Below are 55818 nucleotides of genomic sequence, written 5' to 3'. Positions count from 1 at the left end.
TTGCGTTTGCACTGTTGAACCAGGCGCGAGTGCGTGGGTCGTAGGTTTCCTGCGGGTTGTCCCGGCGCTCGACCAGGGTCAGTGACGGGTCGTAGAACAGGGACTGGGAGCGGGTACGTCCAGTGAGACTGTCACGGTCGATGCTCCAGACTTGAAAGGCGGCTGCTTCAGGTGCCTTGAGGGTCTGTTTCAGTGCTTCGCTGCGCAGTGGGCGGACCATGAAAAAGTCACCGTCAGCGTAGCCTGCATAGAGTGATGCCAGTTCTGTATTGTCATTCAGTGACTGGCTGAAGGGCCTGAGCAGCGCGAGTCGCTGTTCCAGATCCGTTGCCTGAATCGCTGGGTTTTGCACCAACAGGCTCAGCAAGCGCCGAATGGGACGGTAAGTCGTGTGCAAGTCATGCCGAACGTCCTGCTCTATCCGATCGAACAGTTTTTCGCTGCTGGACAGGATGATCTGCGTGGTTTGTCCATAGTTGAAAACGCCCAGCACAATGCCCGTGAACAGTAGAAGCAAAGTGAACATCGCGCTGATATGCACGTGCAGCGGGAATCGGCGTTTCTCCGGGTGCAGTGGGCTGGGCATCGCGGTGTCTCTCCATCGTCATTACACACGGCTGAGCACGCAAGCATAGTAAATGCAGGGCCAACCTGCCTTGAGTCCCAGAGCCACCGAGCAAGCCTGGGGAGGGCGAACAACCTGGCAAGCATGGGCCGGTTGTTCGCAGGCCCGGCAGCGCTCTAGCTCATCGGGTCTATGTCGGGTCGGGAGCCTTGGCTCGAGAAGTGGCTTGCAGGCTGAGCTGTCGTTGCAGGGCCTGCTCCAGCTCAAGGATGGCGCATCGCATCCGGTCTTTGTGGGTTTGGAGCCTGTCCTGGGAGAAGTCCTCGTGGCACATGTGTTCGAGTGCCTCGCAGCTGGCTATCAGGGGGGACGCCTGGATGATGCGCGCCGCCCCTTTGATTTTGTGCGCGACATCAATGAAGGCTTGCCGCCCGCTCCCAGGTGGCAGTTCAAGTAGCTCCTCCAGGTCGAGGCGGTTGCTGTTGAGCAGCTCGGCGAGTAGTAGACGCGCACGCTGGGGATCACCTCCTGTGAGTAATTGCAGACCGTCCAGGCTGAAGACCTGATCCTTGCTGATGGGCTCAAGTGCTTCCAGGCGTTGGCTCAGTGTCGTCAGGCTGATGGGTTTGAACAGGCAATCATTCATGCCCGCCTGCAGGCATCGCTGTTTTTCCTCTGGCTGGGCATTGGCGGTGAAACCCAGCACCGCGCAACGTGGGCGCTGTTCTTTCTGCTCGTGGGCACGGAGGGCACGGGTGAGCTCGTAGCCATTCATCAGGGGCATGTTGCAGTCTGCAATCACCAGGTCGAAATGGCCCTCTTTCCAGCTTCGCAAGGCTTCTTCACCGTTGTTGGCCGTGGCCCATTGATGCCCCAGGAAGTCGAGTTGCTGGCACATCAGCAATCGATTGGCGGGATGGTCGTCGACCACCAGCACGTTCAAGCGGGTTGTGGTCCTGGAGATCACCGGTTGCGGGGTATCCCGGGCGACTGCGCCAGGCAGTGCGATCATCGGCAAGCACACCCGGACCTGTGTGCCAGCGCCCGGTTCACTGGTCAACTGCAAGGTCCCGCCCATCATTTCACACAGGCTGCGGCAGATCACCAGGCCCAGGCCTGCGCCACTTCTGGCCCGGTGCCCGGTGTTGTCCACCTGGGCAAAGGGCTCGAACAGCCGACGCTGATCGTCCTCGCTGATGCCGATTCCGCTGTCGCAGACCCATAGCTCCATGAGCCATCGATCGGACTGCAGCGCGGGTTGCAGGTGGACCTTGATGGTGACTTCGCCTTGCTCGGTAAACTTGATGGCATTACTGATGAGGTTGGACAGTATCTGTTTGAGACGCAGCGGATCCGTCATGACATCGGGCAGTTCGTCTGCACCGGGAAACGCCAGGACCAGGCTGAGGTTCTTTTGTCGTGCGAGGCCGTCAAAGACTCGCACGACCGCGTCTAAGGTCTCGCAAAGGTTCACCCGTTCGGGAGAGAGGCTCAGGCGACCGGACTCGATTCGGGCGATGTCGAGGATGTCGCCAATGAGTTCGAGCATGTCCTTGGCCGAGTTGTAGGCCACTTCGATGGCCGGACGATCAAGGTGGTTCTGATCGGCGCGCTTGAGGGTCAGCTCGAGCATGCCGATCACCGCGTTCATCGGTGTGCGGATTTCATGGCTCATGGTGGCGAGGAATGTGCTCTTGGCGCGGTTGGCCTCATCAGCCTGTTCCTTGGCAGACCTGAGCTCATCAAAAAGCTGCCGTCGCTCGCTGATATCGATCCATCCACCGATGATTCCCTGGACGTCACCCGTCGAATCCCGGTAGGGAAGAATCCAGTGGTAGATCGTCAGCTTTTTCTGACCGATGTGCAGGGGGCGATCAAGAATCAGCGGGATGCCTTCGGTCACCACGCGTTGATAATCAGCGTGATATTGCCTGGCTTCAAATACATTGCTCATGGCGCCTTGCATCACGTCTTTGCCGATCACGTCCTCGCGCCTGGCGCTGAAGGCTTGCAGATAGCTGTCGTTGCAACTTTTCAGCAGCCCCTGGCGGTCACGCACATAGATGGGGTGAGGTGTCCCGTTGACCAGCGTCTGCATGAATTCGAACTGGTCGCTGAGTGCACGCTCCGCCTTTTGGCGCTGCTTGATCTGCCTGCGCATATGAGCATTCCAGGCCAGCAACGTCAGTAGCAGCAGGCTGCCGCCGATGACCAGTTGATACAGCAAGCGCTGGTAGGTACGCCAGGTGTTGCCGGAGGTTCCCGTGTAACCACGCCAGCGGCTGTTGATTATCCCCAGTTCATCTGGCGCGATGCTTAACAGGGCTTTGTCGAGGATGGCACTCAGTTCGGGGGCGTCGCGCGCGGTCGCCAGGGAAAACGCAGCCTGTCGAGTGCCAATTGTCGCGCTAATCTGCAGCCGGTCCTCGAACACCTGCGAGTCGACGAAGTAGTTGGCAATCACCAGCGAATTGACTGCGCCCTCTACCTGGCCCTTGGCAAGTAGCTCTACTGTGCTGAAGGTGTCAGGTGTTTCAATCAGATGGATGGTCGGGTGCTCGCGAAGCAGGTAGTCGTGCAATGGATTGCCTTGGGTGATGGCGAGGCTTTTGCCTGCCAGTTGCTCCAGGCTGGTCGGGCTGGAGCCGCTTTTTCGGGTCAGCAAGACAAATGAATTCTCAAGATAGGGCCGGGTGAAGCTCAGGAGGGCTTCACGCTCGGTATTGGGAAGCAGGGCGGCAATCAGGTCGACCCGGTTCTCTTGAACCTGCTTGATCATCTCGCTGTCGCTTCGGCTGCGCTGAATCTCGAAGCGCAAGCCGGTGCGCAGCCTGATCAGTTCGAGCAGGTCGGCGGTAATCCCTCTGAATGTTTCATCGGCGTCAAAGAATGTCAGCGGGGCGAAGGCATCGTTGACGGCTACGCGGACCACCGGATGTTGCGCCAGCCAGCGTTCTTCGCGGCGGGTCAGTTGCAGTTTGTGGTCAGTCAGAAGAATGTCGCTGCCGGCGCTCCAGCGCTTGGCAATGCTTTCCCGTTCGCCCGTGGGCACCGCCTTGAGCACGGCGTTGATGATGTGCAGCAGGTTCTGATTGTCCTTGCGAACGGCAAAGCTGAAACCATAGGCCTCGTGTTTTCCGAAGTTGGCCATTCGCACATTCTTCAGGTAGCCCTTGTTGATCATGTAGTGGGTTGAAATGGTGTCACCCAGAAAGACATCGGCCTGGTCGAAGGCAACCGCATTGATTGCGTTCAGATAGGACGGATAGGGGGTGATGATCGCCTTGGGGTAGAGCGCCTTTACCTCTTCCGGTGGCAGGTAGTGATAGACCATGCTCAAGCGCAGGCCGGCCAAGCCCTCGGTCAACGAACGACTCTCGCTTTCCCGGGTCACCAGGACGGGTTGGTCGATGGCATAGGGGGTGGAGAGTGCGATATTCGAGTACCGGGCCTCGAAACCATTGGCCGTTCCGAGCAGGTCGACCTCGCCATTTTCAAGTGCCTGGATGGCAGCTTCGCGGGATGGGTAGCGACGGACCTTGATGGGCAACCCCAGGGAGGCGGCCAGGATACCGGCGTAGTCGGCGGTAAAACCCTCGTATTCGTGGCCGCTGATCGTCAAGTCAAAAGGGGGGTAGTCGGGGGCCGAACTGCCCAGGACCAGTTCGCGTTGGTTGAGTATCCACTGCCGTTGCGGTTCATCCAGTTGGATGGCCATGTGGCTTGCGGTTGAACGACTGAGCAATGTGTACTGTTCGACTCCGGGTTCGGCGATGGACACTGAGGCATTCAGGTATAAACCTGCGCTCAAATACAATAAATAGTCCTTTAGACACCTTGGCATCCTGTCTCTCACACTAAAGCGTTACGTTTTGCCATCTCGATAAGTTCTACCAGGGACTTGGCCTTGAGCTTCTGCATGAGTCTTTTCTTGTAGGTGCTGACAGTCTTGTTGCTGAGAAACATGCCCTTGGCGATTTCCTTGTTGGTGCGACCCTGGGCGAACAATTGCATCACCATCAGTTCGCGATCATTGACGGACTTGAACAAGTCCAGTTCCGCGCAGAGTGCTTCGTCGTCGCGAGGCGGGTTCAATGCCTGGCTGGGAAAATAGTTGTAACCGGACAACACGGCTTTGATGGCGCTGAGCAGTTCGCTGAGACCTTCCTGTTTGCAGACATAGCCTGACGCACCGGACCCCATGCAGCGGATGGCAAAAAGCGTTGGCGTTTGAGCCGTCAATACCAGTGTTTTCGGGCGGGTGCTCATGGCGTTGAAGCGGGAGAGAATTTCCAGCCCGTCAAGTTTGGGAATGCTGATGTCCAGGATGATCAGGTCAGGCATGCATTCGCGGACCATCTGCATCGCATCGACCCCGTTGTCGGCTTCACCTACTACTTTGTAGTCTTCATGCTCTAGCAACATACGCAATGCAAGGCGAATGACGGGGTGATCGTCGACAATAAAAACTGAGTTCATAATCAAATCCCATGTATGCACAAATAAAGCGAGCACCTTAGCTCAGATATGGGAATCGACGTATGAACGGACGGGGCTGGGGGCGCAATATAAGACTAGTCCTACAATAGAAAGGGCAAGGGATTACATGTCAATTAGGTGGTTGTGGATGAATGAGAGTGTTTAGATAATGTATTAATGAATGTAATCATGGCTGGAAGAGTGCTTGCCTGATTCGCTAATGGCTGATCTTGGCGAGTGAGCAGTGGTGTTGTCTATGTGTCTTGATGTTCTGCGAAATGATTATCATGGTTGATTGATATTGGCGTAATGCAGGGTCAATAAATAAATGAGTTCGGATTGTGTCAATGGTTTTGGCAGTAACCCCAATAAAGGCAGGTGTTGCTCGCAGGCTTGTTTTTTTAGCCTGTCCAGTTCAATTGTATCAAGGCTGCTCAGGATAATGGCCTGTTGGATCAGCCCCTGATGGTTGGCAATAGCAATCAGGTCGAGACCTGGAAGGTCTGGCAGGCATTGGTCGCACAGCAATATCTCGAAGGGTTTATGCCCCTGGTTCATCGCCTGCAATGCGGTGTCAGCACTTTCTGCAGTCGTGATATGGGTGAAGCCATAACTTTCAAGCAAGTATTGGGTTGCCTTGAGTTGAAAGGGGTGGTCCTCCACCAGCATGATGCGAAAATTGTATGAGAACATTTAGCTTACCATGCAAAGTCGCCGACTTCAGGTGAAGGACAGTGGGGGATTGCTTAATCAGGCGCTAATGTTTTTTTGTTGCCGGATATCTGTTTTTCGCAGGGCATCACTCTGTTGTTTCAATATGGAGTCATTGATGTGTGTTTAGAGAGAAAACAGTAAGTTTACTCGACGTAAGATGTAGGGCAGCTCGCTCATTTTGTTGAGCGCTGGACCTGTGTTCAGTCGCACGCCAGATGTCTGGGCGCGACTGAACCGTGGGGCTCAGGGGTGGCGGGAACGTCCGGTCATTTCCAGGGCCATTTCGCTGGCGTAGCTGTCGGTCATGCCGGCAATGAAATCGATCATGCGTAAAAACGACGCGTGCAAAGGACCGTGCGGGTCGGGAGCATTGTTGCCGAGCAGGTCGAGTATGCGACGATTCTTGAATGAGGCCGTACGACCGCCATGCTGCTCCAGCGCGGCCCCGCAAAAGCCGTTCAACAGAATCTCGAGGGTCGTATACGCACCGATTTCATGCAGGGTCTTGCGTTTGTCCTGGAAGATTTTTTTACGCGCCATGTCCTTGGCATTCAGTACGCAACGCTTGGCCGGGCCGTGCATGTGCTCCACCAGATCACCTTGCAAGGTGCCCGCCAGCAGGGCGTCCTGTTGCTCGACGAATGCGCGCGCCGCTGCGTTGGTCAGGTGTTCGATGGCCTTGCCGCGCAGGATCGCCAGTTTGCGTCGGCGCGAGTCGTTGGCACCCAGCAGGCGATAGGTTTCCGGCAAGTCATCACCCACCAGGCCGAGCAACAGCGCCTCTACTTCGGCATATTCCAGCAGCTCCATTTCCAGGCCGTCTTCCAGATCGATCAAGGCATAGCAAATGTCATCCGCAGCCTCCATCAGGTAGACCAGCGGGTGCCTGGCCCAGCGTTGTTCATCCAGTTGTGGCAGGCCCAGTTTCTGGGCAATTTGCTCCAGCAGTGGCAGCTCGCTCTGGTAGCAGCCGAACTTGTGCTTCTTGTAACCCAGCGAATCCGCGTGGCGTGCTGTCCAGGGGTACTTCAGATAGGTGCCCAGCGTCGCGTAGGTCAGCCGGGTGCCGCCATCGAACTGGTGGTATTCCAGTTGTGTCAGGACCCGAAAGCCCTGGGCATTACCCTCGAAATTGAGGAAGTCATCCCGTTCGACTTCGCTCATGGCATCCAGCCAGCCCCTGCCTGCGGCTTGTTGGAACCAGTACCGGATGGCGTCTTCACCGGAGTGACCAAAGGGGGGGTTGCCGATGTCGTGAGCCAGGCAGGCAGATTGCACCACCATCCCCAGATCGCTGGGTTCGCACCAGTCGGGCAGGGCGCCGCGGATGGTTTCACCGACGCGCATGCCCAAGGAACGTCCAACGCAACTGACTTCCAGCGAATGGGTCAGGCGTGTATGGATATGGTCGTTGCTGGTGACCGGGTGAACCTGGGTCTTGCGCCCCAGTCGCCGGAAAGCACCGGAGAAAATGACCCGGTCGTGGTCTTTGTGGAACGGGCTGCGGCCGAGTTCTTCCGGGCTGTGCACCGGCTTCCCGAGGCGTTCACGATTAAGCAGGGTATGCCAATCCAAGGCTGGGCTCTCCGTAGGGTGACTGATGCGTTAGGGTCTGTTGACGTTTGGTGGCGAGCCGCGTTGCTGGGCCAGCGTGGGCGAGGCAAGGCGCGGGATGCCGCCAATGGTTGTTCCCTTGGCAAATCCCGCAACGCAGCCTCGCCCACGTTGGCACGCAACCCGAAGGGACGGGGCCCGCTTGGTGCAGGGCTGCGTTGCTCGGAACTTATTTGGAACAACCAAACCGCGTTCCTCGCGCCTTGCCCTGCACCAAGCGGGCATCCGTCGCGGCCGCCACCAAACGTCAACAGACCCTAGGCTTACTTGAGACGAGCCAGGCGCTCGGTCAGCAGATCAAAGAAGCCCTGGGCGTCACCGCTTTCGACCCAGAACGCATTCTTCGGTGCCTTCAGGCCGTCATACCAGTCAACGATGGTCTGGCCGAAGGTTGGCCCTTCACGGCTGTCGACCACCACGTTGACTGCCCGCCCGCTGAACAGCTCAGGCTTGAGCAGGTAGGCAATGACCGTCGCGTCATGCACCGGGCCACCGGACATGCCGTAGTGCTCCATGTCGCCTTTGACGTATTCGTTGAGGATGTCGCCCACCAGCTTGCTGGCATGATTGTTCAGTGCCGCGATCTGCTTGAGCCGGGCATCGCTGGTGAGGATCTTGTGGGTCACGTCCAGCGGCAGATAGGTCAGCTTCACACCGCTCTTGAGCACCACTTCAGCCGCCTGCGGGTCGGCAAACAGATTGAACTCGGCCACCGGCGTGATATTGCCGCCGTTGAAGTGCGCACCGCCCATGATCACCACCTCCTTGATGCCTTGGGTGATGTCCGGCGCCTGAATAAGCGCCAATGCCAGGTTGGTCTGCGGTCCCAGCATGGCGATGGTGATGCTGTGAGGCCTGGCCGCTCGCAAGGTGTCGATCAGGTAGTTGACGGCATTGCCTTCGGCAAGTCCGGCCTTGGGCTCATGCACCGCGACACCGGACAAGCCTTCCTTGCCATGAATATCCTCGGCATAGATCGGCGTGCGCATCAGCGGCTTCGGCGCACCGGCATAGACCGGCACTTCTTCGCGCCCTGCCCACTCACGGGCCAGCCGCGCATTGCGCGAGGTCTTGCCCAGACGCACGTTACCAGCCACGGTAGTCAGCGCGCGAATGTTCAAGGTCTCCGGCGAAGCCAGTGCAAACAGCAACGCCACCACGTCATCGGCACCAGGGTCGGTATCGATGATCAGGTCAATTTTCTGCGCCGCGTGGGCGCCTGTAGCAGTGAGCAGGGACAAAAGCAGCAGGCTCCGGATCAGGTGAGGCAGTCGTTGAGCATAGCGGTGCATAGTGCACTCCTTGTACGTGGATAGATCCTTTTTTAGGGGGCTAGAACGTCACCCCGGCAACCAGCACGATATTGCAATACGGCTGGCATTCGCCCGTGCGCACTATCGCACGCGCCTGTCGAGTCAGGCACTTGAACTGGTCATGGCTGAGCAACTGTCGAGTACCCAGCACGGCCGTGGCGGTCAACTCGTCGAGGGCTTGCAGCGCAGGCGGCCGCTTGAGCAGGATCTCATCGGCCAGCACGTGGCTTTCCACCTGCATTTCACTCAACACGACACGCAAGGTGCTGACAAAATCCGGAATGCCTTGGGTCAGGGCCAGGTCGATGAATTCGACACCGGGGGGCACCGGTAAGCCTGCATCGCCGATCACGAGCATGTCGCCATGCCCCAGCGACGCGATCAGTCGCGACAGCGCTACATTGAGCAGAGGTGTCTTCTTCATGATGCTTTAAAGGCCTGTACGTCGGACAAAACAGGGATCGAAGGCTGTGCACCCGCCCGCGTCACCGACAGGGCGGCGGCGGTCTGACCGAAGCGAATGGCATCTGCTTCACTTTTGCCGCACGCCAGCGCCGCGGCAAAACCACCGACAAAGGTGTCGCCGGCCGCCGTGGTATCGATGGCCTTGACCCTGGGCGCCGCAAAGTGCTCAAAGCCTTGTCCGTTGGCGAACAGTGAACCCTGGGCACCCAAGGTGATGATGACCTTGCCGGCACCCGCGGCGATCAGTTGTCCGGCGGCCCTTTCGGCGCTTTCCAGGGAGTCCACCGGCAAACCGCTCAGTGCCGAGGCTTCGCTTTCGTTGGGAATCAGGTAGTCAATGCAGGAAAACCAGTCAGCCGGCAACGGGCCGCTGGCCGGTGCCGGGTTGAGGATGACCGTCTTGCCCAGCTCACGCCCGCGCTTGAGGACATATCCGACCGTGTGCATCGGTATTTCCAGCTGACAGACGATCACGTCCGCGGCCGCCAGCACGCTGTCGTAGCCGGCAATCACATCGGGGGTCAGCAAACCGTTGGCGCCCGCGACAATCACAATGGCGTTCTGGCCACTGTCATCGACCACAATCAGCGCCACGCCACTGGACCCTTCGACCGAGGTCAGCGCCCGGCAATCGATCTGTTCAATCTCCAGCGCCGTGCGCAACTGGCCAGCGTAGGCGTCTTCACCAACGCAACCGATCATCGAGACCTGCGCACCGAGCCTGGCCGATGCAACCGCCTGGTTGGCCCCCTTGCCTCCCGACACGGTAGCGAACGACTCGCCAACCAATGTCTCACCGCCACGCGGCAACCTCGGGGCACGGGTCACCAGGTCCATGTTCAGACTGCCTACGACTACTACGCTTGCTGGCATACATCAGTACTCATCAATTCGCTTCAACGGTATTGGTCGAATACACCGGACAACGGTGCAGTCGATTCGCGCATGACAATGCTGGGCATCACGATCCGCTGATCGGTCGCCCGTTCCGGGGTCGCGATCCGTCGCAACAGCACTTCTGCCGCCATTTCACCCAGCTGCAGGATTGACTGGCCCACGGTGGTCAACGCCGGGTAGACATAACGACTCATCTGGATATCGTCAAAACCGATGACCGAGAGCTCGCTGGGCACCCGGATATTGCGCTCGGCCGCCGCGCGCAGCACGCCGATGCCCATCATGTCGTTGCCGGCAAAGATCGCGCTGGGTGGATTGTTCGCCAGTAGCCGCGCGGCCGCGTTGTAGCCACCGGTGCTGGTGAAATCGCTTTCAAGCATCCGCTCGCTCGAGACCTCGACACCCGCCTCTTGCAAGGCCCGGCAGAAACCGGCCTGGCGCATCCGGGCCACACTGGTATGCGCCGGGCCGCCAATACTGGCGATATCGCGATGACCCAGTTCCAGCAAATGCCGGGTCGCCAGGTAAGCGCCGTATTCATGGTCGATGCGCACCAGGTCCGCATTGACCCCTTCCAGGCCACGGTCGACGATCACCATCGGCGTGCGCACCCCCGCCAACCCCTGGGCCAGACTGCTATCGCCGCCGGCCGAAGCCACGATCAACCCGTCGATGCGTTTTTCCAGCAGCACGCGCAAGTAACTGCGCTGCTTGTCTGGGTTGTCATCGGAATTGCAAAGGATCACGCAGTAGCCGTTGCGCTCGCAATAATCCTCGATGCCCCGGGCCAACTCCGCGAAATAGGGGTTGAGGCTGTTAGGCACCAACAGGCCGATGGTCGCGGTATTTTTCGCTTTCAGCGAACGGGCGACCGCGCTAGGCACATAGTCGAGCTGCTCGATGGCGGCCTCGACCTTCAACCGAACCTCTTCACTGACCGGTCGCGTCTTGTTCACCACATGGGACACCGTGGTGTAGGAAATACCCGCGAGCGCCGCCACATCCTTAATCGTTGCCATGGCTCAGCTCCGTCGACTTGCGCGGCGGCTGCGGTAGGTGTCCAGCACCACCGCGACCACGATGACCGCACCGGTGATAATGCGCTTGGTGGGCTCCGTTGCACCGATTTGCGCCAGCCCCGCCGCCAGTACGGAGATGATCAGGACACCGAAGAAGGTGCTGATCACTGAACCGCGACCGCCCATCAGGCTGGTGCCACCGATCACCACCGCAGCGATGACTTGCAGCTCCAGGCCGGAACCGGCATTCGGGTCCGCCGCTTCCAGGCGCGAGATCTGGAACAACGCAGCGACACCGGCCAGCAAGCCCATCAGGCTGAATACCAGAATCTTGTAGGGCTTGGGATTGATGCCCGCCAATCGCACGGCTTCTTCGTTGGTGCCGATCCCGATCAGGTAACGACCAAACACGGTGCGGGTCAACACTGCCTGGGCGATGAAGATGATCATCAGCGCAATCATGAACGAGGGCGAAATGCCAAAGGCGATCGGGTTGGACAACCAGGCGAAGGCATCGCCGATGTAGGCCGTGCGCGAGCCGGTCATCTGGTAGGCAACACCACGGGCCATTTCCAGCACCCCGAGCGACACAATGAACGAGGGAATGCGCCAGGCCACGGTGATCGAGCCGGTAAGGGTCCCGGCCAATGCCGCCGCCGCCATGCCCAGCAGCGCTGCCGGGAGGACGCTCCAGCCCCAGCCGAGAATCGCCACGCTGACAGTCGATGCCGCCAGGGCCAGAACAGAACCCACCGACAGGTCGATGCCGCCGATGATCAGGATGAAGGTCATGCCGACCGCCAGCACCATCAGGTCCGGGATCTGGTTGGCCAGGGTGCTGAAGGTGTCGTAGGAAAGAAAATGGCTGCTCAGGACCGAGAACAGCGCAATCATCGCCAGCAGGGCACCGGCCAGCCCCAGGTAAGTTCCGAGGCCGTAAAAGTTGCCGCTACGGTTGCCGGCGGACAGTGCAGTTGTCATGGGAAATTCCTTGGCGCTGCTTCATTGAGCAACGCATCACGTTGTTGGTAGCCGGCAAACGCAGCGGCAAGCAAGTCATCCTGGGTCCAGCTGTCGCGCTCGAAGGTGTCGATCAGGCGCCCGTCGGACAGCACACCAATACGGTCGCAAATCAGCATCAGCTCGCGCAGGTCACTGGAGACCACCACCAGCGCCTTGCCCTGGCGCGTCAGCGCTGCGAGCAATGCGTAAATATCGAACTTGGCGCCCACATCGATACCGCGAGTCGGCTCGTCGAACAACAACACCGAACACTCGCGCTCAAGCCAGCGACCGATCACGACCTTCTGCTGATTACCGCCCGACAACTCGCTGACCAACTGCCCGGGGCTGGAGCTGCGAATGCGCATGGCGTCGATCTGACGCTGGGCCAGCGCCGCCTCGTCACCCGCGTTGACGATACCGCCCCTGGAAATGCCCGGCATGTTGCCCAAGGCAATGTTGGCGCTGATCGACTGAGTCAACAGCAACCCCTCGCCTTTGCGATCCTCGGTAATCAGCGCGATCCCGTGGCCAACCGCGTCGGCAGGCGAGCGAATGTTCACGACCCGCGCCGGCGAACCCAGCGCCACCGTGCCACTGTCCGCCGCATCCGCGCCGAAAATCAGCCGTAGCAGCTCCGTGCGCCCGGCCCCGATCAAGCCGGAAATCCCGAAAATCTCACCGCTGCGTACCTCGAACGACACATCGCGGACCTTGCCTGAGCGGCTCAGGCCTTTGACGGTCAAGGCGGGTGCACCTATCGTCCGCGGGCCCAGGTCAATGTGCTCTCCCAGCTCGCGCCCCACCATCAGGTTGACCAGTTGCTCGCTGTTGTAATCCGCCATGGGCTCGACACAGACCAGGTTACCGTCACGCAACACCGCAATGCGCTGGGCCACCCTCGCCAGCTCTTCCAGGCGATGGGAAATGTAGATGATCGCCACGCCGCGAGCCTGCAGGCGGGTGATTTGTTCAAACAGCATCTCGACTTCACGGGCGGTCAGCATCGCCGTCGGCTCGTCGAGAATCAGCACATGGCAATCGCCGATCAGGTTGCGGGCAATCTCGACCATTTGTTGATGGCCAATCCCCAGCTCGCCCACCAGCGTGTCCGGATCGATCCCGTCGAGACCAACATGGGCCATGGCTTCGATCGCGGCCTTGCGCAATTGCTTGCGATTGATCCATCCCGCCCTGCCGGGCAGATTGTCGAGAAACAGGTTTTCCGCGACCGACAAGGTTGGCAGCAGATTGAGTTCCTGCATGACCATGCGAATACCCAGCTGTTCCGCCTGGGCCCGACTGGCGGGACGGTAATCGCTTCCCTGGAATTGCATCTGGCCAGTGGTCGGCTCGACCAGCCCACCGATGATTTTCGACAGCGTGCTTTTACCAGCACCGTTCTCACCGGTCAGCGCCAGCACTTCGCCGCGCATCAGCGACAGATCAATGCCGCTCAACACCGGTTGCGCATACGTCTTGCCGATACCGCTGACCGAAAGGACTGCGCTCGGGGCACTTGCTGACATAAGTAACGCTCCATGGGCTCGCCCGGACGGGCGAGCGCCTTTGTACTGTCAGAATGATTATTGGGTGACCAGCTCAACCGGCGTTTCGATAATACCGTGGGTGCCGCTGTCGACTTGTTCGCCCTTGAGTATTTTCAGTGCGGTCTCGATGCCAAACACCGCCTGCCTGGCCGCGAACTGGTCGGCGGTGGCGAGCACACGGCCATCCTTGAGCATTGGCTTGATAGCATTGATGTTGTCGTAGCCGACCACTTGCACCTTGCCTGCCTTGCCCGCCGCACGCACCGCCGAAACAGCGCCGACGGCCATGCTGTCGTTACCCGCCAGCAGCGCCTTGAGTTGCGGGTATTCACTGAGCATCGAGGAGGCAACCTGGTTGCCTTTGTTGATTTCCCAGTCGCCGGATTGCAGCGACACCACCTTGATCTGCGCGGCCTCCATCGCATCCTTGAAGCCTGCGGTACGGGCCTGGGCATTGGTGGTGGTGGAAACACCTTCGATGATGCCGACTTCGTCGCCGGCCTTCAGTTGCCTGGCCAGGTACTCACCCACCAGGCGCGCGCCCTTGCGGTTGTCAGGACCGACGAAGGGCACACTGATGTTTTTGCTTTTGAGCACATCCGGATCGAGCTGGTTATCGATGTTGATGACCGTGATACCGGCATCGACGGCCTTCTTGATGACCGGCACCATCGCTTTCGAATCAGCGGGCGCGATCACCAGCGCATTGACCCTGGAAACGATCATCTGCTCGACAATGCGAATCTGGTTGGCGGTGTCGGTTTCGTCCTTGATCCCGTTGGAGACCAGGTCGAAATCGGCGGGGTGTTCTTTCTGGTAAGCCTTGGCACCATCTTCCATGGTCAGGAAGAATTCGTTGGCCAGGGATTTCATGACCAGTGCGACCTTGGGTTTTTCAGGGGTTTGGGCGAAAGCCGAAGAAAGGGGCAATGCGGTGGAGGCGGCAGCCAGCATAGCGACAGCGAGAAGACGTCCAGCGAATGGCAGCTTCATGGGTTCACTCCGATCTTATGATTATTGTGAGCAACGCTTGCAGTGCGTACGCTTGAAACCCGCTCACCCGTGCCTCAATGGGCGAGAACGAGGGGTGCCGAGCCCATTGAACCTGAGCGCTGGCAGGTCGCGCAAACGTTTGCGTAGGCCGAACTATGAGAACCCTGCGGGTATTTGTCAACGACTGACAGGTCCGCTGTGAGCCCGCCCGCAGGTTACAGGGTGGCGCACGCGCCGCACGATACGCCTCAATGAAGACGGCCTCACTGACGCGCACCGCTCGCGGAGTCAGGCGCTGGTGTTGACCTGCGAACCTACACTTGAACCCGAGCTCAACTCCTTGAGCAACGCCGCCGATACTTGCTGCAACGCTGCGCTGGTGGTGGCGATCCGAGCCTGGACCCCCACCACGACGGTCGCTTTTTGTTCCGGCGTGGGGTAGGACGCTGCCTGTGCAGCCGCCAGTTGCTCCTGTTGCTGCTGCAACAGTTCCTGCAACTCTTTCATGCGCTTGAGCAACGTCTCGACCACCACATTGCCGCTGCCTTGGCTTTCGCTTGCACCCGCACGCTGGTCCGCCTGCAATTGCGCGCCGGGCACTGTCTTGCCAGCCCCCTCCTCCGTCGTACCGAGCGCTTCGCCTGCGGCGTCCGCGGTTGCCTTGCCGAGCGCCTCGACCACCACCAGGGGTTTACCGTTAAAGGTGATCGCGCCACCTGATGGGAAACCGATCGAACCCGTCATAAAAGCTCCTTGGAAAAATAATCCTTCAACGAGCATCGGCCAACATGAGGTTTTCTTTAACCCTGATGCCCCGCCACAAATGCAAGATAAGTCGACGCGCACTGTAGGAATTTTCGGTGATCCGAACACGAATGCACCGCATAGTCGGGATCCCGGACACCGACCTTCTTCATCGCCCTCTTAAAACAAAATTAATTCTATATATATCAATACGTTAAAAGATATTTCATACTCGGCGACGAATGGTACAGATCCTGCTCTTACAGACGGCCCCCGGCATTCAGATCGGCCTGGGGGCGTATCTGGATGAACCTGCAGACGCACCGTCATCACCAAGAGAGAAAATAATGAAATCTGCTTTCAAGACCTTTGTTCCGGGCGCTTTGGCCCTCCTGCTGCTCCTGCCGACCGCACTGCAAGCAAAAGAAGTGGAAAACAAACAAAAGCTGGCCAACGTGGTGATCCTCGCCACCGGCGGCACCATTGCCGGCGCTGGCGCCAGCGCTGCCAACAGCGCTACCTACCAGGCCGCCAAGGTCGGGATCGAACAATTGATCGCCGGCGTCCCTGAACTGAGCCAATTGGCCAACGTTCGCGGCGAACAAGTGATGCAAATCGCCTCCGAGAGCATCACCAACGAAAACCTGCTGCAACTGGGTCGTCGCGTGGCCGAACTGGCCGACAGCAAGGACGTCGATGGCATCGTCATCACCCACGGCACCGACACCCTGGAAGAGACGGCCTACTTCCTGAACCTGGTGGAAAAAACCGACAAGCCAATCATCGTTGTCGGCTCGATGCGTCCAGGCACCGCCATGTCGGCCGACGGCATGCTCAACCTGTACAACGCCGTGGCTGTTGCTGGCAGCAAAGACGCTCGGGGCAAAGGCGTGCTGGTCACCATGAACGACGAGATTCAGTCGGGTCGTGATGTCAGCAAAACGGTCAATATCAAGACCGAAGCGTTCAAGAGCGCCTGGGGCCCGCTGGGCATGGTGGTCGAAGGCAAATCCTACTGGTTCCGCCAGCCGGCCAAGCGCCACACCATGGATTCGGAATTCGACATCAAAAACATCAAGAGCCTGCCTGCCGTCGAAATCGCCTACTCCTACGGTAACGTAAGCGATACCGCCTACAAGGCCCTGGCCCAGTCTGGCGCCAAAGCCATCATCCATGCCGGTACCGGCAATGGTTCTGTGTCGTCGCGCGTCGTTCCAACCCTGCAAGCCTTGCACAAGGATGGCGTGCAGATCATTCGCTCTTCCCACGTCAATGCCGGCGGTTTTGTCCTGCGCAACGCCGAACAGCCAGACGACAAGTACGACTGGGTAGTTGCTCACGACCTGAATCCGCAAAAAGCCCGCATCCTGGCCATGGTCGCTCTGACCAAGACCTCCGACAGCAAAGAGCTGCAACGGATGTTCTGGGAGTACTGAGTGATTGCGTCCGGCCTGATCCGGTCGGACGCTCACCCTCTTCACTCGCCCGCCCGGGCGAGTGATCCTGCCTCGCTTGCCCCCTCCTTCGTCATTTCGACAGAAAACCTGCACCCGATTTGCACCAAACGGAAAAACTCGCTGTCAGAGGATCTTCTTGAATTTTAAGCAGTTGCGAAAATGCCTACAGTTAAATACTGTATGCACGTACAGCTTAATAAGGACTATCCCGTGGCCACGACCTCCTCAGCAACAACCAACCCTCTTGGCTCCTACGAACGACTCGGTTTGCGCGTTCAAAAAATCATCAATTCCCCGACCGCCCAAAAAGCCAAGGCCGCCCTGATCTTCCGCCTCCCCGATGAGCCGGCCGAGGAATGGGAACGCCTGCTTGAGGAGATCGCCGAGAACGACAACGTCACCCTCGCGTATCGCGACGATGGCGGCGTACAGATTTTCTGGGTCGTGCCGAAGGAAGACTGAGTCAATGAGTGTTCGTTGTTTTGCCTTGTTGTTGCTCTTCGTGGCGGCCAGCGCTCACGCGCAGGCGCCACGCACCTTTAACGAGGCCAAGAAGGTCGCCTGGAAGCTCTATGCCCCGCAATCCACGGAGTTCTACTGTGGTTGCAAGTACACGGGCAATCGGGTGGACCTGAAAGCCTGCGGCTACGTACCGCGCAAAAACGCCAGCCGTGCGGCACGCATAGAATGGGAGCACATTGTTCCAGCCTGGCATATCGGCCACCAGCGCCAGTGCTGGCAAGAGGGCGGGCGCAAGAACTGTACCCGCTACGACCCGGCCTACCAGCGTGCAGAGGCCGACCTGCACAACCTGGTTCCCAGCATTGGCGAGGTGAACGGGGACCGCAGCAACTTCAGCTTTGGCTGGCTACCCGTGCAGACCGGCCAGTACGGCTCGTGCCTGACGCAAGTCGATTTCAAGTCAAAGAAAGTCATGCCCCGCCCCTCCATTCGCGGCATGATCGCCCGCACCTACTTCTACATGAGCAAGCAGTATGGTTTACGCCTGTCCAAACAGGACCGGCAACTGTACGAAGCCTGGAACAAGACCTACCCGGTGCAGGCCTGGGAGCAGCAACGCAACCAGACGGTGGCATGTGTCATGGGGCGCGCCAACGAGTTCGTCGGGCCTGTCGACATGAAGCGCTGTGGCTGACAACTCACCCGCCCGACCCTGAAACAGGCGCAACGCTGTTTCAGGGCCGGGCACCGTCACCCCACGCAAAGACGGACGACAATACCGCCCTTCAGGAGGGGGTCACTGAGCGATCGGGTGCTCGACGACCAGCGCCTCGATGTTCTGCTTCTTCGCCTTGATCAGGGCGGCTGTGACGTCAGCCTGCCTGGCCTCAGCTTCAGCCCTTGAATTGAAAGGCCCCACCAGCACTCGCTGTTTGCCTTCCTGCGTGACGACGCTGGAAACAAAGCTATGCTCGATCAACCAGCCGGTGAGATCACTGACAGCTTGAACAGTCTGACCTTGAACCAGGACATCCCATTGCGGCGCAGCGGCCGCTGCCGGTGCAGAAATGAAGGGGGCCCGAGACTTTTTCGGCTCCTCTGCGGCTTGCTGGCCACACCCGACCAGCGCCACTACCGCGATCATCCATATCATTTTGCCCACAGTTTTCCCCTCGGAATGCCAAAACGGAGATTTTATCACTCAAAAATGCCTCGCAACCCAAGCAAACAGGGCATAAAACAACGAGAATGATGGTTGCCGCCTCTGTATAGTCGCACCCCGGGAATTAATGCCGCGTCTGCACGTCAGAAAGAAGCACCCAAACCGCAACACTTCGCACTAATCTATAGGTATCACCGACATCCGCATCGTTTGAGTCAGGTGCCCTAACAAGCTATCAAGGAGAAGATCATGCTGATACTCACCCGCAAAGTCGGTGAAAGCATAAACATCGGTGACGACATTACGATCACCATACTGGGCGTTAGCGGCCAGCAGGTCAGAATTGGCATCAATGCCCCGAAAGACGTCGCGGTGCATCGAGAAGAAATCTACCAGCGCATCCAGGCCGGCCTGACAGCTCCGGACAAACCGCAGACGCCCTGAGCCGCAACTGCAATCAGTAGCCAGCCTGCTTTACCGCCATGGCTGGCTAAAGATTATGCACCTCCCTCCAACCTGCCCCCGTCAGCCAAACGTCACTGCGCGAGCCATACCCGTCGCGGCCACGACCATCAGCACAATCAACAACGCCTCGATATGACTGATACGGGCAAACAGCCGCGTGCGCCCTGCATCGATCGGCCTGTTGCGGCCCAGTGCGATTCGCCATTTGATCAACGCCACCATGGGTGCGATCTCCAGCAGCAGAATCAGGATGAACAGCGTCAGCTTCAGGTGGAACAACGGCTGGTGCAGATAGTAATCCGTACCTTTCTCATAACCGCCAAAAGCACGCATCCCTCCCGTGATCAACAGAATGAGCGCTGATATACCCCAGACATTATCGGCCAGCAATACATGTCGGGCACCGTCACCCTCCGGGGTGACTCGACGAAAAGCCGCTCCCCGCGCCAACACCGCCCAGAGCGCAAGGCCATAGGCCAGAAGATGGACCGCCGCCAGAAACCAGTGAACCCGCATCGATATGCCCTCCATTCAGAGCAACAGAAATTTGCCCCGTCAGTAGTAGCCCACATCACCAGGATTCGCCTGCCCCCTCCCCATCAAACAATGCAACCCAGTACGCTGGAACGCACCTGCCTGGACAGGCAAAAACCGGCAAGCCGGCTAGACTGATGCCTGTCATGCCAAAACCCGGACTCATTGTGAAACCCCTGAAGCCGAGCGCTTGCCGGACCTTGAAAGCGGCGTAGTATCAGGGACAGATAGAGCTCCACCCCATTACAAAATCTCCAGTTTTATCAGAACAATAAAAACAACGCCTGAGGCGAGAGATTGAATGCACTATCTATTGATCACCTGTGCAGCGGCAGCCCTCATCATCTTTTGCGGATCAATGGCCGGCTGGTATCGACACCTGAAAAATGACGAGGCCGAACTGGAGCCGCCCCTCCCCCTCGACCCCAAAATTCGATCACGCCCCCAGATCGACTCACCCTCTGCGCTCCTGCCAGGCAAACACTGACCGAAGAGGCAGGCAGCATTGCTCGCTTGCCGTGCACAGCTCATTGTCTCGGACACACATCGGCATGCGAAGCCGGTTGCTACAGACGCGAATACACTCAAGGGTACTCAGCGTCGACCTGCAGGCTTGAGCAGAAAGGCGAGGCTTGATGTGAGCCCTGCCAACCGCCATACACCAGACCCGATACGAGCGAGGCGGCATGCGTTATCTAGCCATCCTCATCCTGGTCGCTTTAGTCATAATCCTCGGCCTTGCACTGTACGGCTGGTACCGCCATTTGCGAGATGATGAGGACTGACGGCCTGTACATCTCGTCAAGCGCCCATTCATCACACGCTGCGTTACGCGAGGTCGTCACTAAGTGACTGTGATCACCGCCTTTGCCGCCGTACCTGCTCCAGCGCACGCCAAAGGCCCTGCGCCGAGACATGGCCGTGCGAACGGTAGAGATTTCCTCAGCAATATAGAGGCATGCGGACGAGACGATGACGAAGCGCTATCTGGAGGGACACGACAGAAAGAAAGTCGAGTAACTGAGGGGGTGAGCGTCGAGCGGGTATTTTTGAGTGGAGGCTTTGCAAATCGCAGACAACAAAAAAGGGCCCACCTTTCGGTGAGCCCTTCTAGACCGCCCAGCAGAGCGGATTTTGTTTGGTAGGCGCGATTGGACTCGAACCAACGACCCCCACCATGTCAAGGTGGTGCTCTAACCAACTGAGCTACGTGCCTGCTGTGAGGCGGCATTCTACGGAATTCCGGAGGGGTGTCAACACCTTTTTTTCACCTAAGCCTATGAATATGCAAAATATTTAATTTTGGCCCCGCAAAGAAGCCATTCGGGTGGCTGGCAGTGGATTTTTAACTCAGGTAGGATCGAGCTAATCGTAAAATATATTAAACAGAGGTTGCAGGATGGCGCACATTCCCTATCCGGAGTCCTATTACGCCGCGTCGGCCAACGCCGCCCCGTCGCGTCCGTCGCTACAGGGTGATGTGGAGACGGATGTCTGCGTCATTGGCGCCGGCTATACCGGCCTGTCCAGCGCTCTGTTCCTGCTGGAGAACGGGTTTCGGGTGACGGTCCTGGAAGCGGCCAGGGTTGGTTTTGGTGCTTCGGGGCGCAATGGCGGGCAGATCGTTAACAGCTACAGCCGCGACATCGATGTCATTGAACGCAGTGTCGGCCCCAAGCAGGCGCAACTGCTTGGGCAAATGGCATTCGAAGGCGGCAAGATCATTCGAGAGCGCGTGGCCAAGTCCCAGATCCAGTGCGACCTGAAGGATGGCGGCGTATTCGCGGCCCTCACCGGCAAGCAGATGGGTCACCTGGAATCACAGAAGCGTCTGTGGGAGCGCTACGGCCACACGCAGCTTGAGTTGCTGGACCAGCACCGCATCCGTGAAGTCGTGGCCTGTGAACAGTATGTCGGCGGCATGCTCGACATGAGCGGCGGCCACATCCACCCACTCAACCTGGCGCTGGGTGAAGCCGCCGCCGTCGAGTCGCTGGGCGGCACCCTGTATGAGCAGTCACCCGCCCTACGTATCGAACGCGGCGCCAACCCGGTGGTGCATACCGCCGAAGGCAAGGTACGGGCCAAATTCGTGATCGTGGCCGGCAACGCCTACCTGGGCAACCTGGTTCCGGAACTCGCCGCCAAGTCGATGCCGTGCGGCACTCAAGTGATCACCACCGAGCCCTTGAGCGAAGAACTCGCCAAGCGCCTGTTGCCACAAGACTACTGCGTCGAAGACTGTAACTACCTGCTCGACTACTACCGTCTCTCTGGGGACAGGCGCCTGATCTTCGGCGGTGGCGTGGTGTATGGCGCGCGCGATCCGGCCAACATCGAAGCCATCATTCGACCGAAGATGCTCAAGGCCTTCCCTGAGCTCAAGGACGTGAAAATCGACTACGCCTGGACCGGAAACTTCCTGCTGACATTGTCGCGTTTGCCACAAGTCGGACGCTTGGGCGACAACATCTACTACTCCCAGGGTTGCAGCGGCCACGGCGTCACCTACACCCACCTGGCCGGCAAAGTCCTGGCCGAAGCCCTGCGCGGTCAGGCCGAGCGCTTTGATGCCTTTGCCGAACTGCCACACTACCCCTTCCCCGGCGGCCAGCTACTGCGCACGCCTTTCGCGGCACTGGGCGCCTGGTACTACGGCCTGCGGGACAAGTTCGACTTCTGACCCTCCTCTATAAGTCGGTGCCGCCCAACCGGCACCGACGCAATGCTCCGGGGATCAGGAGTAGACGGGCCAGGTGTCGACGATCTTTCCGCCCCGCATCGCGACCAGGTCGCCAAACTGCAGCAACACCGATTCGGTCTGGGTCGGGCGCAGAAACACCTGGTCATCCACCGCCAACCCGACCGCCACCGAACCATTGACCATCTCCTGGTTGGAACTGCGGCCATAGAGGCCGTTGCTCTGCAAACCAGGCGGCGACTCGAACTCGGCCATCCAGTTGCCGCCATAGATGAAATAAGTCTCGCGCTGGTTGGTGTCCCACCAGGAAAACAGCCGCGACTTACCGTCCAGTACCGGTATCTGCACGGCACCGGTGCGCTTCACGACCGGGGTGGCGATGTAGGCTGCCGGTAGATGCTCGGCCAGTGACGGCAAATCGTAATGGGTGGGCTTGAGCATCGCGGTGCCTACCGACACTTCGCTGCTCAGCGACTCACGCTCATGCATGCGGTAACTCGGGCTGCCGGCGGTGTTGAGCGTCAAGCCGTCATGCCAAAGCCCCGGGAACTGCTGCCGGGTGAAGTTCACGTAGCCGTTGTAGCGCGTCATGACCTTGGCGAACAGCTCGTCCGCCGTTCCCAGAATGCCTGGCACCCCCATGCCGACAAAGGGGTCGTAACCCATGAAGCCGGCAAATTCCAGATGCTGCGCATTAGCGCGGATCAACCCGAGCATTTGCCCCAACGTGGCAGTGTCCGCCACACCACCGCGATGCAGGCCGACGTCCAGTTCAATGTTCACCCGCAACCGCGTCCCCAGCCCTTGGGCCAGTGCCAGGTATTGCTGCATGTGCTCGGGCGTGTCGAGCAGCCACTGCAACTGCCGCGCCGGGTCGAACGGACCTTTGTGCGAGCGATAGAAAAGCTCGGCCGAGCGAACCGGTAAAGGCTTGCCCAGCAGGATGTCGGCCCCGGGAAACCGCTGCGCGTCATGATTGAGAAAGGGCTGATGAAACGACATCAATCGTTGCGTGCCCGCGCGCTGGCTGATGTAGGCCAGCAACTCCGGCGACGGCAGGGATTTCTCCACCAGACGCAGCTGTTTGCCGCCGCGCTTGACCGACTGCATCACTACCTCGATGTTGTGGTCGAGCCGATCCAGGTCAATCAGCAGCAACGGGCGCATCGGGCCGTTGCGCTGCAGTTCCCGGTTTAAAGCGCGAAAGTAATCGCTGTATGGGCCGCCACGGTCACCGGGTCGCAATAGCGCACCGACACCCGCCAGCAACGCGCCGACGCCCACCACACCTCCCAGGAAATTCCGGCGATTGATGGCCATCAGTTGACTCCCAAAATGGACGACAAATGGGCGTTCAAGAACTTGCCGCCCGGGTCGAGCTGCTGGCGCACCTGACGAAACTCCTGCCAGCGCGGGTACAGCGCTTGCAGATTGCGCGCGTTCAAGGTGTGCAGCTTGCCCCAGTGCGGCCGACCCGCGTACTTCCAGAAAATCGGTTCGATGGCAGCGAAGAAATTGTGATGATCCATCTGGTAGTGCTGGTGGACCGAGATCGAACAGCTGTCACGCCCCTCGAACATGCTCAAGGCGATGTCATCGGCCTTGACGTAACGGTACTCAATCGGAAACCAGGTGCGCAGGTCCTTGTCGGTGATCAGCTTGATGATCTCGCGCAGGCACGCCGGACCATGTTCGGCGGGCACCGAGTATTCCATTTCGTTGAAACGCACGGTACGCACGTTGGCATAGATGTCGAAGGAGTCGCCCACCCGGTCATCGAAACTGGCGATATGCCGCATGTTATTGAGTAGCATGCGGCGGGCGTCAGGAAAGTCGCTGACGTATTTGTCGAACTTCTCGATCAGGTTGACGAATTCGTTGCCACCCTCCTCCTCGGCGCTGATGGGCGGTGTCGCCGGGTCAACGGTTTCGTTGAGGGTCATCGACAGCGCGTAGTCGGAATGAGTCACCACCAGCATCTCCCAGTGCTGGTTCTCCCGGGCGTTCTTTTCCACGTCCTCCAACAGCTCTTCGGTCTTGGCAATCCACTGGTGCTCCCGCAGACGATAGGCCTGGCGGTTCTGCATGCGCACCTTGGTGACGACACCCAGTGCCCCCAATGACACGCGAGCGGCCTTGAATACCTCGCTGTTGCGGGTGCTGTCGCAATCGAGCACCTCACCCCGGGCCGTCACCAACTGCACGCCCGTCACGCAGCCGGAGTAAGACTGGAAGTGCTTCCCGGTGCCATGGGTCGAGGTGGCGATCGCCCCGGCCAGCGTCTGGTAGTCGATGTCTGCCATGTTGGTGAGCGCCTGGCCGACGTCCTTCAATGCCGGGCCCATACGCGACATCGGTGTGCCGGCACCAAACTCGGCCTGCAGGGTGTTCGGATCATCGCCCAGTAACCCGGTGAAGTTGCTCAGCGACAGCAGCGTGCCGTCGGTGGGCACCAACGCGCTGAACGAATGGGCAGAGCCCACCGGGCGCACCTTGCCGGTGGCCTTGGCGATGACCCCGGCCAGTTCGTCCAGGTTCCTGGGCGCCAGCCGTGCCTCGGGCAGGCAGCTCTGGGCACCCGACCAATTGCGCCAGGGAATCACTCGCGGCGCGCGCATCAGTTCGGCCATCACTGGGTGGCTGCCCAAGGCGCCCAGCATGCCTGCAAGGCTGGCCCGTTGCAGAAGCTGACGTCGTGTGAGGTGCATGGTCATCAATCCCACCTTGTGATTGTTATTGGAGTGGTTGGCCAGACATGAAACCGATCAGTGCCAGGAACTCGCTTTCGGAGCATTGCATGCACATCCCCATCGGCGGCATGCCGTTGTGACCGTTGATGGTGTGGTCCAGCAAGGTGTCCACACCTTGCGCGATACGGGGTTGCCAGGCTGGCAGGTCGCCCGTCAGCGGCGCACCCGAGGCCGGGTTGGCATGGCACAACTTGCAACTGGTGTCGTAGGTACGCGCCAAACCGGCATCGACCGGCATGGCACTGGCCGCTTCCGTGCGCGAGGCGTTGCTTTCAGGTTTATCGCCACAGCCACCCAACGCGCCAAGCACCACCAGCAACACGGCCCTCCGGCACACACCACCGGGATCAGTTAACCGCCGCCCGAATCGAATCGTTGCCCACATAGCGTTCCCCACGGGTACAGCGCCTATTGCCCGGCGCATTCTGGTTGTCATTACACACCGCTGAACTCTATGCCAGCCATCATGGCTGGTTGAGGTCATTGAGGGTCAGCAAGGGGGACTTTCGAGGCCACGCGTATGGCCACAGACAGGCAGCAAAGCACCCGCACCACGCTACGACCGCCGGAAGATTCGTCTACGCTTGCGACAACACACCACACCTCAACCCCTCTGTTCTGCCCTTCGCCGGACGTTTTCAGTTAAAAAAACCTGCCGTTAAGGCGTATAACCCATAGAGCACATTCTTGACTGCAAGCCGCCTGACAACCGAGCGTCTTCAAGCCGCCTTGCACACAGCCAATACGGGGTAGCCTCATGAGCACCGAACACCTCCTCAGTACGTTGTTTCCCACTGCCGCCGAGATCCCGGAGCCATACCGCCCGGGCGAGCCGCTTGAGCAACGCGAGTACCTCGTCGAAGGCCAGTTGAAAACCTGGAACGGTCCCCTGGCGGTGGTCCGCAGCCCGGTGTACCTGGCCGGCGAGCAGCAGGATGAACAAGTGATCCTGGGCAGCACTCCGCTGCTGGATGCCGAGACCGCGCTCACCGCCCTCGACGCCGCCGTCCGCGCCTACGACCGCGGCCAGGGCAGTTGGCCCACCATGCGCGTCGCGGAACGTATCCAGCATGTCGAAGCCTTCCTCGGGCGCATGCGCGAACAGCGCGAGGCCGTGGTCAAACTGTTGATGTGGGAGATCGGCAAGAACCTCAAGGACTCGGAAAAAGAGTTCGACCGCACCTGCGACTACATCGTCGACACCATCAATGCCCTCAAGGAACTCGATCGTCGTTCCAGCCGTTTTGAACTGGAACAGGACACCCTGGGCCAGATCCGCCGGGTACCGCTGGGCGTTGCCTTGTGCATGGGGCCTTACAACTATCCGCTGAACGAGACCTTCACCACGCTGATCCCGGCACTGATCATGGGCAACACCGTAGTGTTCAAACCGGCCAAGCTCGGCGTGCTACTGATTCGTCCGTTGCTGGAAGCGTTCCGCGACAGCTTCCCGGCCGGCGTGATCAACGTGATCTACGGCAGCGGCCGTGAGACCGTCAGTGCCCTGATGGCCAGCGGCAAGATCGACATCTTTGCCTTCATCGGCACCAACAAGGCCGCCAGCGACCTGAAAAAGCTTCATCCCAGACCCCATCGCCTGCGCGCAGCATTAGGGCTGGACGCGAAGAACCCCGGCATCGTGCTGCCCCAGGTTGACCTGGACAACGCCGTCAACGAAGCCGTCACCGGCTCGCTGTCGTTCAATGGCCAGCGCTGCACCGCGCTGAAAATCCTCTTCGTGCACGAAGATGTGGTCGACCGCTTTATCGAGAAATTCAACCAGAAACTCGCCGCCCTCAAACCCGGCATGCCATGGGAAAGCGGCGTATCGCTGACCCCGCTGCCGGAGTCGGGCAAGGTCGATTACCTGCACGGCCTGGTGGACGACGCGGTCAGAAAAGGCGCCAACGTGGTGAATGCCAACGGCGGCCAGGCACGCGGTTCGTTCTTCTATCCGGCAGTGCTGTACCCGGTCACCACGGACATGCGCGTGTACCAGGAAGAACAGTTCGGCCCGGTGGTGCCGATCGTGCCTTATCGTGACCTGGATACGGTGATCGACTACGTGCTTGAGTCAGACTTCGGTCAGCAGTTGAGCCTGTTCGGCACCGATGCCGCCGAGGTCGGGCGACTGGTCGATACCTTCGCCAACCAGGTCGGGCGGATCAACATCAACGCCCAGTGCCAGCGCGGCCCGGACACCTTTCCGTTCAACGGGCGCAAGAATTCGGCCGAAGGCACGCTGTCGGTACACGATGCCCTGCGCACTTTTTCGATTCGTACGCTGGTGGCGACCAAATTCCAGGAGAGCAACAAAGCGTTGATCAGCGACATCATTCGCGGCCGGGAGTCGAGTTTCCTGACCACCGACTACATTTTCTGACATCAGCGCCGAGGGAAATCTGCCAACCCGATGACGACCTTTCGATCATCCCGAGTGTCACCGTTGCTGCGGCGCCTGCTACGCCCGGTCCTGGACCCGTACCGGCGCTACCGCAACGCCCGGGTCATCCACGCCGTTCGGGTATCGCTGGGGCTGCTGGCGACCATCCTGCTGACCACGGGGATCAACCTGCCCCACGGCGAATGGGCGTCGGTGACCATGCTGGTGGTGATCGGCGGCCTGCAACACCACGGCAATATCGGCAAGAAGGCCGCCGAGCGGGCCTATGGCACCCTTATCGGGGCTGGCGTGGGCTTGCTGCTGGTGGTGCAGCACGCCTGGCTCGGCTTGCCGTGGCTGACCTATTTCGGCATGTCGGTGGTCTGCGGATTCTTCTCCTACCATGCCATCGGCAAGGGCGGTTATACCGCCCTGCTGTCGGCGATCACCGTATTCATCGTCGCCGGCCATGGCGACAACCCGATTACCGATGGCCTGTGGCGTACCGTCGACATACTGATCGGCATTGCCCTGGCCCTGGCATTTTCCTTCGCCCTGCCGCTGTACGCGGTCTATTCCTGGCGCTACAAACTCGCCAGCGCACTGCGTGACTGCGCCAGCATCTACAGCCGGATCGTCAGCGGCCAGTCGGTGACGGACGACCACTACCTCAAGCTGTTGGGCCGTCTCAATGGCGTGATGGTGCAACTGCGCTCACTGATGCCCTCGGTGTCCAAGGAAGTGCGGATATCCATGACGGAACTCGATGGCCTGCAACGCAACCTGCGGATGTGCATCAGCACCCTGGAAATCCTCGCCAATACCCGGCCCGACGCCCGCGATGCGCAGGCCATGGCGCAACTGCAAGGGGTGTTGAAAGCCGAGCACCGACAGATACGACGGATGCTGATCGGCATGGCCCGCGCCTTGCAATCCGGTACTACCCAGCGCCTGGAGCGCACCCTTGATGAACCGGTCGCGCCAACCGCCATGGACGAACCGGTGTACAGCGCCCTGGACGGCTACCGGTTGCTGACCCGGCAACTGGCCGCCAATCTGAGCGACATGAGCCAACGCCTGGTGAAGACCGCACCGCACTGGAAGATTTGAGGCCCGGTCATTGCGTCACGGCCTTGCGCACCCCACTGCCCCAGCCCTGTTGCATACCGGCAGCGGCCGCCAGAATCGCGATCACGCCAATCCATTGCAGCAGCTCAAGTTGATGACCGAAGGCCAGCCAGTCGACGAAGATCGCCGCGATCGGATAAATAAACGACAGGGCACCGGTCATTGCGGTCGGCAGCTTTTGAATCGCCCCGTACAGCAGCACGTACATCACCCCGGTGTGCACGATACCCAGGGTCAACAGGCTGGCCCAGGCACCTGGCTGTTGTGGCAATGCCGACAGGTTGGCCCACGGCGCCAGCAACAGTACACCGGTACAGACCTGAATCAGCGCAATCAAATGGGGTGGCGTGCCGGTCAGGCGCTTGATGATCAGCGCAGCAAAGGCGTACAGCAGCGCGGCCCCCAGTGCCAGGCCAATCCCCAACAGGTACTCGCTCCCGCTTTCGCCCTGCTCGCCATGGGCGCTGACGATCGCCAGCATCCCAAGAAACGAAACCCCCAGCCAGAACAGCTTTTGCGCGGTGATTTTCTCGCCGAGGAACAGCGCCGCCAACCCCACCAGCATGAACGGCTGCACGTTGTAGACCGCCGTGCCGATGGCAATCGACGCCCTGGAATAGGAGGCAAACAACAACACCCAGTTACCGACAATGGCCACTCCGCTGAGCACGGCGAGCAAGAAGGTGGTACGGCTGAGAATACCGGGGCGCAAAAAGCCGAACCCTGCGCAAATCAGCAGCAAGGTTCCCGCGCCGAACACGCAGCGCCAGAACACCACGTCCAGCACAGGCTGGCCGGAAACCAGCACGAACCATCCGATGGTTCCGGAAATCAGCATGGCGGCGGTCATTTCCAGCGTGCCGCGACGTAAGGTGTTATCCATGATCAGGCTCCTCAAGGTGAGCCCAAAGTATGCCAATCCTCCCCGGCCACTCTCCATGGCCAAATGCAGGCTAAACTGTAAATTCACCTTTATTACCAAGGCAGATACGCGCATTTGCCTAACGGGGCGGGTATGACTGACGACATTGACCAACTGCTGATCGCTGCCCTCATGGAAGACTCACGACGCTCGCTCAAGGCCCTGGCACAGATCAGCGGCCTGTCGTCACCCAGCGTCGCCGAGCGCCTGCGCCGGCTTGAAGAACGTGGTGTGCTCAAGGGTTACACCGTCGAGATCGACCCCAAGTGTTTTGGCTATCAGCTGCAAGCGATCGTGCGCATCCGCCCGCTGCCCGGCCAGCTGCAGAATGTCGAACGGCAAATCCAGGCCATTGCCGAGTTCACCGAATGCGACAAGGTCACCGGCGATGACTGCTTCATCGCACGCTTGCACGTGCGCTCGATGGAACAGCTGGACACCCTGCTCGACCGCCTGAACAGCTACGCCGAGACCAACACCGCCATCGTCAAGAAGACACCGGTCAAGCGCCGGCTGCCGCCGATGGCCTGAGTGCTGTTTTGACGCAAAGCGGATAGATTGGGGGTTTTCCGGCGAAGGATTGACGGTATGAAAACACAAGCAATGGCCCTGACAGCATTGCTGCTCGCAGGATGCGGCACCCTTCAGACGGTTGTACGCAGCGACGAGGTGGCAGCAAAGAGCCTCAAGGAGCAGAAAAGTTACTGCGGCGCCGTGCCACGGATCTACAGTGGCGTCACCTACGACTTCTGTACCCTGTACGCCCCCCTGAGGGAAGGCATCGACGAGCAAAAACATGACAACGGCACGATTATCGTATTGATAGACGCGCTCATTTCCGGTGTTCTGGACACCGCGCTGCTGCCCTACACCGTCTACCGGCAACACGCTGACGGCAGCATCATCGTGACCGAGTGACCACTCCCGAATCAGAGACAAAAAAAAACCCGCCGAAGCGGGTTTTCTGGTTCAAGGGCGGCGATCAGTCATCGCGGCTCATGATGCCGAACAGCTGCAACAAGCTGATGAACAGGTTGTAGATCGATACATACAGGCTGATGGTCGCCATGATGTAGTTACGCTCGCCGCCATGAATGATGGCGCTGGTCTGGAACAGGATGCAGACCGAAGAAAACAGCACGAAGCCCGCGCTGATTGCCAGTTGCAGCCCGCTGATCTGGAAGAAGAAGCTCGCCAGCGTTGCCCCCAGCAGCACGAAGAAGCCAGCGGTAATGAAACCACCGAGGAAGCTCATGTCCTTGCGGGTGATCAGCACATAGGCCGACAGGCCACCGAATACCAGCGCGGTCATGGCGAACGCGGAACTGACAACTTCAGCACCACCCTGCATGCCCAGGTAGCGGTTGAGAATCGGGCCGAGCAGGAAGCCCATGAAACCGGTCAGGGCGAACGCCGACACCAGGCCCCAGGCCGAATCACGAAGCTTGTTGGTCAGGAAGAACAGACCATAGAAGCCGATCAGCACCACAAAAATGTTCGGGTAGCCAACGCGCATCTGCTGCGCGACGTAGGCCATGACACCGCTGAATGCCAGCGTCAGGGCGAGTAAGCCATAAGTGTTGCGCAGGACGCGGCTAACCTCTAGCTGCTCGGCCTGCACGCTGTTGTTGACTGCGTAATCCTGTTCGCGCATGGCGACACTCCTGTAGGTTTGAAACGTTCAGTGGCAAAGATCATAGCAGACGCCCTGTAACAAGCGATGCAGAGAGTTTGACAGTGTGTTTCATTCAGGTATTATGGCGCCCGCAACGCAATACGGAGGTGTGGCCGAGTGGTTTAAGGCAACGGTCTTGAAAACCGTCGACTGTAACAGGTCCATGAGTTCGAATCCCATCGCCTCCGCCATATTTGTACGTTAGAGCCCTGATTATTCAGGGCTTTTTCGTTTCTGGGGGTTGGACTTTCTTACCGCTCCCCACCGATCGCTTCAGTATCTATTCGGCGATTTTCACAACTCTCGCCAGAAAACCCGGACAGAGCCAGCCTCTCTCTCGCCCCCCTTCTTTGAGTTCCTGCCAACCGCCCCCCCACCCTCACATCAAACCTGACAAAAACGAGGCAATAAGGGCCAAAAGCCACCCTCCTGGCCAGCCCTTCTCGACAAGCGATCCAGCTCTTGAAAAAAACCGACTATCGTTGTAATTGATCGGTCCACGACGGACCGGCGGCACGCTCATGGAGTTCTGATGAATAGGACCAATTTTGCTGCTGTTGTCACGACCTTCCTCGCGGGAACCACACCGACACTCTCAAGTGCCGCACCTCCTACCGACCCTCTCCTTGTTTTCGGCGTTCTGGGAAGCTACAGCGAACTCGAATTCAAAGGCCCTGCAAACACTGACATCGATCGAATGCCGGAAGGAGGATTGTTTCTCAACTACGGCAACAAAATGACTGCTCGGACCGGTCTTGTTTATCACGGTGAAATCAGCGGGCAGTACTCTGAAAAAGATGGTCAGAGAGTAAAGGATGGCCAGTTCGACTTGGACTTTGGCTGGAGGGTTGCGCTGGATGAGCGCAATTTTATCGATGTTCTCCTGGGCGGAGGATACAAATGGAATCGCTTCGATCCGGGCTATAACAAGTACGACATTGATCTCACCAGCCGCACACCGTTCATTAAAGCGGCGGCTGGCTACAACCATCAATTCAGCCAGACAACCCTGCGCCTTGAGGTGGGCGTTCGAAAGATCATGAATGGTGAATCAGAGCTCGAAATCCATGACGTCAACAACGAGACTTCCGATCTGAAGGACACAACCAATCCTTTTGTCGAACTGAGCTATCTGTTCAATCAGCAAGGGACGTATCCCCTTGTAGCCTCCCTCTACTACAACCGCTTCAAATATGAGCTGGATGGTCAATTCGAGGAGACCGATTATGACCAGCAGACCCGGGATGAGTACGGCGTCAAAATCGGTCTTGCGTTTTAATGGTGCCTTCAAGCCTTCAATGGCTGATGCCCTTACCTGACCGAAACGACAAAAAGAATCGCTCATTAGCCCCGACAAAGGGGCTAAGGAGTCAATAGCCCGCTTATCAGGCCGTTTGCGTTCTCGAGGTCACCCCCGGAACCAAAGGCGTTTCCACACCTCCTATCGGTGTGCAGTCGCCCCTTGGGAAACTGTAAAAAAATGTGAAATAGTGTTAAATTTCACTGATTGCAATATGATATTACGGATGTGGCAGTGGCCCTCAGCAAGCATCAGATTGACCGCAAATTTCCATGCACCATCAAGGATCTGCGCTCAACCATACACCTCGACCACACACCCTCCACCAGCCTGTCCCAGGCACTGTTCGGACTGCTCAATCATCGACGCCAATCGAACATCAAAAGGCTGAGCGCTGCGGTCACCAGCGCCGGCGCGTCTGTGTTTGCCAAAACGCAGGCGCTGGATAACATCAAGTCCAGGATTCGAGTGACGCTGGGCAAGCCCAAGCGTAGCGGTGACTTTGACTGGCCTGTCGAAGAGTTCCTGAACACGGTCGAAGCCAATGATCGCGGCGCGAATGTCGCCCCGCTGATTGGCTACGGCTACAAGAAGTCGCGCCTGGGACTGGTTGAAGAGTTCTTCATCATTACCCATATGCTCGAGGGCCATACCGATGGCCTTCAATGGCTTGAACGCAATCCGACACAGATTGAACGCTTGATCAAGAAGTCCTTCGCCCTGTTGCGATCCCTGAATGAGAGTCACATTACTCATATGGACTTCTGGGCAGCCAATCTCATGCTGTGTGAAAGCGGGGATCTGCCTGCCAAGGGCATCGACCTGGAGAATTGCTTTCATCGCAAACCCCATTACCCAAGCGAGACACTGGGATTCCAGTTCGGCTTTTTCTATCACCGAGAGATTTATCGCTTTGTCACCGAAGCCCAATACGATGAATGGGTCGAAGAAGCACTCGGCCAATACGAAAACGTCAACCTGGAAAACTTCAAGCGGTTTTACCAGGCCAGCAAGCACACGAAAATCGGTCGCAAGGAGCGTCGGCGCATTTTCCTTGAGGGCGTCCTGGATTTGAGCTGAGAGCGAGCATGCCGGTACTTTTTCGCTGCCCCACTGGGCTAAGCTGAAAACTGGAAGGGAGGGCTTTCCCATGTGCGGAAGACTTTCACAGTACCGGGGTATTCACGACTTCGTCGCGACGCTGGGCATGCCCAATGCCTTGGTCAACACCGTGGGTGACGAGGCACTGGCGCAGTACAACGTCGCCCCCACGACCCAGGTTGCGCTGCTGCACCTGGAAGGTGAAACCTTGCACGCCGATCGGGTGCGCTGGGGCTGGCAACCGCACTGGTCCAGAGAGCATTCCATCCCGGTCAACGCCAGGGTCGAGAAAGTTGCCCATGGTCCGTTCTTCCGGGAGATCTGGCCGCACCGCGCCATCGCCCCCATCGACAACTGGTTCGAGTGGGTCTACGAAGGCGGCCCAAGCAAACAACCCTACCTGGTTCGCCGCCGCGACCGGGCACCGATTCTGTGCGCCGCTATCGGCCAGTACCCGGCCGGAGGCAGGGACCCGAAAGCCGGTGACGGTTTCGTGATCATCACCGCCGACAGCGTCGGGGGCATGGTCGACCTGCATGACCGGCGGCCCGTGGCCCTATCCCCCGAACTGGCCCGCGAATGGCTCAATCTGGCCATGCCCAAGGAGCTCGCCCACCAGATGCTGTTGCACCAAGGGGAGCCCGCCGAAGCCTTTGAGTGGTTCAAGGTCGACAATGCCATCGGCAATGTCAGGAACCAGCAGCCGGACCTGCTCAACCCCATCGGCAAAGTGTTGCGTGGGGATCACAAGGGCAACGGTTGAAGGCATGGTTTCCCGACAAAGTGCATGGCCGGCGGCTGGCGATACGGGGTTTTGTCGACTAGGATTTTTGCGGTGCACAAGGACCCTGCCATATCCAAGCACATCTAGTCTGGGAGACGAAGATGAACCCGAATCAATCCGCCGAGCGGACCTATCGAATGTGGTCCAGCCCGATTCTGCTCGAACTCAAGGAAAGAGCTCACCAACTGGCCCCGGCCGACCGCCTGGCCCTTGAAAATGTGCTGGTGGAGCGAAGGCTGCTCAATACCGGCAATCCCAACGGCGCGGATCGACGCAAGACCGTACCGCCGCAAAGCGCCAATCCTTGACCTGGGCCTTGACCCAAAGAGCCCGCCCTGCGCGGGCTCCCGGGTTCACCTCACTGGGTATTGGTCGCCCGCGAGGCACGGGGCTTGTAAGCCGGTAATGATGCGGCGAATGCCAGGGCCTCCTCGCGAGAACTGAAAGAACCTAACCGGTCACGCTGGGTGCAGACCCGCCAGGGGCCACCCTTGACGCTCACCAGTTCGTAGCCGTTCATGTGCATTTTGTTCAGCATCGAATCACTCATAGCCACCTCCATTGAAGTCGATCAGCCCGACGTCAACTTACACCCGGACCCACCCGAAGCGAGCGCCATTGGTCGAACGGCCCGCCACGGCCGCATGAAAGATCTTTCACTGTGCGTCCTGGGCCCTGCGCTTATAGTCATGCGCGTCTCATTCAAGGAACATTTGGCCCGCCCCTCCCGGCGGGTCTTTTTTTGCCCCTGGAAAAGCGCCCGGCCTGGCGCTGCAAAAATTGCCTTCATCACTGCGAGGCTCACAAGGTAATCTGCCCCACTCCCCTCACCGACACCAGGACGTCGCCAATGACATTGCGCATTGAATTATCGCTGGAGCCCACGCCCGAAGAACGCCAGGCCATTCTCAACCCGCTGCGCGCCTACAACATCGCCAACGCCGGCGAGGGCCACTACCAGGAAATTGCCTTTCTGGTTCGGGATGAGCAGAGCAATGAAGTGCTCGGTGGGCTCTATGCCCGTCTGTTTTACCAGTGGATGTTTATCGATCTACTGTCCGTGCCCGAGCAGGCGCGTGGCCAGGGCTTGGGGGCCAGGTTGATGCAGATGGCCGAGGAGCAGGCGCGGGAACTCCGATGCATCGGAATGTACCTCGACACCTTCGAATTCCAGGCGCCGGGGTTCTACAGGAAGATGGGGTTCAGCGAGGTTGGGCAAATAGCCGACTACCCGCGAGGCAGCAAGCGCTTCTTCTTTCAGAAACGCCTGGATGGGTGAGGGGCAAGACACCCGGCCCCTCGACACGTCACAAACAGGTGGCCATCGCCGCGAGTCGGCGCTTGGCCACCCAGTTGTCTTCAAGGGCGTAGTACTTCAGCGTGCCGCCTTGCACATCGATGAAGGACTCGGCCGAACGGGTGTAGACCGTAAAGCCGCCGGCTTCGCCGGGTTGCAGGTAACCGCTGGCATCCACGCCGAACACCGCCTCGTCCTGCCAGGCAAACTGCACGCACTGGGCCACCACCAGATCAGCCTTGTTCGAGGCCAGCGTCTTGTAGGGGCTCTGGGAGCGAGCATCCTTCATGGTCGATCCCGCGCAACCGGCCAGCATCACACTGGCCAGCGCCACCATCAAAATCCGCATTGTGCTTCCTCAAGACTCGAAAAACGCAGACTGTATCACCGCCTGTCATTGACCCGAAACGACGCCGCTCTGCTTTACTGCAGATAGGACGCGACAGACCGCAGCAATGCGCGCACCCTATCGCGCCATAATCGGTGCCTAGCGCCGCCTACCCTGCTCTGGAAAGCCAATGACCCCCAATGCCGAGTTCTACAAACCGTCCACCGACTATGCTGACAAACTGATCAGCCAGATCGGCCAGACCCCTTCCTGGATTGCCAAGCGCATTGGCGTGACCGATAAACGCATTCGCTACATCCTTGACGGCGAACGCACCGTCAAAGGCGAAACCACTCCGATCCAGATGACCTACACCGAGCAGTTTGCACTGGAATGCCTGGCCGCCGAGGCCAAGGCCAACAAGAAGAAAACCTCCTGACGCCCGTCAAGGTAAACGCCCGCCAACCGCTCATACTTTCGTTTTGACCAGGATGATCCATGGCTCCGATCGAATCGCAACACGAACTCGCGCTGCAACGGTTTCTCAATGCACGCCCGGCACTGCGCGAAACACTCGACAACCTCAACCCTCTGGCCGCCCAGGCCAAAGGCGAGACCATGGCCGAGTACCGCAATGAACGACTGCACGAAGCGTTCGAGGCCGAGGCCGAGCAACAGGGCCTGTTTGCCTGGGAGCTGACCTTGCAATTGACCGCCGCCACACCCGAAGACTTCGCCGCCCAACGGCGGGAGGTCCACAAGGAAGTGGCGCAGATGGCCGGCATGGACTGGCTGGAGTACTGCGAACTGCATGGTCTCGAGCCCTGATCGATGCTGCCATCCGCCCCCCATCGCACCCCGACAAGCCGCCTTTTGCACACGCAGAAATGGCGTGGCCGGGTCGGACTCTGCCTGGTGGCCAGCCTGTCCGTGCTGGCAGGCATGACCGATGCCATAGGCTTCATGGCCACCGGCGACTTTGTGTCGTTCATGAGCGGCAATACCACGCGCCTCGCGGTGGCGATCAGCAACGGTGACTGGAGCATGACCCTGCGCCTGCTGGTACTGGTTGCCATGTTCGTCGTCGGCAATGCGCTGGGCGTGATCATCACCCGCATCGGCCGGCGCCACGCCCTGCCGTTGATGCTGAGCATCGCCGCGTTGTTATGCGCCGCCGCGGCCTGGCCATTCGAGGCCCGATTCCCGGCGCTGCTGGCGGCGATCATCGCCATGGGCATGCTCAATGCGGCAGTCGAACAGGTCAATGGCCTGCCCATCGGCCTGACCTACGTCACCGGCGCCCTGTCACGCTTCGGTCGCGGCCTGGGGCGCTGGCTGCTCGGCGAGCGGCGCGACGGTTGGCGAGTGCAACTGATCCCCTGGACCGGCATGTTTGCCGGTGCCGTGCTGGGCGCGGTACTGGAGCACCATTTCGGCCTGCACGCGCTGTACTCCAGCGGCTTGCTGGCGGCGGTGCTGGGGATCGTTGCGCTGAAGATTCCGCGCCGCTGGCAGCTGGGCTACATGCCGCGCTGAATCGCCCTTCGCCGCCCCGCCGATAAAGCATTATCATGGCCGCAGATTTGTCGTCAGAGTTCGCCATGAAGTTCGCCATCGCGCTGTTTTCCGCCGCACACGCGCCCTCCTCGCGCCGCGCCCTGCTGTTTGCCCAGGCAGCACTGGCCGGCGGGCATGAGATCGTGCGACTGTTTTTTTATCAGGACGGCGTCTACAACGCCTCGAGCAACGTCGTCACGCCCCAGGACGAGCAGGACATCGCCCTGCAATGGCGCACGTTCGTTAGCGACCATCAACTGGACGGCGTGGTGTGCATTGCCGCCGCCCTGAGGCGTGGAGTGCTGGATGAGGCTGAAGCCAAGCGTTACCAGCGCACCGCGATCAATGTCAGTGCGCCGTGGGAATTGTCCGGACTCGGCCAGTTACACGACGCAGTGCAAGACGCCGATCGCCTGATCTGCTTTGGAGGGCCATGAAACATGCCTAAATCCCTGTTGATTATCAGCCGCCAGGCCCCTTGGTCCGGCCCGAGCGCCCGTGAAGCGCTGGACATCGTGCTGGCCGGTGGCGCCTTCGATTTGCCGATCGGCCTGCTGTTTCTCGATGACGGTGTGTTCCAGCTGGCCACGCAGCAGAACGCCAAGGCCGTGCAGCAAAAAGACCTCAGCGCCAATCTGCAAGCACTCGGCCTGTTTGGCATCGAAGACCTGTATGTGTGTGGCGACAGTGCTACCGCACGCGGCCTGACGCCGGGTGCCTTGAGCCTTGATCCGCTGAACGTACTGGCCGCCGGAGAGATCCCGGCTGTTATTGACCGTTATGACCAGGTTATTACCCTCTGATGTCGACTTTGCATGTGTTGTCTCACTCGCCGTTCACCGATAACCGGCTGACCAGTTGCCTGCGCCTCCTGGGTGCACAGGACGCCCTGTTGCTCAGCGGCGATGCGGTGTACGCCTTGCAACCCGGCACCGCGCCGTTCGGCGAACTTCAGGCCCGGCATGCCACCTTGCGCCTGTTTGTACTGGAAGAAGACATTCAGGCCCGCGGTTTGCAGCTGCCCGAGTGGATCAAAAGCCTCGACTACCCGGCCTTCGTCGAACTGTCGATTCACTACGACAAGGTCAACAGCTGGTTATGAATTCACTGACCCTGGGGGCACGTCGCATCGAGCTGGACAAGGACGGCTACCTGGTTGACCTGGCCGACTGGTCGACGGAAGTCGCCACCGCCCTGGCCGCTGCCGAAGAACTTGAGCTGAGCCCCGAACACTGGGAAATCCTCGAGTTGCTGCGCGGCTTCTACCAGGAGTACCAGCTGTCGCCAGCCACCCGCCCGCTGATCAAATACACCGCGCTCAAACTGGGCCCGGACAAGGGCAACAGCCTGCACCTGAACCGCTTGTTCAAAGGCACTCCCGCCAAACTCGCCGCCAAGCTGGCGGGCCTGCCCAAACCGACGAATTGTCTATGACCGATTTCGCCCCACTGATCACCGAAACACCCGCCGAGCACCCGTTTGCGCAGTTCGTGCGAATTCTCGGCAAAGGCAAGCGCGGCGCTCGCAGCCTGACCCGTGAAGAGGCTCGCCAAGCCATGGGCATGCTGCTCGACGAGAAAGTCGAAGACACCCAACTGGGCGCATTCCTCATGTTGTTGCGGCACAAGGAAGAAAGCGCCGAAGAGCTGGCGGGGTTCACCGAAGCATTGCGCGAACGCTTGCAGGCACCGCCACTGGCGGTGGACCTGGACTGGCCGACCTATGCCGGCAAAAAGCGTCACCTGCCGTGGTACCTGCTGGCGGCCAAGTGCCTGGCGCAAAACGGCGTGCGCATCCTGATGCATGGCGGCGGCGCCCATACCGCCGGGCGCCTGTACAGCGAGCAACTGCTCGATCAACTCCACATCCCGTTGTGCCGCACCTGGCAGCAAGTGGGCTCGGCGCTGGACCAAGGCAACCTCGCCTTCATGCCGCTGGGCGACTGGGCACCGCAACTGCAGCGGATGATCGACCTGCGCAATACCCTGGGGCTGCGCTCGCCGATCCACTCCCTGGCGCGGATTCTCAACCCGCTGGGCGCGCGCTGTGGCCTGCAAAGCATCTTCCACCCCGGCTACCAGGGCGTACACCGCGATGCCAGTGGCTTGCTGGGTGACAACGTGATCGTGATCAAGGGCGATGGCGGCGAAATCGAGATCAATCCGGATGCCGACAGCCACCTGTACGGCACCACCAGCGGCGAAAGCTGGGACGAAGAATGGCCGCAGCTGTCGGCGCAGCGCCACGTCAAACCGGCAACTCTCGACCCTGAGCACCTCAAAGCCGTGTGGCGTGGCGATGTGGAGGACAGCTACCCGCAACTGGCGCTGATTGCCACCATGGCCCTGGCCTTGCGCGGCCTCGGCACACCACGAGATGAAGCCTTCGCCAAGGCCAAGCAGTACTGGGAAGCCCGGGATAGATCGATTTAACCGATCATCAACGCCCAACCTTTGCGCTTTTATTTCGAAAGTATCGAAATAGACTGGACTCCAACGTTTGACAACCTTGGAGTTCGAGATGGGTTTGCTGATTGCAGGGCACTGGCGTGACCAGTGGTACGAAAGCAGCAAGGACGGTGCCTTCCAGCGCGAACAAGCGCAGCGCCGCCATTGGCTGACCGCTGACGGCAAGCCAGGCCCCAGCGGCGAAGGCGGCTTCCCCGCCCAGGCCGGTCGCTACCACCTCTACGTCTCGCTGGCATGCCCTTGGGCCCACCGCACGCTGATCCTGCGCAAGCTCAAAGGCCTGGAAACCCTGATCGATGTGTCGGTGGTCAGCTGGCTGATGCTGGAGAACGGCTGGACCTTCGACAAAGAGCTGGGTTCAACCGGCGACAAGCTCGACCACTTCGACTTCATGCACCAGCGCTACACCGCCGATGCCCTCGACTACACCGGTCGCGTCACCGTGCCCGTGCTGTGGGACAACCAGCAAAAGCGCATCGTCAGCAATGAATCGGCGGAGATCATCCGCATGTTCAACAGCGCGTTTGACGGCATGACCGGCAACGACCTGGACTTCTACCCGCAGCCGTTGCGCACGGCCATCGATGAGCTCAACGCGCGCATCTATCCCGCGGTAAACAACGGTGTGTACCGCGCAGGCTTTGCCACCTCTCAAGCGGCTTATGAGGAGGCCTTCGACGAGTTGTTTGCCGAACTGGACCGGCTGGAGAGGCTACTGGGCAATAAACGCTACCTGACCGGTGACTACCTGACCGAGGCCGATATCCGCCTGTTCACCACGCTGATTCGCTTCGACGCGGTGTACTACGGCCACTTCAAGTGCAACCTGCGGCGCATTGCCGATTATCCGAACCTGTCGAACTGGCTGCGCGAACTGTATCAGTGGCCGGGGATTGCCGAGACCGTGGACTTTACCCACATCAAGCATCACTACTACGCCAGCCACAGGACCATCAATCCGACAGGTGTGGTGCCCAAAGGGCCGGAACAGGACTTCACCCTGCCCCATGATCGGCAGCGGTTGAGCGGAAAAGGGGTTTGGCGCAAGACCGAGGCTTGATACGACAATTGCCACGGGCTTCGAAGACCTCATCGCGGGTGGTCCCTATCGGTTCCTTGATTTGACACTCATTGATTGGGATCACTCGTTATGAGCGGCAATGCTCGGGGCGCTTGTCGGGGGATTTATGCTCTCTTGATAAACCTGTTGCCACTTTTGGCGAGCGCATCTGGGTTTTCAGATTTTCTTGCTGGCCAATGCACAATGGCGCTGCACGCTCTCTAGCCAACCATCAAATTCACAGGTGCTTTCACTTCCTTGACGACAAAAGCGGTGCACACATCCTTGACGCTGGGAAACCCATTGATATTCTTTCTGGCGAACTCACTGAATTCAGCCAGATCCTTTGCCAAGACTGTCAACTGATAATCATAAACACCCGATACACAATGACAGGCTATTACTTGCTCAAACGATGTAATGGATTCCTCGAAAGCGTCCATATGACGAGTGTCCTTTTGATCCAAGGCTACCTGTACAAAAGCAGTGATAGCGTACCCAAGCATCTCAGTGTTTATGTTTGCATGGTAGCCACGTACCAGGCCTACGTCCTCAAGCCTTTTAACCCGTCGCCAGCAGGGTGATGCACTCAGTGACACCACCTCAGCAAGCTCCGCACTCGAAAGCTTCGCATTTTTCTGGAGCGCAGCCAAAATGCGGCGATCCGTCGCGTCTATCTTTACCTTTGGAGTGACCATTTCAAAAACCCCATAAATACAGAACTCACATTCCATATCCTCTTAATAGAGCTTTGGATACTAGCACACGTTTTTTTCCGGAAAATCGTAGTATCTATCCACCCGTTTGCCTGGTGCTTTGGGTTGGGACCCCGCTACCTTGATGCAACCCCACAAGGGACTCTGGAGGCGACACCATTACTCACCTAATCGTACAATACAAATCAATACCAACAGTAACAAGGGCGGATTGAACAGCGTCTTGATCAAGGCAGTACGACCCTTTATCGCACACAATAAATCCAGCTTATTCGCTAGCACCGCAAAACGACATTCATGTTTATTGTTTTTCATCTACGCCCCCCATGACTCTCCAGGCTTTTGACAGGCTCGTATCTGGCTTTGCAAACTGCCTACGACCCGGCCTTTGGTTGAAAGATTTCGAAGACACCCAGCTAAACCAGACATAAGAAGGGGGAGCGGCACCATCAATGATGCGACGACCATAACCCCACACAACTATCAAACATAAGTCAACCAATGAGCATACGTTTGATTAGTACCCTGTGCTGCGGAGAAGTAGACCTCTTGAAGCTGCTGAGTCACAGGGCCTCGCAAGCCCGCGCCGATTGTCCGGCCATCGAGCTCGCGAATAGGTGTTACTTCAGCAGCCGTACCTGTAAAAAACGCCTCATCGCAGCAATATAGTTCATCGCGAGTGATTCGTTTCTCCCTCACTTCGAAACCCAGGCCTTGAGCGATTACCATCACCGAATCACGTGTTATACCATCAAGGCAGGTCGCCAGGTCGGGGGTGTATATAACCCCGTCGCGAACCATGAATATATTCTCGCCGGCACCTTCACTTACATACCCTTCAGTATCTAGCAATAGCGCCTCATCAAACCCAAGCGAAGTAACCTCTCGGCTTGCCAAGATAGAATTTATGTAATAGCCACATGCTTTTGCACGCACCATGGAAACATTGACATGATGGCGGGTGAAGGACGAGGTTTTTACTCGAATACCATTTACCATGCCCTCCTCCCCCAGGTAAGAACCCATGGGCCATGCAGCTATTGCAACATGAATGGTATTGTTCTTTGCCGCGATACTCAGAAAGTCCGAACCGATCCAGACCAAAGGACGCAGATAGCAAGAGTCGTACTTGTTTGCACGAATGACGGCCACACACGCATCACGAATAGTCTCCTCATCAAACGGAATTTCCAACTGAAAAATCCTCGCTGAGTTGAAGAGACGACGAACATGCTCTTTCAGGCGAAAAATAGCCGGGCCTCGCGCAGTTTCGTATGCGCGCATGCCCTCGAACACACCCATGCCGTAATGAAGCGTATGGGTCAAAACATGAGTATTGGCCTCACGCCATTCCACCAACTCTCCATCTTTCCAGATTTTCCCATCACGATCTGACATCGACATTTACAACCGCCCATATAGAAAGTTAAACAACATTATTCGACGAGGCTACGCGATGATCACTCAGGTATTATCTTTTCAAGTCGAGAGCAGCCAAGGCATCTGTCACCCCTTTGGCCAACCATCCCGTATCAGAATGAAGTGCGATAAAGGTCACGCCTTTCTCCCTGTATTGGCGGGCTTCCTCTACAGAAGTCGCAAAGATTCCTACTGCCTTCGAGTGCTTGCGGGCAGCTGCCAAGACGCTCTCTACCGCTGCCTTGACATCATCGTGCCGGGTCTGCCCCAACAACCCCATGCTGGCTGACAAGTCAGCTGTGCCGATGAACAGGCAGTCAACACCCTCGACTTCAGCTATAGCGTCGACGTTCTCTAGCCCTTCCACTGACTCGATCAGGACAATCGCACAAGCGTGGCTATTTGCAGATTTGACATAGCGGCTGTCCAACCCATAACTCCCCGCCCTGACCATTCCCGCGACGCCCCTCACACCCCTTTGCTCTGGTTGTGGGAATAACATCGATGCCACTGCGGCTTGCGCGTCAGCCGCACTATTAATGTTCGGGAAGACAATGGTCTGAGCCCCGCAATCCATGGCCCGCTTGACCAAAGAAGGATCGTTGGCGGTTACTCGCACGGCACCGGCGGCTTTTGCCCCATTAAAGGCAGCGGCATCAATGGCTCTAAGTTGAGCAGCAATATCCTGGGTATCGCTTGGGCCGTGCTCGCCGTCGATGACCAACCAATCAAAACCGCAATGAGCAATCAACTCGGCGACCGCAGGGCTAGCGAGCGTCAGCCAGCAGCCAACGGTTGGTTTAGCGCTTTTTAAACTGTGCTTGATGGGATTTATAAAACGCACGGCAGGTCTCCTGGCATCGTTGTGCGGCAGTATTCGATGGCTCATGTTAAGCAGGTGCCAGGGGTATTTTTTGCGCATTTTCATTAACAGAAACGACATGCAACAGAACGTTCATGCCACTTTTCCTGCATATGCGGAAGCTTCATGCCGATGTCAGTGAATGCCAGTGAAATTCCACCAAAATGGATTGCACGCTCAAACAGACAGAGACGTTTAAAACCCACGCCCACATTTGATTGGTGTCGTCCGCAAATCCCCTGTGGGAACGGGCTTGAACTGCCCTGATGATTTTTGACACCTCAATCGGGCGCTATGAGACGCCCACATCCGAGGTGCCTGGATATGCAGAAATCTGATTCGAGGGAGTTCAAACTCAAGGCTGCCAAGCATCACCGGACGTCGGGAGCCTCTGCGCGCGCGCACCCTGGCGTGGAGGCCTTGGTGGCGCCGCACGTACTCAAACGAACGTTCGATGTCACGGCGGTCAATCAAGTGTGGTGTGGGGGCGTGGCGTAGATCAAAGTCGGTAAGCGGTGGCTGTACTTCGCAGCGGCTCTGGATTTGTACGTATGCAGGATCGTGGCCTGGTCACTGTCGATGATCGCTGATGCCATGCTGACCTGCGAAGCCCTGCGATGGGCTCTCTGGCCTGCACCATGCGGTGTTCACGACATGACTTTTCGTGCACTGCCTGGGACAACGCTCCAATGGAGCGTTTCGTTGAAAGTTTGAAATCAGAGTGGGTACCCGAGACAGGCTACGAATCGAACATGAGGCCCGGATGGATGTGCGAAACCTTGACCGGCGTCCAAATCTCTTGACCCGTTCAGCTTGCCCGCAATGAAGATGACACAGTCTTCAGACCTGCGACTGTGCCCCTTCAAACCACGCCAGCTTCTCGCGAAGCTGCACCACCTCTCCCACAATCACCAGGGTCGGCGCATGCACTTCATGCTCCGCCACCAGCTGCGGCAGGTTGGCCAGCGTGCCAGTGAAGACCCGTTGGTTGGAGGTGGTGCCCTGTTGGATCAATGCCGCTGGCGTGTCCGCCGAACGACCGTGCCGGATCAGCTGTTCGCAGATGATCGGCAACCCCACCAGTCCCATGTAGAACACCAGGGTTTGCGCGGGCGCGACCAGATCGCTCCACGGCAAATCCGTGCTGCCGTCTTTCAGGTGGCCGGTGATGAAACGCACCGATTGCGCGTAATCGCGGTGGGTCAGCGGAATCCCGGCATACGCCGCGCAACCGCTGGCCGCCGTGATACCCGGCACCACCTGGAACGGGATGCCCTGGGCCGCCAATTCCTCGATCTCTTCGCCGCCACGGCCAAAGATGAACGGATCTCCGCCCTTCAACCGCACCACGCGCTTGCCCTGCCTGGCCAGATCCACCAATTGCTGGTTGATCTGGTCTTGCGGGACGGCGTGATCGGCGCGGCGCTTGCCGACGTAGACCCGCTCGGCATCGCGACGGCACAGTTCAAGAATCGCCGGAGCCACCAGACGGTCATACAGCACCACGTCCGCCTGCTGCATCAGGCGCAAGGCGCGGAAGGTCAGCAGATCCGGGTCACCCGGCCCTGCGCCCACCAGATACACCTCACCAGTCGCACGGACAGACTCACCGTTGATCTTGGCCTGCAATAAACGCTCGGCTTCCGCGCCCTGTCCGGCCAGTTGGCGATCGGCGATCGGCCCCTGGAACACCTCTTCCCAGAACGCCCGACGCTGCTGGACATCCGGAAACAACCCTTTGACCTGGTGGCGAAAACGCGCCGCCAGCCCGGCCAACTGGCCGTAGGTCGAAGGAATCCAGGTTTCCAGCTTGGCCCGGATCAACCGCGCCAGCACCGGCGCGTCGCCACCGCTGGACACTGCGATCACCAGCGGCGAACGATCGACGATCGCCGGGAAGATCACGCTGCACAACGCCGGCGCATCCACCACATTGACCGGCACGCAACGCCGATGAGCATCCTGGGAGACTTGCGCATTCAGTGCCTGGTCGTCGGTGGCGGCAATGATCAGCCCGCAACCGTCGAGGTCCGACTCAAGATAGCCACGCGCCACCAACTCGCCGCCGCTGCCTTGCACCAACTCACGCAGCTGGGCTTCGATCTCGGGTGCAACGACCCGCAACAGCGCACCGGCGTCGGCCAGCAGACGGGATTTGCGCAAGGCAATCTCCCCTCCACCGACGACCAGCACACGGCGCCCGCGCAGGTTGTGAAACAGCGGCAGGAATTCCATTTAGCCGATGACCTCGAGACCGCCCATGTAAGGCTTGAGGACTTCCGGCACACGGATCGAGCCGTCGGCCTGCTGATAGTTCTCCAGCACCGCCACCAAGGTACGGCCGACCGCCAAGCCAGAACCGTTCAGGGTGTGCACCAGCTCCGGCTTGCCGGTTTCCGGGTTGCGGAAGCGCGCTTGCATGCGACGGGCCTGGAAGTCGCCGCAGTTGGAGCACGACGAAATCTCGCGGTACTTGTCCTGGCTCGGAATCCACACTTCCAGGTCGTAGGTCTTGACCGCGCTGAAGCCCATGTCGCCGGTGCACAGGGCCAGGGTGCGGTATGGCAGCTCGAGCAATTGCAGGACTTTTTCCGCGTTGGCGGTCAGGCCTTCCAGCGCCTCCATCGAGGTCGATGGCTCAACGATCTGGACCATTTCGACCTTGTCGAACTGGTGCTGGCGGATCATCCCGCGGGTGTCACGACCCGAGGCACCGGCTTCACTGCGGAAGCACGGGGTGTGGGCCACGAACTTGATCGGCAGTTGCTTGGCGTCGACGATTTCGCCCGCCACGATGTTGGTCAGCGACACTTCGGCGGTCGGGATCAGGTACAGGTCGGCCTCGCCTTCGCGAGCGATCTTGAACAGGTCTTCCTCGAACTTCGGCAACTGGCCGGTACCCTGCAAGGCAGGCGCCTGGACCAGATAAGGCGTATAGGCCTCTTCATAACCGTGTTCGGTGGTGTGCAGATTGATCATGAACTGCGCCAGGGCGCGGTGCATGCGGGCAATCGGCCCACGCAGCAGGGCGAAACGGGCACCGGACAGCTTGGCGGCGGTTTCGAAGTCCAGCCAGCCGAATTTCTCGCCCAGGGCGACATGGTCCTTGACTTCGAAATCGAAGGCAGTCGGCGTGCCCCAGCGACGCACTTCGACGTTGCCGTCTTCGTCATCGCCCACCGGTACCGATTCATGCGGCAGGTTCGGGATACACAGCAGGATCGAATCCAGTTCAGTCTGGATCGCATCCAGCTCGACTTTGCCGGCACCCAGCTCGTTCGCCATGCGCTCGACGTCCGCCATCAGCGGCGCGATGTCTTCGCCGCGCTGCTTGGCCTGACCGATGGATTTGGAGCGCGCATTACGTTCGGCCTGCAGTGCTTCGGTGCGGGTCTGGACGATCTTGCGCTGTTCTTCCAGCGCTTCGATGCGCGCAACATCCAGCACAAAGCCACGGGATGCCAGGCGGTCCGCTACGTCCTGAAGGTTGCTACGTAACAGTTTGGAATCGAGCATGTCGGTCTCTCGTTTATCAAAGTTTGGTCAGGGACAGGCCAGCCCAGGTCGCGAGCAGCCCGCCGAATACGCTGATGGCCGCATAGCCCAGGGCCAGCGGCACTTGCCCGCTTTCCAGCAAACGCACCGTATCCAGTGAAAAGGATGAAAAAGTCGTCAGCCCTCCGAGGAAGCCGACGATCAACCCGGAGCGCACCTCGAACGGTACCTCCGGACGAATCAGAAACAGGCCGTACAGCACGCCGATCAGCAGACAGCCCACGATATTAACGGCCAGCGTCGCGGTATAGAAGTGCCGCGGCCAATTGGCGTTGATCCAGTTGCCGGTGGCGAACCGCAGCAAGGTACCGGCAACGCCTCCGACGGAGACCGCAACAATCAGTGCAATCAAGGCTTTCTCCGCTGCCGGGGGCTCAGGCGGTCCAGCTGGGCGAGGTGATTGAGCTTCTCGCCGATTTTCAATTCCAGGCCCCGGGGCACCGGCCGGTAGAACGCTTGCGGCTCCAGTGCTTCCGGGAAATAGTCTTCGCCGGCCGCATAGGCGTCCGGCTCATCATGGGCATAACGGTATTCGTCACCGTAGCCGAGCTGCTTCATCAGCTTGGTCGGGGCGTTGCGCAAATGCAGCGGGACTTCCAGCGAGCCGTGTTCGGCGGCACTGCGCATGGCGGCCTTGAACCCCATGTACACCGCGTTGCTTTTCGGCGCACACGCCAGGTAAGTGATCGCCTGCGCCACCGCCAACTCGCCTTCGGGACTGCCAAGGCGCTCCTGCACATCCCAGGCCGCCAGGCACAGGCTCAGCGCGCGGGGGTCGGCATTGCCGATGTCTTCGCTGGCCATGCGCACCACGCGCCGGGCCAGGTACAACGGGTCGCAACCACCGTCGAGCATGCGCGCGAACCAGTACAACGCGCCGTCCGGGTTGGAACCGCGCACCGATTTGTGCAAGGCCGAAATCTGGTCGTAAAACGCCTCGCCGCCCTTGTCGAAGCGCCGCCGGGTATCACCGAGCAGGCTTTGCAGCAGATCGATACCGATCTCGCTGTGGTCTTCGGCCAGGTCCGAGGCGTTTTCCAGCAGGTTGAGCAGACGCCGGCCATCGCCATCGGCGGCGGACAGCAGCATCTGGAAACCTTCGTCGCTGAGACTCAGCTGCCGCTTGCCCAGGCCCCGCTCCTCGGTCAGCGCGCGCTGCACCAGTTTGTTCAGCGCGGCCTCATCGAGGCTCTTGAGCACGTAGACCCGCGCACGGGACAGCAAGGCGTTGTTCAACTCGAAGGACGGGTTTTCGGTGGTCGCGCCAATAAAAATCAGCGTGCCATCTTCGACATACGGCAGGAAGGCGTCCTGTTGCGACTTGTTGAAGCGATGCACTTCGTCGACGAACAGAATCGTGCGGCGGCCATACTGCCCGGCCTGCTGCTTGGCCACGTCCACCGCCTGGCGGATCTCCTTGACCCCGGCCAGTACGGCCGAGACCGTTTCAAAGTGCGCGTCCGAGACTTCCGCCAGCAGCCGCGCCAGGGTGGTTTTACCCACTCCAGGCGGCCCCCAGAAAATCATCGAGTGCAGGGCGCCCTGCTCCAGCGCCTCACGCAAGGGCTTGCCGCGGGCCAACAGGTGTTCCTGACCGACGTACTCATCCAGATTGGCCGCACGCAGACGGGCGGCCAGGGGTTGAGCGATCGGGGCACTGCGAAACAGATCCATCACGTACGTTTGAAACCTCTGTTTATTCCTGGATCACGTCCGCACCCTTGGGGATGTCGAACTTGAACTTGGACGCAGGGATCGGCTCGTTGGCCTTCACCCCTGTGAACAGGATATTGGTACGCTGGCCAACACTGTCGATCAACTGCATGTCATTGACCAGGCCATTACGGAACGACAGGCGCAGGTTGTCGAACAGGGTGTCCTTGGTTTTCGGCTTGAGCGTGAAATCGATCACGCCACCGGCTTCCTTGGAGCTGATATCGAAGCTCTGGCTGATTTTCGACACATCGCCGGAGAGCAACAGGGCGGGCGTCTGGGTCAGGCGCTGGTCGAGGGTCTTGATCGTGACCTGCTCCAGGTCCGGGTCCCACAGGGAGACTTTCTTGCCATCAGACACCATCAGTTGTTCCTGCGGCGCATCGGTGTGCCAGTAGAACAGGCCCGGGCGCTGCAGCGACATCTGGCCGGTGGTTTCCTGCAACTGGGTGCCGGTGCCATCGAGGGTCAGCTGGGAAAAACGTGCAGTCAGGGTCTGCGACTTTTCAAGCAGTTGGGTCAGACGCGCCACATCCTTGTCATCGGCATGGGCCGACAACGTGGTTAAAGCCAGTACCGGCAACAGCAACATGCGGATAAGACGCATGGGAGTCCTCTTAGATATTCGTTTGAATGGCGCGCCGCGTGAACTCACGCGGCACCGATCAGTCGCGCACCGGGCCTGGGGCCAGGACTTCACGCGAGCCGTTGGTATTCATGGAGGTCACGACCCCGGCCATTTCCATAGCCTCGATCATGCGTGCAGCACGGTTGTAACCGATCTTGAGCTTGCGTTGCACTGCCGAGATCGACGCGCGGCGGCTTTCCAGCACGAACTGCACGGCTTCGTCGTAGAGCGCATCGGTTTCAGCATCATCGTCACCGCCGCCGCTGCCGCCTTCAAAGCCGCTACCCGCCTCTTCGACACCGTTGAGGATGTCATCGTTGTACTCCGGGGCGCCGCGCAGTTTCCAGGCTTCGACCACCCGATGCACTTCATCGTCGGACACGAACGCGCCGTGAACCCGAATCGGCAGGCTGGTGCCCGGCGGCATGTAGAGCATGTCACCGTGGCCCAGCAGTTGCTCGGCACCGCCCTGGTCGATGATGGTCCGCGAGTCGATCTTGCTCGACACCTGGAACGCCATGCGGGTCGGAATGTTGGCCTTGATCAGGCCGGTGATCACGTCCACCGACGGACGCTGGGTCGCCAGGATCAAGTGAATGCCGGCCGCTCGTGCTTTCTGGGCGATACGGGCGATCAGTTCCTCAACCTTCTTGCCGACGATCATCATCATGTCGGCGAATTCGTCGACCACCACCACGATGGTCGGCAGTTTCTTCAGCAGCGGCGCTTCGTCGTGGATGCTCTCGCGGTTGTACAGCGGGTCGGTCAGCGGTGTGCCGGCGTCCTCGGCGTCCTTGACCTTCTGGTTGAAGCCGGCCAGGTTACGCACGCCCATCTTCGCCATCAGTTTGTAGCGACGCTCCATCTCGGCCACGCTCCAGCGCAGGGCGTTGGCCGCGTCCTTCATGTCGGTGACCACCGGGCACAGCAGGTGCGGAATGCCTTCGTAGATCGACAATTCAAGCATTTTCGGGTCGATCATGATCAGTTTGGCGTCTTCCGGGCCCGACTTGAACAGGATCGACAGGATCATCGCGTTCACCCCCACCGACTTACCGGAACCGGTGGTACCGGCCACCAGCAGGTGAGGCATCTTGGCCAGGTCAGTGATCACCGGCTTGCCGCCGATGTCATGCCCCAGGGCCAGGGTCACCGGCGACTTGGCGTTGTCGTACTCCGGGGTCGACAGCACTTCGGAGAAACGCACGATCTGGCGGTCTTCGTTCGGGATCTCGATACCAACCGTGGTCTTGCCCGGGATCACTTCCACGACCCGCACGCTGGTCACTGCCAGTGAACGGGCAAGGTCCTTGGCCAGATTGGAAATACGGCTGACCTTGACCCCGGCCGCCGGCTGGATTTCGTAACGGGTAATCACCGGGCCCGGATGGATCGAGTCCACGGTGACTTCGACGCCGAATTCCTTGAGCTTGATTTCCAGCAAGTGGCCAACCGCCGCCAGCGACTCAGGGGAGTAGTTGAGTTGTTTCTTTTCCGCCGGATCGAGGATCGAGATCGGTGGCAAGGTGCCTTCCACGGCGCTGTCGACGAACAGCGGCGCCTGCTTCTCCTTTTCCACGCGCTTGCTCGGTGCCGGCGGCTTCGGTGGCGCGGGCAGAATCACTGGCGGCACCTGTTTTTCACGCTCGGACATGTGCTTGCTCAGGGCTTGCTCACGCTCGATCAGGCGCTCCTTGACCTTGGCCTGCTCGCGTTTGTCGGTGACAGTCGGCGCAACTACATCGTGCACCCGGTCATCGACTTCACGCAGTTGGGCAACCAGTTGCTTGCGTTCGGCGCGCGCCGCCCACCAGCGATTGGCGGCGCCCTGGAACACCTCGAACAGGTCGAGGGTGATCTTGCCGGTCAGGTCCATCACCTTGAACCATGACAGGTCGGTGAACACGGTCAGGCCGAACAGGAACAGGGCAATGAACATCAGGGTGCTGCCCTGGATGTTCAGCGCGTTCCGGGCCAGATCCCCCAGGCTTTCCCCCAGCGCACCACCGGCACCCGCCGGCAGCCCGGTCGGGGCATGGAAATGGATGTGGGCCAGGGCCGCGCCCGACAACACCAGGAACACCAGGCCGATCAGCCGCCAGGAGAACAGCCAGCCACTCCACTGCCACGGCTCGTGGCGCTGGCGAAAGATCTGGTAGGTCTTGACCGCCAGCAACAGCGGGAAGATGTAGGCGAAGTAACCCAGCACCATGAACAGGATATCGGCGCTGTAGGAGCCGGCCGGCCCACCGAAGTTCTGCACATCGTCAATCTTGCTGTTGTGGCTCCATCCCGGATCGTCCTTGCCGTAGGTCAGCAAGGCCATCATCAGGAACAGGCACAAGGCGCCAATGGCGATCAGCGCACCTTCCTTGAGCCGGTAGTGCAGGTGCTGACGCCAGAGCGGAACGACTGTTTTAGGTGCTGCGGTGGATTTCTTCAAAACGCTTCTTTTCCTGCGCCCTTGGCGCGTCCATCTGTTGAATGACTATAAAACTGCCCAATCCAGGCAGGTAAAAAAGTGAACAGGCGCAACTGGGACTACTTTTAACACTGCACTTGGGTTTTTATAAACACGGCATGCACAGCTTTTTTTGATAAATACACTGTAACAGCCCGGTATTGTACGGGTTTGTACGTCCGATGCCATGCTTCAAGCCCTTGGCTACAGCATAGCCAAAAGTACAGTGCGCGCGGGTCAATTTGAGCATGCATTCTCTTTTGTGACAAAGGCTTATGAGGTGTTTTTATGAACGAACCCAAGCATTCACGCCTGATCATTCTGGGCTCCGGCCCTGCCGGTTACAGCGCCGCCGTTTATGCCGCCCGCGCCAACCTCAAACCCGTTGTCATCACCGGTATACAGGCAGGTGGCCAGCTGACCACTACCGTCGAAGTCGACAACTGGCCCGGGGACGTCGAAGGCCTCACCGGCCCGGTACTCATGGAGCGCATGCAAAAGCATGCCGAGCGCTTTGACACCCGGATCGTCTACGACCACATCCACACCGCCAAGTTGCAGCAGCGCCCGTTCGAACTCATCGGCGACAGCGGCACCTACACCTGCGACGCGCTGATCATCGCCACCGGCGCCTCGGCCCAGTACCTGGGCCTGCCTTCGGAAGAGGCCTTCGCCGGCAAGGGGGTTTCGGCCTGCGCCACCTGCGACGGTTTTTTCTATCGCAACCAGGTGGTCGCGGTGGTCGGCGGCGGCAATACCGCCGTTGAAGAAGCGCTGTACCTGTCCAACATTGCCAGGGAGGTTCACCTGATTCACCGCCGCGACAAACTGCGCTCGGAGAAGATCCTGCAGGACAAACTGTTCGAAAAGGCCGCAAACGGTAATATCCATCTGCACTGGAACCAGAACCTCGACGAAGTACTGGGCGACGCCAGTGGTGTCACCGGTGCCCGCCTGCGCGACAGCAACACCGGCGAAACCCGCGAACTGCCGCTGGCGGGCGTGTTCATCGCCATTGGCCACAAACCCAATACGGACCTGTTCCAGGGCCAGTTGGAGATGCATAACGGCTACCTGCGGGTACAGGGCGGCAACGAAGGCAATGCCACCGCCACCGAGATCAACGGCGTGTTTGCCGCCGGCGATGTCGCCGATCACGTGTACCGCCAGGCAGTAACCTCCGCCGGTGCCGGTTGCATGGCGGCGCTGGACGCTGAAAAATACCTCGACGACAACTGAATCAGAGCCATGGCGGCAGGTCGGACCTGCCGCCGCCCTCCCCTTCTGTAAGCTGGATGCCATGCTGACCTGGTTACAACGCGACTCACTGACATTCCCGCCGCTGGAAAAAGCCATGCGCGAGCCCAACGGCCTGCTTGCCGCCGGCGGCGACCTGTCCGCCGATCGGCTGGTCCACGCCTATCGCCATGGCTGTTTTCCCTGGTTCTCGGAAGGCCAGCCGATTCTGTGGTGGTCTCCCGACCCGCGCACCGTCTTGTTTCCCGACGAACTGCATGTTTCTCGCAGCCTCGCCAAGCTACTGCGACAACAGCGCTACCAGGTCACCTTCGACCAGGACTTCACCGCCGTTATCAGCGCCTGCGCCGCACCACGGGACTACGCCGACGGCACCTGGATCACCGACGCCATGCAAAGCGCCTACACCGAACTCCATGCCCGCGGCCACGCCCACTCCGTGGAAGTCTGGGATCAAGGAGTACTGGTGGGTGGTCTCTATGGCCTGGCGATGGGGCAACTGTTTTTTGGCGAGTCGATGTTCAGCCGCGCCGACAACGCCTCCAAGTTCGGCTTTGCCACCCTCGTCAATCACCTCAAGGACGCAGGCTTTGTGCTGATCGACTGCCAGATGCCCACCGGCCACCTGCACAGCCTGGGTGCCCGTTCGATCCCGCGCCGGGAGTTTGCCGGCTACCTGGCGCAGCATCTCGATCTACCCAACCGCGCCACATGGGTTTGCTAGGCGCCTTTGGCGCCCGTGGCTTACACTTAATTGAACAGCAAATCCCGAGGGTTGATTCATGACCGAGTTGGCGCGCCTCAAGTTTTATGCCACTCAGCCCCACTCTTGCAGCTACCTGCCAGAGGAACAGGCGACGACGCTGTTTCTCGACCCTAGCCAGCCCATGGACGTGCATGTCTATGCAGACCTGTCGGAAATGGGTTTTCGTCGCAGTGGCGACCATCTGTACCGACCTCATTGCCAGAACTGCAATGCGTGTGTGCCTGCGCGCATTCCCGTTGCGCAGTTCACCCCTAACCGGCAACAGAAACGCATTTTCAAGCGCAACGCCGACGTGCAGGTACGCCCGGCGAAACCCGGCTTCAGCGAGGAATACTTCGACCTGTACCAACGCTACATTGAACAGCGCCACGCCGACGGCGACATGTACCCGCCCAGCCGTGATCAGTTCTCGACCTTTCTGGTCCGCGACCTGCCCTTTTCGCGCTTCTATGAATTCCGCCTCGAAGGTCGCCTGCTGGCGATCGCCGTGACCGACTTGCTGCCCAACGGGCTGTCCGCGGTGTACACCTTCTATGATCCCGACGAAGAGCGCCGCAGCCTGGGACGTTATGCCATCCTCTGGCAAATCGGCGAAGCCCGGCGCCTGGGCCTTGATGCGGTGTACCTTGGATACTGGATCAAGAACTGCAAAAAAATGAGCTACAAGACCCAATATCGCCCCATAGAGCTGCTGATTAACCAGCGCTGGGTGGTCCTGAACTAGCCTGCTCCCTAAATCCCTTGGCTTGAACCCCACTTTTCGGGCACAATGCACGCCGCTTTTGCCTGGCGCAGTTGCACCGGGCCATTCATTGGATACCGAGGGCTTTACTGCATGTCGAAAGAAGACAGCTTCGAAATGGAAGGCACTGTCGTCGACACCCTGCCCAACACCATGTTTCGTGTGGAGTTGGAAAATGGGCACGTCGTAACCGCGCATATTTCCGGCAAGATGCGCAAGAACTACATTCGTATTCTTACCGGTGACAAGGTGCGCGTCGAGCTGACGCCCTATGACTTGAGCAAAGGGCGCATCACTTACCGCGCTCGCTAATCAAGTCAATACAAAACGCCCGGTTTATGCCGGGCGTTTTTGTTTGTCTGTTGTTTGCGTGATCGAGTACATATCCATTTCTGCGGTAACGGCTGTTGGCGGCTTCGCTTTTACAGCTTGGGCTGTGTACATATCCGTTCCTGCGGTTAAGGCCGCTGGCGGTTTCGCTCTTACAGCGAGTCCCTTTTTCAAACGCCAAAAAGGAACCAAAAGGCTTTCGCCCCGGCGTACGGTACCTCGCCAAGGCTCGGTATTCCCTCGCTACGGTGCCCATCAGGGGGCATCGCCTCCGGTCTGCTTCGCGACGACCTCCTCTCGATGTGTTCGGCTTCGCCGAACGGCGCTACGCGCCTACCCCCTGATGGCCACCTACACTCGGCCTGCCGATGGGGCGAAAGAGCAAAAGCAAGATCAAAAGCCAAAGCCAAAGCCAAAGCCAAAGCCAAAGCCAAAGCCAAAGCCAAAGCCAAAGCCAAAGCCAAAGCCAAAGCCAAAGCC

General features: G+C 59.3%; 58 protein-coding genes, 2 tRNA genes and 1 pseudogene (1 of these 61 cut by a window edge). 28 read left to right on the top strand and 33 right to left on the bottom strand.

All coding sequences use genetic code 11. The annotated features are described in order from the left end of the window. From AC3WQN_RS01395 to AC3WQN_RS01335, 13 genes are all read right to left on the bottom strand, one after another. Nucleotides 1-586, bottom strand: partial view of an HD domain-containing phosphohydrolase gene (locus AC3WQN_RS01395; RefSeq protein ID WP_103399074.1) — the beginning only. The gene continues 2363 nt to the left of window position 1, outside the view; only the first 586 of its 2949 coding nucleotides appear in the window; the start codon lies at nucleotides 584-586; its stop codon lies off the left edge, out of view. A 169-nt stretch (nucleotides 587-755) separates the two neighbouring features. Next, nucleotides 756-4409, bottom strand: a complete 3654-nt coding sequence (locus tag AC3WQN_RS01390; protein WP_103399073.1) for a transporter substrate-binding domain-containing protein — start codon at nucleotides 4407-4409, stop codon at nucleotides 756-758. 8 nt (nucleotides 4410-4417) lie between these two features. Next, complete coding sequence (locus AC3WQN_RS01385) at nucleotides 4418-5044, bottom strand: response regulator transcription factor (protein WP_103399072.1); 627 nt, start codon at nucleotides 5042-5044, stop codon at nucleotides 4418-4420. A 285-nt stretch (nucleotides 5045-5329) separates the two neighbouring features. Next, nucleotides 5330-5737 carry a response regulator gene (locus tag AC3WQN_RS01380; RefSeq protein ID WP_103399071.1) on the bottom strand — a complete coding sequence of 136 codons (408 nt, stop codon included), beginning with the start codon at nucleotides 5735-5737 and terminating at the stop codon, nucleotides 5330-5332. 264 nt (nucleotides 5738-6001) lie between these two features. Further along, complete coding sequence (locus AC3WQN_RS01375; protein ID WP_095078691.1) at nucleotides 6002-7333, bottom strand: deoxyguanosinetriphosphate triphosphohydrolase; 1332 nt, start codon at nucleotides 7331-7333, stop codon at nucleotides 6002-6004. A gap of 302 nt (nucleotides 7334-7635) precedes the next feature. Beyond that, nucleotides 7636-8664: a nucleoside hydrolase gene (locus tag AC3WQN_RS01370; protein ID WP_103401207.1), complete on the bottom strand. Its 1029-nt coding sequence runs from the start codon at nucleotides 8662-8664 to the stop codon at nucleotides 7636-7638. Between the two features lie 40 nt (nucleotides 8665-8704). Further along, entirely contained in the window at nucleotides 8705-9109 is a 405-nt protein-coding gene (rbsD, locus tag AC3WQN_RS01365) for a D-ribose pyranase (RefSeq protein WP_103401206.1), read from the bottom strand. After that, complete coding sequence (rbsK, locus tag AC3WQN_RS01360; protein ID WP_103401205.1) at nucleotides 9106-10023, bottom strand: ribokinase; 918 nt, start codon at nucleotides 10021-10023, stop codon at nucleotides 9106-9108. Before rbsK ends, rbsD begins: the two co-directional genes overlap by 4 nt. A 23-nt stretch (nucleotides 10024-10046) precedes the next feature. Then, a complete protein-coding gene (locus AC3WQN_RS01355; protein ID WP_103401204.1) occupies nucleotides 10047-11066 on the bottom strand; it encodes a LacI family DNA-binding transcriptional regulator in 1020 nt (339 codons plus the stop codon). 3 nt (nucleotides 11067-11069) lie between these two features. Further along, a complete protein-coding gene (locus AC3WQN_RS01350) occupies nucleotides 11070-12047 on the bottom strand; it encodes an ABC transporter permease (protein WP_103401203.1) in 978 nt (325 codons plus the stop codon). After that, complete coding sequence (locus tag AC3WQN_RS01345) at nucleotides 12044-13597, bottom strand: sugar ABC transporter ATP-binding protein (protein WP_103401202.1); 1554 nt, start codon at nucleotides 13595-13597, stop codon at nucleotides 12044-12046. Before AC3WQN_RS01345 ends, AC3WQN_RS01350 begins: the two co-directional genes overlap by 4 nt. Nucleotides 13598-13654: 57 nt before the next feature. Further along, complete coding sequence (locus AC3WQN_RS01340; RefSeq protein ID WP_103401201.1) at nucleotides 13655-14611, bottom strand: sugar ABC transporter substrate-binding protein; 957 nt, start codon at nucleotides 14609-14611, stop codon at nucleotides 13655-13657. 288 nt (nucleotides 14612-14899) lie between these two features. Further along, nucleotides 14900-15355 (bottom strand): hypothetical protein, encoded by a 456-nt coding sequence (locus AC3WQN_RS01335; protein WP_103401200.1) that lies wholly within the window; start codon nucleotides 15353-15355, stop codon nucleotides 14900-14902. Between the two features lie 347 nt (nucleotides 15356-15702). Here AC3WQN_RS01335 and AC3WQN_RS01330 point away from each other — a divergent pair, with 347 nt between their 5' ends. The 3 genes from AC3WQN_RS01330 (at nucleotide 15703) to AC3WQN_RS01320 (ending at nucleotide 17968) form a co-directional block, all read left to right on the top strand. Next, nucleotides 15703-16791 (top strand): asparaginase, encoded by a 1089-nt coding sequence (locus AC3WQN_RS01330; protein ID WP_103401199.1) that lies wholly within the window; start codon nucleotides 15703-15705, stop codon nucleotides 16789-16791. 180 nt (nucleotides 16792-16971) lie between these two features. Continuing rightward, nucleotides 16972-17274 carry a DUF1654 domain-containing protein gene (locus tag AC3WQN_RS01325; RefSeq protein WP_103401198.1) on the top strand — a complete coding sequence of 101 codons (303 nt, stop codon included), beginning with the start codon at nucleotides 16972-16974 and terminating at the stop codon, nucleotides 17272-17274. A 4-nt stretch (nucleotides 17275-17278) separates the two neighbouring features. After that, nucleotides 17279-17968, top strand: coding sequence for an endonuclease (locus AC3WQN_RS01320; protein ID WP_103401197.1), 690 nt, complete (start codon nucleotides 17279-17281; stop codon nucleotides 17966-17968). A 102-nt stretch (nucleotides 17969-18070) separates the two neighbouring features. Here AC3WQN_RS01320 and AC3WQN_RS01315 read toward each other — a convergent pair whose 3' ends face one another. Further along, nucleotides 18071-18436 (bottom strand): SPOR domain-containing protein, encoded by a 366-nt coding sequence (locus AC3WQN_RS01315; protein ID WP_103401225.1) that lies wholly within the window; start codon nucleotides 18434-18436, stop codon nucleotides 18071-18073. A gap of 249 nt (nucleotides 18437-18685) precedes the next feature. Between AC3WQN_RS01315 and csrA the strand changes: the two genes are divergently transcribed. After that, complete coding sequence (gene csrA, locus AC3WQN_RS01310) at nucleotides 18686-18880, top strand: carbon storage regulator CsrA (protein ID WP_007938114.1); 195 nt, start codon at nucleotides 18686-18688, stop codon at nucleotides 18878-18880. A gap of 81 nt (nucleotides 18881-18961) precedes the next feature. Here csrA and AC3WQN_RS01305 read toward each other — a convergent pair whose 3' ends face one another. Together AC3WQN_RS01305 and AC3WQN_RS01300 are read right to left on the bottom strand one after the other, a co-directional pair. Beyond that, nucleotides 18962-19417, bottom strand: a complete 456-nt coding sequence (locus AC3WQN_RS01305; RefSeq protein WP_103401196.1) for a DUF2214 family protein — start codon at nucleotides 19415-19417, stop codon at nucleotides 18962-18964. A gap of 1157 nt (nucleotides 19418-20574) precedes the next feature. Then, nucleotides 20575-20651 (bottom strand) — tRNA-Val (locus AC3WQN_RS01300). A 183-nt stretch (nucleotides 20652-20834) separates the two neighbouring features. Here AC3WQN_RS01300 and AC3WQN_RS01295 point away from each other — a divergent pair. Then, the gene (locus AC3WQN_RS01295; RefSeq protein ID WP_103401464.1) at nucleotides 20835-22118 is read left to right on the top strand and encodes an NAD(P)/FAD-dependent oxidoreductase; all 1284 of its coding nucleotides are present in this window, start codon (nucleotides 20835-20837) and stop codon (nucleotides 22116-22118) included. A gap of 54 nt (nucleotides 22119-22172) precedes the next feature. Here AC3WQN_RS01295 and AC3WQN_RS01290 read toward each other — a convergent pair whose 3' ends face one another. From AC3WQN_RS01290 to AC3WQN_RS01280, 3 genes are all read right to left on the bottom strand, one after another. Then, nucleotides 22173-23381, bottom strand: coding sequence for a DSD1 family PLP-dependent enzyme (locus tag AC3WQN_RS01290; protein WP_178081931.1), 1209 nt, complete (start codon nucleotides 23379-23381; stop codon nucleotides 22173-22175). Nucleotides 23382-23455: 74 nt separating this feature from the next. Continuing rightward, nucleotides 23456-24796, bottom strand: coding sequence for a D-arabinono-1,4-lactone oxidase (locus AC3WQN_RS01285; protein WP_371918528.1), 1341 nt, complete (start codon nucleotides 24794-24796; stop codon nucleotides 23456-23458). Nucleotides 24797-24869: 73 nt separating this feature from the next. Then, nucleotides 24870-25271: a c-type cytochrome gene (locus AC3WQN_RS01280; protein WP_103401461.1), complete on the bottom strand. Its 402-nt coding sequence runs from the start codon at nucleotides 25269-25271 to the stop codon at nucleotides 24870-24872. 372 nt (nucleotides 25272-25643) lie between these two features. On the opposite strand from AC3WQN_RS01280, the gene AC3WQN_RS01275 reads away from it, so the two are divergent. Both AC3WQN_RS01275 and AC3WQN_RS01270 read left to right on the top strand, forming a co-directional pair. After that, a complete protein-coding gene (locus AC3WQN_RS01275) occupies nucleotides 25644-27269 on the top strand; it encodes an NADP-dependent glyceraldehyde-3-phosphate dehydrogenase (RefSeq protein WP_103401460.1) in 1626 nt (541 codons plus the stop codon). A gap of 63 nt (nucleotides 27270-27332) precedes the next feature. After that, nucleotides 27333-28379 carry an FUSC family protein gene (locus AC3WQN_RS01270; protein WP_103401459.1) on the top strand — a complete coding sequence of 349 codons (1047 nt, stop codon included), beginning with the start codon at nucleotides 27333-27335 and terminating at the stop codon, nucleotides 28377-28379. A gap of 7 nt (nucleotides 28380-28386) precedes the next feature. Here the strand turns inward: AC3WQN_RS01270 and AC3WQN_RS01265 are convergent, their stop codons facing one another. Then, entirely contained in the window at nucleotides 28387-29280 is an 894-nt protein-coding gene (locus AC3WQN_RS01265; RefSeq protein WP_103401458.1) for a DMT family transporter, read from the bottom strand. Between the two features lie 132 nt (nucleotides 29281-29412). Between AC3WQN_RS01265 and AC3WQN_RS01260 the strand changes: the two genes are divergently transcribed. Together AC3WQN_RS01260 and AC3WQN_RS01255 are read left to right on the top strand one after the other, a co-directional pair. Beyond that, nucleotides 29413-29850 carry an Lrp/AsnC family transcriptional regulator gene (locus AC3WQN_RS01260; RefSeq protein ID WP_095079335.1) on the top strand — a complete coding sequence of 146 codons (438 nt, stop codon included), beginning with the start codon at nucleotides 29413-29415 and terminating at the stop codon, nucleotides 29848-29850. 57 nt (nucleotides 29851-29907) lie between these two features. Continuing rightward, entirely contained in the window at nucleotides 29908-30237 is a 330-nt protein-coding gene (locus AC3WQN_RS01255; RefSeq protein WP_103401457.1) for a YceK/YidQ family lipoprotein, read from the top strand. A gap of 64 nt (nucleotides 30238-30301) precedes the next feature. Here AC3WQN_RS01255 and AC3WQN_RS01250 read toward each other — a convergent pair whose 3' ends face one another. Then, nucleotides 30302-30973 (bottom strand): Bax inhibitor-1/YccA family protein, encoded by a 672-nt coding sequence (locus AC3WQN_RS01250; RefSeq protein WP_095079332.1) that lies wholly within the window; start codon nucleotides 30971-30973, stop codon nucleotides 30302-30304. A 124-nt stretch (nucleotides 30974-31097) separates the two neighbouring features. Here AC3WQN_RS01250 and AC3WQN_RS01245 point away from each other — a divergent pair. The 5 genes from AC3WQN_RS01245 to AC3WQN_RS01225 all read left to right on the top strand — a co-directional run bounded on the left by AC3WQN_RS01245 (nucleotide 31098) and on the right by AC3WQN_RS01225 (nucleotide 34487). Next, a tRNA-Ser gene (locus AC3WQN_RS01245) sits at nucleotides 31098-31185 on the top strand. A gap of 341 nt (nucleotides 31186-31526) precedes the next feature. Continuing rightward, nucleotides 31527-32273, top strand: coding sequence for a hypothetical protein (locus AC3WQN_RS01240; protein WP_103401456.1), 747 nt, complete (start codon nucleotides 31527-31529; stop codon nucleotides 32271-32273). Nucleotides 32274-32528: 255 nt separating this feature from the next. Further along, a complete protein-coding gene (locus tag AC3WQN_RS01235) occupies nucleotides 32529-33374 on the top strand; it encodes a lipopolysaccharide kinase InaA family protein (protein WP_103401455.1) in 846 nt (281 codons plus the stop codon). Between the two features lie 70 nt (nucleotides 33375-33444). After that, nucleotides 33445-34158: an SOS response-associated peptidase family protein gene (locus AC3WQN_RS01230; RefSeq protein WP_103401454.1), complete on the top strand. Its 714-nt coding sequence runs from the start codon at nucleotides 33445-33447 to the stop codon at nucleotides 34156-34158. A 122-nt stretch (nucleotides 34159-34280) separates the two neighbouring features. Then, nucleotides 34281-34487 (top strand): hypothetical protein, encoded by a 207-nt coding sequence (locus AC3WQN_RS01225; RefSeq protein WP_095079319.1) that lies wholly within the window; start codon nucleotides 34281-34283, stop codon nucleotides 34485-34487. Nucleotides 34488-34537: 50 nt separating this feature from the next. Here the strand turns inward: AC3WQN_RS01225 and AC3WQN_RS01220 are convergent, their stop codons facing one another. Further along, complete coding sequence (locus AC3WQN_RS01220; protein WP_103401453.1) at nucleotides 34538-34729, bottom strand: SPOR domain-containing protein; 192 nt, start codon at nucleotides 34727-34729, stop codon at nucleotides 34538-34540. 300 nt (nucleotides 34730-35029) lie between these two features. Here AC3WQN_RS01220 and AC3WQN_RS01215 point away from each other — a divergent pair, with 300 nt between their 5' ends. Further along, nucleotides 35030-35458 carry a GNAT family N-acetyltransferase gene (locus AC3WQN_RS01215; RefSeq protein ID WP_095079316.1) on the top strand — a complete coding sequence of 143 codons (429 nt, stop codon included), beginning with the start codon at nucleotides 35030-35032 and terminating at the stop codon, nucleotides 35456-35458. A 28-nt stretch (nucleotides 35459-35486) separates the two neighbouring features. On the opposite strand, the gene AC3WQN_RS01210 is transcribed toward AC3WQN_RS01215, so the two are convergent. Then, the gene (locus AC3WQN_RS01210; protein ID WP_103401452.1) at nucleotides 35487-35825 is read right to left on the bottom strand and encodes a hypothetical protein; all 339 of its coding nucleotides are present in this window, start codon (nucleotides 35823-35825) and stop codon (nucleotides 35487-35489) included. Nucleotides 35826-35994: 169 nt separating this feature from the next. Here AC3WQN_RS01210 and AC3WQN_RS01205 point away from each other — a divergent pair, with 169 nt between their 5' ends. From AC3WQN_RS01205 to AC3WQN_RS01165, 9 genes are all read left to right on the top strand, one after another. Further along, entirely contained in the window at nucleotides 35995-36243 is a 249-nt protein-coding gene (locus AC3WQN_RS01205) for a hypothetical protein (protein ID WP_019689854.1), read from the top strand. 59 nt (nucleotides 36244-36302) lie between these two features. Beyond that, nucleotides 36303-36632: a DUF6388 family protein gene (locus tag AC3WQN_RS01200; protein ID WP_103401451.1), complete on the top strand. Its 330-nt coding sequence runs from the start codon at nucleotides 36303-36305 to the stop codon at nucleotides 36630-36632. 3 nt (nucleotides 36633-36635) lie between these two features. Then, nucleotides 36636-37340 carry a YoaK family protein gene (locus tag AC3WQN_RS01195; RefSeq protein WP_103401450.1) on the top strand — a complete coding sequence of 235 codons (705 nt, stop codon included), beginning with the start codon at nucleotides 36636-36638 and terminating at the stop codon, nucleotides 37338-37340. A 65-nt stretch (nucleotides 37341-37405) separates the two neighbouring features. Beyond that, on the top strand, nucleotides 37406-37798 hold the full coding sequence (gene tusD / locus AC3WQN_RS01190; RefSeq protein WP_103401467.1) for a sulfurtransferase complex subunit TusD: 393 nt from the start codon (nucleotides 37406-37408) through the stop codon (nucleotides 37796-37798). A 3-nt stretch (nucleotides 37799-37801) separates the two neighbouring features. Then, entirely contained in the window at nucleotides 37802-38164 is a 363-nt protein-coding gene (gene tusC, locus AC3WQN_RS01185; RefSeq protein WP_103401449.1) for a sulfurtransferase complex subunit TusC, read from the top strand. Further along, the gene (gene tusB, locus AC3WQN_RS01180; RefSeq protein WP_103401448.1) at nucleotides 38164-38463 is read left to right on the top strand and encodes a sulfurtransferase complex subunit TusB; all 300 of its coding nucleotides are present in this window, start codon (nucleotides 38164-38166) and stop codon (nucleotides 38461-38463) included. Before tusC ends, tusB begins: the two co-directional genes overlap by 1 nt. Continuing rightward, nucleotides 38460-38795, top strand: coding sequence for a TusE/DsrC/DsvC family sulfur relay protein (locus AC3WQN_RS01175; RefSeq protein ID WP_095079308.1), 336 nt, complete (start codon nucleotides 38460-38462; stop codon nucleotides 38793-38795). The genes tusB and AC3WQN_RS01175 overlap by 4 nt, the downstream gene beginning before the upstream one ends. Then, nucleotides 38792-39793: a glycosyl transferase family protein gene (locus AC3WQN_RS01170; protein WP_103401447.1), complete on the top strand. Its 1002-nt coding sequence runs from the start codon at nucleotides 38792-38794 to the stop codon at nucleotides 39791-39793. Before AC3WQN_RS01175 ends, AC3WQN_RS01170 begins: the two co-directional genes overlap by 4 nt. Nucleotides 39794-39881: 88 nt before the next feature. Continuing rightward, complete coding sequence (locus AC3WQN_RS01165) at nucleotides 39882-40889, top strand: glutathione S-transferase family protein (protein WP_103401446.1); 1008 nt, start codon at nucleotides 39882-39884, stop codon at nucleotides 40887-40889. Between the two features lie 221 nt (nucleotides 40890-41110). Here AC3WQN_RS01165 and AC3WQN_RS01160 read toward each other — a convergent pair whose 3' ends face one another. The 9 genes from AC3WQN_RS01160 to ftsK form a co-directional block, all read right to left on the bottom strand. After that, entirely contained in the window at nucleotides 41111-41587 is a 477-nt protein-coding gene (locus AC3WQN_RS01160) for an Lrp/AsnC family transcriptional regulator (protein ID WP_095079305.1), read from the bottom strand. Nucleotides 41588-42088: 501 nt separating this feature from the next. Then, nucleotides 42089-43009, bottom strand: a complete 921-nt coding sequence (locus AC3WQN_RS01155; RefSeq protein ID WP_103401445.1) for a branched-chain amino acid transaminase — start codon at nucleotides 43007-43009, stop codon at nucleotides 42089-42091. 67 nt (nucleotides 43010-43076) lie between these two features. Beyond that, nucleotides 43077-43967, bottom strand: a complete 891-nt coding sequence (locus AC3WQN_RS01150) for an HpcH/HpaI aldolase family protein (protein WP_218277363.1) — start codon at nucleotides 43965-43967, stop codon at nucleotides 43077-43079. A 759-nt stretch (nucleotides 43968-44726) separates the two neighbouring features. Continuing rightward, entirely contained in the window at nucleotides 44727-46121 is a 1395-nt protein-coding gene (gene cysG / locus AC3WQN_RS01145) for a siroheme synthase CysG (RefSeq protein ID WP_103401444.1), read from the bottom strand. Further along, nucleotides 46122-47402 carry a serine--tRNA ligase gene (gene serS / locus AC3WQN_RS01140; RefSeq protein ID WP_103401443.1) on the bottom strand — a complete coding sequence of 427 codons (1281 nt, stop codon included), beginning with the start codon at nucleotides 47400-47402 and terminating at the stop codon, nucleotides 46122-46124. Between the two features lie 16 nt (nucleotides 47403-47418). After that, nucleotides 47419-47793, bottom strand: coding sequence for a fluoride efflux transporter CrcB (crcB, locus tag AC3WQN_RS01135; RefSeq protein ID WP_103401442.1), 375 nt, complete (start codon nucleotides 47791-47793; stop codon nucleotides 47419-47421). Continuing rightward, complete coding sequence (locus AC3WQN_RS01130) at nucleotides 47790-49115, bottom strand: replication-associated recombination protein A (RefSeq protein WP_095079300.1); 1326 nt, start codon at nucleotides 49113-49115, stop codon at nucleotides 47790-47792. The genes crcB and AC3WQN_RS01130 overlap by 4 nt, the downstream gene beginning before the upstream one ends. 22 nt (nucleotides 49116-49137) lie before the next feature. Continuing rightward, nucleotides 49138-49761 (bottom strand): outer membrane lipoprotein periplasmic chaperone LolA, encoded by a 624-nt coding sequence (gene lolA / locus AC3WQN_RS01125; protein ID WP_095079299.1) that lies wholly within the window; start codon nucleotides 49759-49761, stop codon nucleotides 49138-49140. A gap of 58 nt (nucleotides 49762-49819) precedes the next feature. After that, nucleotides 49820-52225, bottom strand: coding sequence for a DNA translocase FtsK (gene ftsK, locus AC3WQN_RS01120; RefSeq protein WP_103401441.1), 2406 nt, complete (start codon nucleotides 52223-52225; stop codon nucleotides 49820-49822). Nucleotides 52226-52531: 306 nt separating this feature from the next. Between ftsK and trxB the strand changes: the two genes are divergently transcribed. From trxB to infA, 4 genes are all read left to right on the top strand, one after another. Next, nucleotides 52532-53482 carry a thioredoxin-disulfide reductase gene (gene trxB, locus AC3WQN_RS01115; RefSeq protein ID WP_103401440.1) on the top strand — a complete coding sequence of 317 codons (951 nt, stop codon included), beginning with the start codon at nucleotides 52532-52534 and terminating at the stop codon, nucleotides 53480-53482. A 61-nt stretch (nucleotides 53483-53543) separates the two neighbouring features. Beyond that, nucleotides 53544-54224, top strand: a complete 681-nt coding sequence (gene aat / locus AC3WQN_RS01110) for a leucyl/phenylalanyl-tRNA--protein transferase (protein WP_103401439.1) — start codon at nucleotides 53544-53546, stop codon at nucleotides 54222-54224. Between the two features lie 58 nt (nucleotides 54225-54282). Beyond that, a complete protein-coding gene (locus tag AC3WQN_RS01105) occupies nucleotides 54283-54990 on the top strand; it encodes an arginyltransferase (protein ID WP_103401438.1) in 708 nt (235 codons plus the stop codon). A 111-nt stretch (nucleotides 54991-55101) separates the two neighbouring features. Further along, nucleotides 55102-55320 carry a translation initiation factor IF-1 gene (infA, locus tag AC3WQN_RS01100; protein WP_002553999.1) on the top strand — a complete coding sequence of 73 codons (219 nt, stop codon included), beginning with the start codon at nucleotides 55102-55104 and terminating at the stop codon, nucleotides 55318-55320. A 188-nt stretch (nucleotides 55321-55508) separates the two neighbouring features. On the opposite strand, the pseudogene AC3WQN_RS01095 reads toward infA, so the two are convergent. After that, a pseudogene (locus AC3WQN_RS01095) lies at nucleotides 55509-55818 on the bottom strand (hypothetical protein); the annotation flags it as partial.

Source organism: Pseudomonas sp. FW300-N1A1 (assembly GCF_058789115.1).
The sequence above is the reverse complement of the archived record's forward strand: the minus strand, read 5'-3'. Positions and strand labels throughout refer to the sequence as shown.

Bases quoted from the DNA above. Each gene is read 5' to 3' on its own strand.
- tusD (WP_103401467.1), top strand. From the start codon at position 37,406: ATGAAGTTCGCCATCGCGCTGTTTTCCGCCGCACACGCGCCCTCCTCG.
- AC3WQN_RS01355 (WP_103401204.1), bottom strand. From the start codon at position 11,066: ATGGCAACGATTAAGGATGTGGCGGCGCTCGCGGGTATTTCCTACACC.
- AC3WQN_RS01285 (WP_371918528.1), bottom strand. From the start codon at position 24,796: ATGCTGGGCGCCTTGGGCAGCCACCCAGTGATGGCCGAACTGATGCGC.
- rbsK (WP_103401205.1), bottom strand. From the start codon at position 10,023: ATGCCAGCAAGCGTAGTAGTCGTAGGCAGTCTGAACATGGACCTGGTG.
- AC3WQN_RS01295 (WP_103401464.1), top strand. From the start codon at position 20,835: ATGGCGCACATTCCCTATCCGGAGTCCTATTACGCCGCGTCGGCCAAC.
- cysG (WP_103401444.1), bottom strand. From the start codon at position 46,121: ATGGAATTCCTGCCGCTGTTTCACAACCTGCGCGGGCGCCGTGTGCTG.
- infA (WP_002553999.1), top strand. From the start codon at position 55,102: ATGTCGAAAGAAGACAGCTTCGAAATGGAAGGCACTGTCGTCGACACC.
- AC3WQN_RS01200 (WP_103401451.1), top strand. From the start codon at position 36,303: ATGGCTCCGATCGAATCGCAACACGAACTCGCGCTGCAACGGTTTCTC.
- AC3WQN_RS01330 (WP_103401199.1), top strand. From the start codon at position 15,703: ATGAAATCTGCTTTCAAGACCTTTGTTCCGGGCGCTTTGGCCCTCCTG.
- rbsD (WP_103401206.1), bottom strand. From the start codon at position 9,109: ATGAAGAAGACACCTCTGCTCAATGTAGCGCTGTCGCGACTGATCGCG.
- AC3WQN_RS01350 (WP_103401203.1), bottom strand. From the start codon at position 12,047: ATGACAACTGCACTGTCCGCCGGCAACCGTAGCGGCAACTTTTACGGC.
- AC3WQN_RS01320 (WP_103401197.1), top strand. From the start codon at position 17,279: ATGAGTGTTCGTTGTTTTGCCTTGTTGTTGCTCTTCGTGGCGGCCAGC.
- AC3WQN_RS01210 (WP_103401452.1), bottom strand. From the start codon at position 35,825: ATGCGGATTTTGATGGTGGCGCTGGCCAGTGTGATGCTGGCCGGTTGC.
- AC3WQN_RS01105 (WP_103401438.1), top strand. From the start codon at position 54,283: ATGACCGAGTTGGCGCGCCTCAAGTTTTATGCCACTCAGCCCCACTCT.
- AC3WQN_RS01155 (WP_103401445.1), bottom strand. From the start codon at position 43,009: ATGTCGATGTCAGATCGTGATGGGAAAATCTGGAAAGATGGAGAGTTG.
- AC3WQN_RS01380 (WP_103399071.1), bottom strand. From the start codon at position 5,737: ATGTTCTCATACAATTTTCGCATCATGCTGGTGGAGGACCACCCCTTT.
- AC3WQN_RS01255 (WP_103401457.1), top strand. From the start codon at position 29,908: ATGAAAACACAAGCAATGGCCCTGACAGCATTGCTGCTCGCAGGATGC.
- AC3WQN_RS01175 (WP_095079308.1), top strand. From the start codon at position 38,460: ATGAATTCACTGACCCTGGGGGCACGTCGCATCGAGCTGGACAAGGAC.
- AC3WQN_RS01340 (WP_103401201.1), bottom strand. From the start codon at position 14,611: ATGAAGCTGCCATTCGCTGGACGTCTTCTCGCTGTCGCTATGCTGGCT.
- AC3WQN_RS01370 (WP_103401207.1), bottom strand. From the start codon at position 8,664: ATGCACCGCTATGCTCAACGACTGCCTCACCTGATCCGGAGCCTGCTG.
- AC3WQN_RS01250 (WP_095079332.1), bottom strand. From the start codon at position 30,973: ATGCGCGAACAGGATTACGCAGTCAACAACAGCGTGCAGGCCGAGCAG.
- aat (WP_103401439.1), top strand. From the start codon at position 53,544: ATGCTGACCTGGTTACAACGCGACTCACTGACATTCCCGCCGCTGGAA.
- AC3WQN_RS01160 (WP_095079305.1), bottom strand. From the start codon at position 41,587: ATGGTCACTCCAAAGGTAAAGATAGACGCGACGGATCGCCGCATTTTG.
- csrA (WP_007938114.1), top strand. From the start codon at position 18,686: ATGCTGATACTCACCCGCAAAGTCGGTGAAAGCATAAACATCGGTGAC.
- AC3WQN_RS01260 (WP_095079335.1), top strand. From the start codon at position 29,413: ATGACTGACGACATTGACCAACTGCTGATCGCTGCCCTCATGGAAGAC.
- serS (WP_103401443.1), bottom strand. From the start codon at position 47,402: ATGCTCGATTCCAAACTGTTACGTAGCAACCTTCAGGACGTAGCGGAC.
- AC3WQN_RS01335 (WP_103401200.1), bottom strand. From the start codon at position 15,355: ATGACGGGTTCGATCGGTTTCCCATCAGGTGGCGCGATCACCTTTAAC.
- AC3WQN_RS01170 (WP_103401447.1), top strand. From the start codon at position 38,792: ATGACCGATTTCGCCCCACTGATCACCGAAACACCCGCCGAGCACCCG.
- AC3WQN_RS01195 (WP_103401450.1), top strand. From the start codon at position 36,636: ATGCTGCCATCCGCCCCCCATCGCACCCCGACAAGCCGCCTTTTGCAC.
- AC3WQN_RS01325 (WP_103401198.1), top strand. From the start codon at position 16,972: ATGCCTACAGTTAAATACTGTATGCACGTACAGCTTAATAAGGACTAT.
- tusC (WP_103401449.1), top strand. From the start codon at position 37,802: ATGCCTAAATCCCTGTTGATTATCAGCCGCCAGGCCCCTTGGTCCGGC.
- AC3WQN_RS01345 (WP_103401202.1), bottom strand. From the start codon at position 13,597: ATGTCAGCAAGTGCCCCGAGCGCAGTCCTTTCGGTCAGCGGTATCGGC.
- tusB (WP_103401448.1), top strand. From the start codon at position 38,164: ATGTCGACTTTGCATGTGTTGTCTCACTCGCCGTTCACCGATAACCGG.
- AC3WQN_RS01385 (WP_103399072.1), bottom strand. From the start codon at position 5,044: ATGAACTCAGTTTTTATTGTCGACGATCACCCCGTCATTCGCCTTGCA.
- AC3WQN_RS01150 (WP_218277363.1), bottom strand. From the start codon at position 43,967: ATGTCGTTTCTGTTAATGAAAATGCGCAAAAAATACCCCTGGCACCTG.
- AC3WQN_RS01225 (WP_095079319.1), top strand. From the start codon at position 34,281: ATGAACCCGAATCAATCCGCCGAGCGGACCTATCGAATGTGGTCCAGC.
- AC3WQN_RS01220 (WP_103401453.1), bottom strand. From the start codon at position 34,729: ATGAGTGATTCGATGCTGAACAAAATGCACATGAACGGCTACGAACTG.
- AC3WQN_RS01230 (WP_103401454.1), top strand. From the start codon at position 33,445: ATGTGCGGAAGACTTTCACAGTACCGGGGTATTCACGACTTCGTCGCG.
- AC3WQN_RS01240 (WP_103401456.1), top strand. From the start codon at position 31,527: ATGAATAGGACCAATTTTGCTGCTGTTGTCACGACCTTCCTCGCGGGA.
- trxB (WP_103401440.1), top strand. From the start codon at position 52,532: ATGAACGAACCCAAGCATTCACGCCTGATCATTCTGGGCTCCGGCCCT.
- AC3WQN_RS01305 (WP_103401196.1), bottom strand. From the start codon at position 19,417: ATGCGGGTTCACTGGTTTCTGGCGGCGGTCCATCTTCTGGCCTATGGC.
- AC3WQN_RS01390 (WP_103399073.1), bottom strand. From the start codon at position 4,409: ATGCCAAGGTGTCTAAAGGACTATTTATTGTATTTGAGCGCAGGTTTA.
- AC3WQN_RS01165 (WP_103401446.1), top strand. From the start codon at position 39,882: ATGGGTTTGCTGATTGCAGGGCACTGGCGTGACCAGTGGTACGAAAGC.
- lolA (WP_095079299.1), bottom strand. From the start codon at position 49,761: ATGCGTCTTATCCGCATGTTGCTGTTGCCGGTACTGGCTTTAACCACG.
- AC3WQN_RS01275 (WP_103401460.1), top strand. From the start codon at position 25,644: ATGAGCACCGAACACCTCCTCAGTACGTTGTTTCCCACTGCCGCCGAG.
- AC3WQN_RS01205 (WP_019689854.1), top strand. From the start codon at position 35,995: ATGACCCCCAATGCCGAGTTCTACAAACCGTCCACCGACTATGCTGAC.
- AC3WQN_RS01215 (WP_095079316.1), top strand. From the start codon at position 35,030: ATGACATTGCGCATTGAATTATCGCTGGAGCCCACGCCCGAAGAACGC.
- AC3WQN_RS01265 (WP_103401458.1), bottom strand. From the start codon at position 29,280: ATGGATAACACCTTACGTCGCGGCACGCTGGAAATGACCGCCGCCATG.
- AC3WQN_RS01280 (WP_103401461.1), bottom strand. From the start codon at position 25,271: ATGTGGGCAACGATTCGATTCGGGCGGCGGTTAACTGATCCCGGTGGT.
- AC3WQN_RS01130 (WP_095079300.1), bottom strand. From the start codon at position 49,115: ATGGATCTGTTTCGCAGTGCCCCGATCGCTCAACCCCTGGCCGCCCGT.